Source organism: Halococcus sp. IIIV-5B (assembly GCF_003602035.1).
Classification (GTDB): domain Archaea; phylum Halobacteriota; class Halobacteria; order Halobacteriales; family Halococcaceae; genus Halococcus; species Halococcus salsus.
In genome coordinates, this window is the sequence record NZ_QZWE01000016.1 from 1 (window position 1) to 55701 (window position 55701).

Annotated in this window: 61 protein-coding genes (1 of these 61 only partly in view); 30 read left to right on the forward strand and 31 right to left on the reverse strand. The window is 67.9% G+C overall.

Annotation, left to right across the window (positions count from 1 at the left end):
• The 3 genes from D3261_RS11610 to D3261_RS11620 all read right to left on the reverse strand — a co-directional run.
• A partial coding sequence (locus D3261_RS11610) for a dihydroxy-acid dehydratase (RefSeq protein WP_120072562.1) occupies positions 1-1370 on the reverse strand: 1370 nt, incomplete at its 3' end.
• A 66-nt stretch (positions 1371-1436) separates the two neighbouring features.
• The gene (locus D3261_RS11615; RefSeq protein ID WP_120072564.1) at positions 1437-2036 is read right to left on the reverse strand and encodes a metal-dependent hydrolase; all 600 of its coding nucleotides are present in this window, start codon (positions 2034-2036) and stop codon (positions 1437-1439) included.
• Positions 2037-2039: 3 nt separating this feature from the next.
• The gene (locus tag D3261_RS11620) at positions 2040-3125 is read right to left on the reverse strand and encodes a DUF1616 domain-containing protein (RefSeq protein WP_120072566.1); all 1086 of its coding nucleotides are present in this window, start codon (positions 3123-3125) and stop codon (positions 2040-2042) included.
• A 110-nt stretch (positions 3126-3235) separates the two neighbouring features.
• Between D3261_RS11620 and D3261_RS11625 the strand changes: the two genes are divergently transcribed.
• The 7 genes from D3261_RS11625 (at position 3236) to D3261_RS11655 (ending at position 9117) form a co-directional block, all read left to right on the forward strand.
• On the forward strand, positions 3236-3517 hold the full coding sequence (locus tag D3261_RS11625) for a winged helix-turn-helix domain-containing protein (RefSeq protein WP_007695027.1): 282 nt from the start codon (positions 3236-3238) through the stop codon (positions 3515-3517).
• Between the two features lie 96 nt (positions 3518-3613).
• Positions 3614-4696, forward strand: a complete 1083-nt coding sequence (locus D3261_RS11630) for a cell surface glycoprotein related protein (protein ID WP_120072568.1) — start codon at positions 3614-3616, stop codon at positions 4694-4696.
• Positions 4697-4871: 175 nt separating this feature from the next.
• Positions 4872-5615 (forward strand): beta-ketoacyl-ACP reductase, encoded by a 744-nt coding sequence (locus D3261_RS11635; protein ID WP_120072570.1) that lies wholly within the window; start codon positions 4872-4874, stop codon positions 5613-5615.
• Between the two features lies 1 nt (position 5616).
• On the forward strand, positions 5617-7212 hold the full coding sequence (locus D3261_RS11640; protein ID WP_120072572.1) for an acyl-CoA carboxylase subunit beta: 1596 nt from the start codon (positions 5617-5619) through the stop codon (positions 7210-7212).
• Complete coding sequence (locus tag D3261_RS11645) at positions 7212-7517, forward strand: hypothetical protein (RefSeq protein WP_120072574.1); 306 nt, start codon at positions 7212-7214, stop codon at positions 7515-7517. Before D3261_RS11640 ends, D3261_RS11645 begins: the two co-directional genes overlap by 1 nt.
• A 47-nt stretch (positions 7518-7564) precedes the next feature.
• Entirely contained in the window at positions 7565-8722 is a 1158-nt protein-coding gene (locus tag D3261_RS11650; protein WP_120072575.1) for a thiolase family protein, read from the forward strand.
• A gap of 41 nt (positions 8723-8763) precedes the next feature.
• The gene (locus D3261_RS11655; RefSeq protein WP_120072729.1) at positions 8764-9117 is read left to right on the forward strand and encodes a Zn-ribbon domain-containing OB-fold protein; all 354 of its coding nucleotides are present in this window, start codon (positions 8764-8766) and stop codon (positions 9115-9117) included.
• Positions 9118-9424: 307 nt separating this feature from the next.
• Here D3261_RS11655 and D3261_RS11660 read toward each other — a convergent pair whose 3' ends face one another.
• A complete protein-coding gene (locus D3261_RS11660; RefSeq protein ID WP_120072577.1) occupies positions 9425-10096 on the reverse strand; it encodes a hypothetical protein in 672 nt (223 codons plus the stop codon).
• A 175-nt stretch (positions 10097-10271) separates the two neighbouring features.
• Here D3261_RS11660 and D3261_RS11665 point away from each other — a divergent pair, with 175 nt between their 5' ends.
• On the forward strand, positions 10272-10460 hold the full coding sequence (locus D3261_RS11665; protein WP_120072579.1) for a hypothetical protein: 189 nt from the start codon (positions 10272-10274) through the stop codon (positions 10458-10460).
• 97 nt (positions 10461-10557) lie between these two features.
• Here the strand turns inward: D3261_RS11665 and D3261_RS11670 are convergent, their stop codons facing one another.
• Complete coding sequence (locus D3261_RS11670; protein WP_120072581.1) at positions 10558-11115, reverse strand: metal-dependent hydrolase; 558 nt, start codon at positions 11113-11115, stop codon at positions 10558-10560.
• Positions 11116-11222: 107 nt separating this feature from the next.
• Between D3261_RS11670 and D3261_RS11675 the strand changes: the two genes are divergently transcribed.
• The 7 genes from D3261_RS11675 (at position 11223) to D3261_RS11705 (ending at position 18407) form a co-directional block, all read left to right on the forward strand.
• On the forward strand, positions 11223-12233 hold the full coding sequence (locus D3261_RS11675) for a DUF1611 domain-containing protein (protein WP_120072731.1): 1011 nt from the start codon (positions 11223-11225) through the stop codon (positions 12231-12233).
• Positions 12230-13282 (forward strand): dipeptide epimerase, encoded by a 1053-nt coding sequence (locus D3261_RS11680; RefSeq protein WP_120072583.1) that lies wholly within the window; start codon positions 12230-12232, stop codon positions 13280-13282. The genes D3261_RS11675 and D3261_RS11680 overlap by 4 nt, the downstream gene beginning before the upstream one ends.
• A gap of 31 nt (positions 13283-13313) precedes the next feature.
• Positions 13314-13769 (forward strand): universal stress protein, encoded by a 456-nt coding sequence (locus D3261_RS11685; protein WP_120072584.1) that lies wholly within the window; start codon positions 13314-13316, stop codon positions 13767-13769.
• A 139-nt stretch (positions 13770-13908) separates the two neighbouring features.
• Positions 13909-15003: a Gfo/Idh/MocA family protein gene (locus tag D3261_RS11690; protein ID WP_120072586.1), complete on the forward strand. Its 1095-nt coding sequence runs from the start codon at positions 13909-13911 to the stop codon at positions 15001-15003.
• Positions 15004-15084: 81 nt separating this feature from the next.
• Complete coding sequence (locus tag D3261_RS11695; protein WP_120072588.1) at positions 15085-16197, forward strand: CNNM domain-containing protein; 1113 nt, start codon at positions 15085-15087, stop codon at positions 16195-16197.
• 70 nt (positions 16198-16267) lie between these two features.
• Entirely contained in the window at positions 16268-17371 is a 1104-nt protein-coding gene (locus tag D3261_RS11700) for a CNNM domain-containing protein (protein ID WP_120072590.1), read from the forward strand.
• A 73-nt stretch (positions 17372-17444) separates the two neighbouring features.
• Complete coding sequence (locus tag D3261_RS11705) at positions 17445-18407, forward strand: sugar phosphate isomerase/epimerase (protein WP_120072592.1); 963 nt, start codon at positions 17445-17447, stop codon at positions 18405-18407.
• Between the two features lie 35 nt (positions 18408-18442).
• On the opposite strand, the gene D3261_RS11710 is transcribed toward D3261_RS11705, so the two are convergent.
• Genes D3261_RS11710 through D3261_RS11720 form a run of 3 tightly spaced genes read right to left on the reverse strand, consistent with a single transcriptional unit; the run spans position 18443 to position 21564 of the window.
• Entirely contained in the window at positions 18443-19786 is a 1344-nt protein-coding gene (locus D3261_RS11710; RefSeq protein ID WP_120072594.1) for a sodium:calcium antiporter, read from the reverse strand.
• Between the two features lie 59 nt (positions 19787-19845).
• Positions 19846-21057 carry a cation:proton antiporter gene (locus D3261_RS11715; protein ID WP_120072596.1) on the reverse strand — a complete coding sequence of 404 codons (1212 nt, stop codon included), beginning with the start codon at positions 21055-21057 and terminating at the stop codon, positions 19846-19848.
• Positions 21058-21564 carry a cation:proton antiporter regulatory subunit gene (locus tag D3261_RS11720; protein WP_120072598.1) on the reverse strand — a complete coding sequence of 169 codons (507 nt, stop codon included), beginning with the start codon at positions 21562-21564 and terminating at the stop codon, positions 21058-21060.
• A 191-nt stretch (positions 21565-21755) separates the two neighbouring features.
• Between D3261_RS11720 and D3261_RS11725 the strand changes: the two genes are divergently transcribed.
• The 6 genes from D3261_RS11725 (at position 21756) to D3261_RS11750 (ending at position 26398) form a co-directional block, all read left to right on the forward strand.
• Positions 21756-22376 (forward strand): metal-dependent hydrolase, encoded by a 621-nt coding sequence (locus D3261_RS11725; protein ID WP_120072600.1) that lies wholly within the window; start codon positions 21756-21758, stop codon positions 22374-22376.
• 48 nt (positions 22377-22424) lie between these two features.
• Positions 22425-23006, forward strand: a complete 582-nt coding sequence (locus tag D3261_RS11730) for a GNAT family N-acetyltransferase (RefSeq protein ID WP_120072601.1) — start codon at positions 22425-22427, stop codon at positions 23004-23006.
• A gap of 124 nt (positions 23007-23130) precedes the next feature.
• On the forward strand, positions 23131-23847 hold the full coding sequence (locus D3261_RS11735) for a phosphatidylcholine/phosphatidylserine synthase (RefSeq protein WP_199694000.1): 717 nt from the start codon (positions 23131-23133) through the stop codon (positions 23845-23847).
• Positions 23840-24601 (forward strand): PHP domain-containing protein, encoded by a 762-nt coding sequence (locus D3261_RS11740; protein ID WP_120072605.1) that lies wholly within the window; start codon positions 23840-23842, stop codon positions 24599-24601. Before D3261_RS11735 ends, D3261_RS11740 begins: the two co-directional genes overlap by 8 nt.
• Positions 24602-24779: 178 nt before the next feature.
• Entirely contained in the window at positions 24780-25100 is a 321-nt protein-coding gene (locus D3261_RS11745) for a hypothetical protein (protein WP_120072607.1), read from the forward strand.
• Positions 25101-25144: 44 nt separating this feature from the next.
• On the forward strand, positions 25145-26398 hold the full coding sequence (locus tag D3261_RS11750; RefSeq protein WP_120072609.1) for a sulfite oxidase: 1254 nt from the start codon (positions 25145-25147) through the stop codon (positions 26396-26398).
• A gap of 26 nt (positions 26399-26424) precedes the next feature.
• On the opposite strand, the gene ppk1 is transcribed toward D3261_RS11750, so the two are convergent.
• The 7 genes from ppk1 to D3261_RS11785 all read right to left on the reverse strand — a co-directional run bounded on the left by ppk1 (position 26425) and on the right by D3261_RS11785 (position 35439).
• Complete coding sequence (gene ppk1, locus D3261_RS11755) at positions 26425-28911, reverse strand: polyphosphate kinase 1 (protein ID WP_120072611.1); 2487 nt, start codon at positions 28909-28911, stop codon at positions 26425-26427.
• On the reverse strand, positions 28904-29620 hold the full coding sequence (locus D3261_RS11760) for a metallophosphoesterase (RefSeq protein WP_120072613.1): 717 nt from the start codon (positions 29618-29620) through the stop codon (positions 28904-28906). Before D3261_RS11760 ends, ppk1 begins: the two co-directional genes overlap by 8 nt.
• Before the next feature lie 131 nt (positions 29621-29751).
• The gene (locus tag D3261_RS11765; RefSeq protein WP_120072615.1) at positions 29752-30213 is read right to left on the reverse strand and encodes a hypothetical protein; all 462 of its coding nucleotides are present in this window, start codon (positions 30211-30213) and stop codon (positions 29752-29754) included.
• A 78-nt stretch (positions 30214-30291) separates the two neighbouring features.
• Positions 30292-31464, reverse strand: a complete 1173-nt coding sequence (locus tag D3261_RS11770) for an MFS transporter (RefSeq protein WP_342764746.1) — start codon at positions 31462-31464, stop codon at positions 30292-30294.
• Positions 31465-31579: 115 nt separating this feature from the next.
• Complete coding sequence (locus D3261_RS11775) at positions 31580-32824, reverse strand: PQQ-binding-like beta-propeller repeat protein (protein ID WP_120072619.1); 1245 nt, start codon at positions 32822-32824, stop codon at positions 31580-31582.
• Between the two features lie 41 nt (positions 32825-32865).
• Positions 32866-34113: a PQQ-binding-like beta-propeller repeat protein gene (locus D3261_RS11780; RefSeq protein ID WP_120072621.1), complete on the reverse strand. Its 1248-nt coding sequence runs from the start codon at positions 34111-34113 to the stop codon at positions 32866-32868.
• 63 nt (positions 34114-34176) lie between these two features.
• A complete protein-coding gene (locus D3261_RS11785) occupies positions 34177-35439 on the reverse strand; it encodes a PQQ-binding-like beta-propeller repeat protein (protein ID WP_120072623.1) in 1263 nt (420 codons plus the stop codon).
• A gap of 114 nt (positions 35440-35553) precedes the next feature.
• Between D3261_RS11785 and D3261_RS11790 the strand changes: the two genes are divergently transcribed.
• The 5 genes from D3261_RS11790 to D3261_RS11810 all read left to right on the forward strand — a co-directional run bounded on the left by D3261_RS11790 (position 35554) and on the right by D3261_RS11810 (position 39440).
• The gene (locus D3261_RS11790; protein ID WP_120072625.1) at positions 35554-36933 is read left to right on the forward strand and encodes a hypothetical protein; all 1380 of its coding nucleotides are present in this window, start codon (positions 35554-35556) and stop codon (positions 36931-36933) included.
• A gap of 54 nt (positions 36934-36987) precedes the next feature.
• Positions 36988-37341, forward strand: coding sequence for a hypothetical protein (locus D3261_RS11795; RefSeq protein WP_120072627.1), 354 nt, complete (start codon positions 36988-36990; stop codon positions 37339-37341).
• The gene (locus D3261_RS11800; protein ID WP_120072629.1) at positions 37338-37859 is read left to right on the forward strand and encodes a helix-turn-helix domain-containing protein; all 522 of its coding nucleotides are present in this window, start codon (positions 37338-37340) and stop codon (positions 37857-37859) included. Before D3261_RS11795 ends, D3261_RS11800 begins: the two co-directional genes overlap by 4 nt.
• Positions 37860-38127: 268 nt before the next feature.
• On the forward strand, positions 38128-38724 hold the full coding sequence (locus D3261_RS11805; RefSeq protein ID WP_120072631.1) for an HdeD family acid-resistance protein: 597 nt from the start codon (positions 38128-38130) through the stop codon (positions 38722-38724).
• A gap of 98 nt (positions 38725-38822) precedes the next feature.
• A complete protein-coding gene (locus tag D3261_RS11810; protein WP_120072633.1) occupies positions 38823-39440 on the forward strand; it encodes a GAP family protein in 618 nt (205 codons plus the stop codon).
• Positions 39441-39501: 61 nt separating this feature from the next.
• Here the strand turns inward: D3261_RS11810 and D3261_RS11815 are convergent, their stop codons facing one another.
• Positions 39502-39957 (reverse strand): SHOCT domain-containing protein, encoded by a 456-nt coding sequence (locus D3261_RS11815; RefSeq protein ID WP_120072635.1) that lies wholly within the window; start codon positions 39955-39957, stop codon positions 39502-39504.
• Between the two features lie 39 nt (positions 39958-39996).
• A complete protein-coding gene (locus D3261_RS11820; RefSeq protein WP_120072637.1) occupies positions 39997-40884 on the reverse strand; it encodes a mechanosensitive ion channel family protein in 888 nt (295 codons plus the stop codon).
• A 171-nt stretch (positions 40885-41055) separates the two neighbouring features.
• Between D3261_RS11820 and D3261_RS11825 the strand changes: the two genes are divergently transcribed.
• Positions 41056-42054: a zinc-binding dehydrogenase gene (locus D3261_RS11825; protein ID WP_120072733.1), complete on the forward strand. Its 999-nt coding sequence runs from the start codon at positions 41056-41058 to the stop codon at positions 42052-42054.
• A 122-nt stretch (positions 42055-42176) separates the two neighbouring features.
• Here D3261_RS11825 and D3261_RS11830 read toward each other — a convergent pair whose 3' ends face one another.
• Genes D3261_RS11830 through D3261_RS11840 form a run of 3 tightly spaced genes read right to left on the reverse strand, consistent with a single transcriptional unit; the run spans position 42177 to position 43081 of the window.
• The gene (locus D3261_RS11830) at positions 42177-42584 is read right to left on the reverse strand and encodes a hypothetical protein (RefSeq protein WP_120072639.1); all 408 of its coding nucleotides are present in this window, start codon (positions 42582-42584) and stop codon (positions 42177-42179) included.
• Positions 42585-42845 (reverse strand): AbrB/MazE/SpoVT family DNA-binding domain-containing protein, encoded by a 261-nt coding sequence (locus D3261_RS11835; RefSeq protein WP_120072641.1) that lies wholly within the window; start codon positions 42843-42845, stop codon positions 42585-42587.
• A gap of 20 nt (positions 42846-42865) precedes the next feature.
• Complete coding sequence (locus tag D3261_RS11840; RefSeq protein ID WP_120072643.1) at positions 42866-43081, reverse strand: hypothetical protein; 216 nt, start codon at positions 43079-43081, stop codon at positions 42866-42868.
• Between the two features lie 229 nt (positions 43082-43310).
• Here D3261_RS11840 and D3261_RS11845 point away from each other — a divergent pair, with 229 nt between their 5' ends.
• The gene (locus D3261_RS11845) at positions 43311-45626 is read left to right on the forward strand and encodes a xanthine dehydrogenase family protein molybdopterin-binding subunit (RefSeq protein WP_120072645.1); all 2316 of its coding nucleotides are present in this window, start codon (positions 43311-43313) and stop codon (positions 45624-45626) included.
• A gap of 220 nt (positions 45627-45846) precedes the next feature.
• Entirely contained in the window at positions 45847-46056 is a 210-nt protein-coding gene (locus tag D3261_RS11850; protein WP_120072647.1) for a hypothetical protein, read from the forward strand.
• Between the two features lie 159 nt (positions 46057-46215).
• On the opposite strand, the gene D3261_RS11855 is transcribed toward D3261_RS11850, so the two are convergent.
• From D3261_RS11855 to D3261_RS11870, 4 genes are all read right to left on the reverse strand, one after another.
• Complete coding sequence (locus D3261_RS11855) at positions 46216-46515, reverse strand: hypothetical protein (RefSeq protein ID WP_233553979.1); 300 nt, start codon at positions 46513-46515, stop codon at positions 46216-46218.
• 130 nt (positions 46516-46645) lie between these two features.
• On the reverse strand, positions 46646-47224 hold the full coding sequence (gene dpsA, locus D3261_RS11860; protein ID WP_120072651.1) for a DNA starvation/stationary phase protection protein DpsA: 579 nt from the start codon (positions 47222-47224) through the stop codon (positions 46646-46648).
• Between the two features lie 2 nt (positions 47225-47226).
• The gene (gene dpsA / locus D3261_RS11865) at positions 47227-47802 is read right to left on the reverse strand and encodes a DNA starvation/stationary phase protection protein DpsA (RefSeq protein WP_120072652.1); all 576 of its coding nucleotides are present in this window, start codon (positions 47800-47802) and stop codon (positions 47227-47229) included.
• 109 nt (positions 47803-47911) lie between these two features.
• Positions 47912-48727, reverse strand: coding sequence for an aldo/keto reductase (locus D3261_RS11870; RefSeq protein WP_120072654.1), 816 nt, complete (start codon positions 48725-48727; stop codon positions 47912-47914).
• 113 nt (positions 48728-48840) lie between these two features.
• Here D3261_RS11870 and D3261_RS11875 point away from each other — a divergent pair, with 113 nt between their 5' ends.
• Entirely contained in the window at positions 48841-49743 is a 903-nt protein-coding gene (locus D3261_RS11875) for an aldo/keto reductase (RefSeq protein WP_120072656.1), read from the forward strand.
• Positions 49744-49894: 151 nt separating this feature from the next.
• On the opposite strand, the gene D3261_RS11880 is transcribed toward D3261_RS11875, so the two are convergent.
• The 7 genes from D3261_RS11880 to D3261_RS11910 form a co-directional block, all read right to left on the reverse strand.
• The gene (locus D3261_RS11880; RefSeq protein ID WP_120072658.1) at positions 49895-50146 is read right to left on the reverse strand and encodes a hypothetical protein; all 252 of its coding nucleotides are present in this window, start codon (positions 50144-50146) and stop codon (positions 49895-49897) included.
• Entirely contained in the window at positions 50124-50726 is a 603-nt protein-coding gene (locus D3261_RS11885) for a hypothetical protein (protein WP_120072659.1), read from the reverse strand. The genes D3261_RS11880 and D3261_RS11885 overlap by 23 nt, the downstream gene beginning before the upstream one ends.
• Positions 50727-50884: 158 nt before the next feature.
• A complete protein-coding gene (locus D3261_RS11890; RefSeq protein ID WP_120072661.1) occupies positions 50885-51907 on the reverse strand; it encodes an NAD(P)-dependent alcohol dehydrogenase in 1023 nt (340 codons plus the stop codon).
• A gap of 90 nt (positions 51908-51997) precedes the next feature.
• Positions 51998-52816 carry an ABC transporter permease gene (locus D3261_RS11895; protein WP_233553980.1) on the reverse strand — a complete coding sequence of 273 codons (819 nt, stop codon included), beginning with the start codon at positions 52814-52816 and terminating at the stop codon, positions 51998-52000.
• A complete protein-coding gene (locus D3261_RS11900; RefSeq protein ID WP_120072663.1) occupies positions 52813-53838 on the reverse strand; it encodes an ABC transporter ATP-binding protein in 1026 nt (341 codons plus the stop codon). The genes D3261_RS11895 and D3261_RS11900 overlap by 4 nt, the downstream gene beginning before the upstream one ends.
• A 117-nt stretch (positions 53839-53955) precedes the next feature.
• A complete protein-coding gene (locus D3261_RS11905; RefSeq protein WP_120072665.1) occupies positions 53956-54804 on the reverse strand; it encodes an MBL fold metallo-hydrolase in 849 nt (282 codons plus the stop codon).
• 112 nt (positions 54805-54916) lie between these two features.
• Positions 54917-55701, reverse strand: partial view of a dicarboxylate/amino acid:cation symporter gene (locus tag D3261_RS11910; protein ID WP_394337579.1) — the 3' portion only. The gene runs 535 nt beyond the window's last position; 785 of the gene's 1320 nt are visible here — the last part of the coding sequence; its start codon lies off the right edge, out of view — the gene reads right to left on this strand; it ends in the stop codon at positions 54917-54919.

Consider the following 55701-nt stretch of genomic DNA (forward strand, 5'->3'; position numbering starts at 1 on the left):
CCCCGCGGCCCCTCGTTCCGGATGATGATCACGTCGCCGCTCTCGATGTTGCCCTCCTGAACCCACTTCATCGCGCTCTCCTCGTCCTCGAACACCCGCGCCGGGCCCTCGTGGTGGAGCTTGTCGTCGCCGGTGACTTTGAGGACCGCACCGTCGGGTGCGAGGTTCCCCGAGAGAACCTTGATCGCGCCCTCGTCGTGGATCGGGTTCTCGACCGTCTGCACGAGGTCCGAATCGATCGCGGAGTCGTCGGGCAGGTCGAGATCGGTGAGACTCTCTTCGAGCGTCTTTCCAGTGACCGTCATCGCGTCGCCGTGGAGCAGGTCGGCGTCGAGCAGTCGGCGGAGCACGACCGGCACGCCACCCTGCTCGTGGAGGTCGGCCATCACGCCTGCACCACCCGGTCTGAGGTGGCAGATGTGCGGCGTTCGCGCCCCAACCTCGTTGAAGTCCTCTAGTGAAAGATCGATACCCGCCTCGGCGGCGAGCGCCGGGAGGTGGAGCACGGCGTTGGTCGACCCTCCGAGCGCCATCTGGAGCGCGATGGCGTTCTCGAAGCTCTCCTTCGAGAGCACGTCCGAGGGGCGGAGGTCCTCCTCGACACAGTGCATGACCGCCTCGCCCGCACGGCGCGCGACGTCGAGCCGGGCGTCGGACTCGGCGGGTGCACTCGCCGACCCCAGGGGAGCGAGCCCGAGCGCCTCGCTCATGCTCGCCATCGTGTTCGCGGTGTACATCCCGGCGCACGACCCCGCGCCCGGACACGCGTCGCGCTCCAGCGAGTCGAGCTCCTCGCGCGAGATGTCCCCTTGAGAATACGCGCCGACGCCCTCGAAGACGTCTTGGACGGTGACGTCCCGACCTTCGTGGTGGCCCGGGAGGATGGTCCCACCGTAGACGAACACGCTCGGGAGGTCGGTCCTGATGGCGGCCATCATCATCCCAGGGAGGTTCTTGTCACAGCCCGCGACCGTCACGAGCGCGTCCATCCGCTCGCCGAACGAGACGAGCTCCACGGAGTCGGCGATGACCTCCCGTGAGATGAGCGAGGCCTTCATCCCCTCCGTCCCCATCGAGATCGCGTCGCTCACGGTGACGGTACCGAACTCGATCGGCATCCCGCCCGCACCCTCGACACCCTCGATGGCGGCCTCGGCCACCGAATCGAGGTGCACATTACAAGGAGTGACGTCCGCCGCGGGGTTGGGGACGCCGACCATCGGCGAGTCGAGCGCGTCGTCGTCGAAGCCCATCGCGCGGAACATCGAGCGGTGAGGTGCGCGGTCCGGTCCGTCGGTGACCTCGCGACTACGCAAGTTCTCGTCCTTTTTCGACCCGTCGGGGTCGCGGTGTTGTGGTTGTTGGCTCATGCCAGGGGCTCGACGGCCACGAACATAAGTCTGCCACCACGGCCCGATCGGACGGCCGACCCCCGATCAGAGCGACTCTCGGCCCGTCGAGCGCCGGACCACGTTCCCGAGCGCCCGGATGCCGGGGTGGCCATCGTAGAGCCAGAGCACGAACACGAGGACGAACAGACCGACGTAAGCCACGAGCACCGGCCCCAGGAGCTGCTGGACGTACTGGACGAAGTAGTAGTCCGCGTTCGCGAGCAGCCCCGCACCCGCACCGGGACCCACGATCGGGTCCGAGACGTCGACCCCCGGACGGGCCATCACCGGCCAGAACAGGAACCAGTAGTTGAGTTCGTTGCCGAGCGCAACCGACGGGAGTACGTCCGCCGGGAGGTGCGAGGCGTAGCCGACGACGAACGCGAAGCCGATGCTGGTTCGCGAGCGCCAGTAGGCGACGGCGAGCACGACTATCCAGACCGGGACGGCGACGAAGACCGTGTGGGCGAACACGCCGGCGGGCAGGAGGTCGAACATCCACGACAGTGGTTTGTCGACGAGGTCGGGGAACTGGGTGCCGAGCGCGAGCGCGAGCGTCGGGTACTCCCCCGGTCGGCGACCGGCGAGGTGACAGAGCACCGAATAACAGAGGTAGCCGACCGCGAGGTGGCCCCACGGAAACACGGCTCAGCCACCCCCAGCGCTCTCGTTGGCCGGCGCGACGTCGACGGAGAGGTGGGCCGTCCGGTAGGCGTTCTCGGCGGTCGGGTCCCCGGGCGGCTCACCCTCGTAGAGGAGATAGACCAGCTGGAGGTTCTCCCCCGAGGTGGTGGGCGTTATCTGGTGTGGGTTCTGCCACGTCCGGTTCGCGGGGACGGTCGGTGACGAGAACTGGGTGAGTTGGTCGCGCGAGAGCACCTCGCTACCGTTGCGATTCTGGAGCTGGACCACCACCGAGTAGTTCGCCGCCACTTGTTCCTCGTTCTCGACGCTCACGACGTACTGCTGTTCTTCGCCCTCGGTGAGGTTCGTCGGGTAGTCGAAGTCGAGCTGGTCGGAGTCGTTGAACGCACCCACCCGGAACATGGTGGGCGCTTCGGCCTCCTGTGGCGTCGCGAACGTGTAGGTCAGCGCCACGGTGGCGACCAGGATGCTGAGGACCAGCACCACGTTGAGGAGAGCGTCGGCGGGCGAATCGGTGAGCCCGTCGGCGAAGTCACGAGCCCAGTAGCCCGCGGGGGCCGCGAACCGCTCGGCGCGCGGGAGGCGGAGCCGACGCACGAACCCGACGACCATCCCCGCCAGCGTGACGACAGCCAGGATGCCGACGATCGGGGCGGTGCGGTAGGGCGATCCGGTACCGAACAGGATCGGGAGGAAGCCGAGGGCCAACGCGAGCAGCGGGACGGCGAACAGGCTCAGGCCGAACGAGAGCGCCGCGCGCTCGCCCCACCGCACGCCGCGACGCTGGATCGACCGCATGCTCTCGAACCGCCGGCTCATCCCCGAGAGCGAGCTCACCCGACCGGCGTTGCGCGAGGGGCGGCCGGGGAACAGCGCCGCGAGCACCGCATAGCCCGGCAGGAACAGGAGCAGCGGGATCCCGAGGACGAACTGGACGGTCGCCGGCAGGCCGCCGAGGACGATGAGGGGCGCGACGACCACGGTGTAGAGGAAACCGACGATCAGATCGCCCGGCAGCCCCCGGAACGCCGCCGCGCTATCGACGTAGCGGTCCGACTGCCCACCACCGTCGAGCGAATCACGGGACACTACGCGGTGTCGGGAACCGGGGTTCTTGAGTGTATCCGTTCGGCCCGACGAACGGATACGCATATGTTATGCTCCTCCAGTGAGTAGGCTGGGGGTATAGGGAGCTAGATATGACGGATGAGTGGGATCTGATCAGCTTCGTGGTCCGGTCACAGTACCGGGTCGACGTTCTCGAACGGCTCGTCGAGGGCCCCGCAACGCCCTCACAGATCGCCGCCGACGAGGACATCGCCATCACCCACGTCTCGCGTGCGCTCTCGGGGCTCCGCGAGGGCGACCACGAGATGGTGGAGCTGCTCGTCTCGGAGGACCAGAAGAAAGGACGGGTCTACGGTATCACCGAAACCGGCGAGCGGGTTTGGGATCGCCTCGAATCCGAGAACATGGTCTGAGGCAGTTCTATTGCCTATTTTCCGCGGATCTGGAGGATAGTAACCGGCGGACGGGGAACGATATTTATTTGCCGGTGCGCGGAGGAGCGCGTTGCAATGCAACGGGAGACGGACACGCAGCGCGACGGCCCGGGTCGGTTGGCCCGGGTCGCGTTCGCGGCGGTGATGGTGACCGCCGCGCTCGCGCTCGCACCGGCGACCACGGCCGCTCAGTCGAACGCAAGCAACGCGACGTTCATCGTCCAGCAGGGCTCACAGTGTACCCAGGTCACTCCGCTCGGCGACGGCACACGGACCGTCGAGGACTTCTACGACTATCAGGTCCTCAACGAGACCGCCAACTACAGCTCGCTCGGCACCGTCGACATCCAGGAGGACCAGACGAGCCAGGTGTTCGTCTACGACGGCAGTGACGGGCTGAGCCTCGTGTTCCTGAACGACGAGATCGGCGAGCCCGGTGGCTTCGTCGCCACCGCGGAGATCTCGGGGCTCCCGGCCGACGGTGACTGGGTCGTCGAGGACGACAACTACACCGACCGCGACGACGTCTTCGAGTACACCGACACCGGCGCGCACATCGAGTGGAACTCGAACGGCGAGCGAACCGACGGCGCGGCGTTCGCGGGGCTCGACAGCCCGAACTACAGCACCGTCGAGGTCGACATCGCGTTCAACGACGAGACCGACCGCTACCCGTTCGAGGAGTGGTCCGGCCAGCCCTCGGACAACGAGATCCAGAACTGGCAGGTCCGTTCGGGTGACGGCAGCACCAGTCAGCTCGACATGAGCCAGCCGATCCAGCTCAGCCCCGGCACCTGCAGCGGCGGCGTGAGCACGTTCACCGCGACACCCACCCCGAGCACCGACGCGGCCGGGACGACCGGCACGGACGTCGCCACGTCGGCCCCGACCGCGGCCGCGACCTCGACGGCCACCACGACGTCGACCGCGACGGCGACCGGGACGACGACATCGACCGCGACCGCCGCACGGACGGATGCCTCGACACGGACCGCCGCGGCGACCGAGTCGAGCGCGGCCACCGACACCGCGGGAACGAACGGGTCGGCGGGTGAGGGCGACTCCGGGTCCGGCGCGTTCGGTCCCGGCTTCGGGGTCGTCGTCGCGGCACTGGCCCTCGTGCTCGCGGGTGTCGGACTCGCGCGCCGGCAAGGATAGTCGCGCGCCACGTCCGATCGACCGGATCCGGATCGCGACCCGGTTTTTTCTCGTCTCGGTGCCGGCAGCACGATACCAATCAATGGTTCTGAGTGGGAACGGTCGTCACAGGAGCTGCATCACGGCTTCGTACGCGCCACAGACTTACGTACTCCGGCGTCAAGGGAGTTCACATATGACTCTCGAAGATCGGACTTGCGTGGTCACCGGCGCATCGCGGGGGATCGGCCGGGGCATCGCGGAGGAGTTCGGCCGCCACGGGGCGAACGTCGCCGTGAACTACCGCTCGTCCGAGGCCGCCGCTCACGAGGTGGTCGACGCCGTCGAGGACGCCGGGGGCGAGGCGATCGCCGTCCAGGCCGACGTCGCCGACCACGACGCCGTCGCCGGGATGGCCGAGGAGGTTCGGTCGGCGTTCGGGCCCGCGGACGTGCTCGTGAACAACGCGGGGCTCACCGTCGACCGCACGTTCAAGAACATGACGCCGGAGGACTGGCAGCGCGTCGTGGACGTGAACCTCGGGGGGATGTACAACTGCACCCACCGCTTCTTCGAGGACATCATCGCCGCCGACTGTGGCCGGCTGATCAACATCTCGAGCGTCGTCGGCCAGCAGGGCAACTACGGCCAGGCCAACTACGCCACCACCAAGAGCGGGATGTTCGGCTTCACCCGGACGATCGCGCTCGAACTCGCCCGCACGGGATCGACAGCGAATTGTGTCGCCCCCGGATTCGTCAGAACCGACATGCTCGACGAGGTTTCCGACCACGTACAGGAGCAGATCCTCGAACGGATCCCGCTCGAACGGTTCGCCGAGGTCGACGACATCACCGGCATCGTCCGGTTCGTCGCGAGCGAGGACTCCGGCTACATGACCGGTCAGATCCTCGCCGTCAACGGCGGGATGGAGTGGTAACGTGGCGACCGAAGACCCCGCCGACGCCACCGACGCCGACGTCGGCCCGCGCGCCGACGAGTCGCCCGTCGAGGAGCTCCGACGACGACGGGAAGCGGCGGAGCTCGGCGGCGGCGAGGAGCGCATCGAGGCCCAACACGAGAAGGGCAAGAAGACCGCGCGCGAGCGGATCGACTACTTCCTCGACGAGGGGAGTTTCGTGGAGTTCGACGCGTTCGTCGAACACCAATCGACCAACTTCGACATGGACGAGCGGAAGTACGCTGGCGACGGCGTCGTGACGGGTTACGGCGAGGTCGACGGCCGAACCGTGTTCGTCTTCGCCCACGATTTTACCGTGCTCGGTGGCTCGGTCGGCGAGGCGGTCGGGGAGAAGGTCTGTAAGGTGATGGACCGGGCGATAGACAACGGGGTCCCCATCGTCGGGCTCAACGACTCGGCGGGCGCGCGGATTCAGGAGGGGATCGACTCGCTGGTGGGCTTCGCGAAGATCTTCCGTCGGAACACGAAGGCGAGCGGCCTGATCCCCCAGATCTCGGGGATCATGGGGCCGTGTGCTGGCGGGGCGACCTACTCGCCCGCGCTGACGGACTTCACGGTGATGGTCGAGGACACCTCGCACATGATGATCACTGGCCCCGACGTGATCGAGACGGTGACGGGCGAGGAGATATCGATGGCGGAGCTCGGTGGCGCGAAGACCCACGCGGCCGAGAGCGGGGTCGCCCACCGGACGGCCGCGAGCGAGGAGGACGCGCTCGACGACATCAAACGACTCCTCTCGTACCTCCCGCAGAACAACGTCGAGGACCCGCCGAAGGTGGACTCGTGGGACGACCCCCACCGTCGATGTGAGGTGGGTGACGTGGTCCCGAACGAACCCAAGAAACCCTACGACGTGACGACGGTGCTCGACGGCGTGGTCGACGAGGGCTCGTTGTTCGAGGTCCACGGCGACTTCGCGCGCAACATCGTCACCGGCTTCGCGCGGATGGACGGCCAGCCGGTCGGGATCGTGGCGAACCAACCACGGGTCAACGCCGGCACGCTCGACATCGAGGCGAGCCAGAAGGGCGCGCGGTTCGTCCGGTTCTGTGATTCGTTCAACCTCCCGATCCTGACGTTCGTGGATGTCCCTGGATTCATGCCCGGCACCGAACAGGAACACAACGGGATCATCCGCCACGGCGCGAAGCTGATCTACGCCTACGCCGAGGCCACGGTCCCCCTGTGTACCGTGATCCTCCGGAAAGCCTACGGTGGGGCCTACATCGTGATGGGCTCGAAGATGCTCGGGGCGGACACCAACTACGCGTGGCCGGGCGCGGAGACCGCGGTGTTGGGTCCGCGAGGTGCGGTCAACATCCTCTACGAGGACGAGATCGAGGCGGCCGAAGATCCCGACGAGCGCCGCCAGGAGCTGATGGACGAGTTCCGCGAGGAGTTCGCCAACCCCTACTCGGCCGCCAAACGCGGCTACGTCGACGACGTGATCGAACCGGGCACGACGCGCGAGCGCCTGATCCGCGACCTGGACGTGCTCGAACGCAAACGAACCGACTTCCCGCCGAAGGACCACGGCAACATCCAGCTCTGATGAGCGACGCAGCATCCAGCCCACACGAGGCCGAGCGGGCAGACGACCGACCGAGCGAAACGACGCTCCCCGACGACGTGGCGCTCTCGATACCCGCCACCGCGAACCGCGGCGAGGCCGCCGCCATCGCCGCCGCGGTCGGGGCGCACCTCCGCGACCGTGCCGCGGCCGCCGAGGCCGCGACCGACGGCGCAGCGAGCGAGTGTGACCGCTGGAAGCTCTGTGACCGGTTGGGTTGTCGCGACCCGCCGCGTCCGACCGCCCACGGCGAGGAGTGGAAGGCGGCGGGGCGGGTCCGACGGTAGCGACTGCGCCGAAACACCCATGTCGGTGCCGGGTGTGGTGGTGGGCCATGAGCACGACCGTCGCGGTCATCGGGGCGTCGATGACCCAGTTCGGCCAGCGCGACGCGTGGGTCCGTGACCTGCTCGCCGAGGCGGGGGAAGCCTGCCTCGACGACGCCGGCGTCGATCCCGGAGCCGTCGAGCACTGCTACGTCTCGAACATGGCCTCCGGCGAGTTCGAGGGGCAGACGGGGGTTCCGAACGCGCTCGCCCACGACCTGAACTGTCTGCCAGCCTACACCCAGCGGGTCGACCAGACGTCCTCGTCGGGTGGGGCGGGCATCTACGCCGCCTGGCAGTCGGTGGCCGCGGGCGCGAGCGACATGACCCTCCTCGTCGGCGGCGAGAAGATGACCCATCGTACGACCCCCGAGGCGACGGACGTGATCGCCTCGCTCACCCACCCCGTCGAGTACAAACACGGCGTCACGCTCCCGAGCTTCGCGGGTCTCACGGCGCGGCTCTACCTCGACACCTACGACGCGCCGCGCGAGAGTCTGGGGAAAGTGGCCGTCAAAAATCACAAGAACGGGGTCGACAACCCACACGCCCAGTTCCGCAAGGAGGTCGACCTGGAGACGGTGCTCGAAAGCCCGGTGGTCGCCGACCCGCTCCGGCTCTACGACTTCTGTCCCATCACCGACGGGAGCGCGGCGCTGCTGTTCTGCCCCGAGTCCGTCGCGCGCGAGTACACCGACGACTACGCCGTGATCTCCGGTATCGGCGGCGCAACGGACACCCACGTGGTCCACGAGCGTTCCGACCCCACGACGATGGGCGGGGTCGTCGAGTCCGGCGCGACGGCCTACGAGATGAGCGGCTACGGTCCCGACGACATCGACGTCGCCGAGCTCCACGACATGTTCACGATCCTCGAGTTCCTCCAGATGGAGGGCCTGGACTTCGCCGAGCAGGGTGAGGCGTGGCAAGCGATCGAGAACGGAACGACCGAACGCGACGGCGAATTGCCGATCAACACCTCCGGCGGGCTGAAGTCGAAGGGCCACCCGCTCGGCGCGAGCGGGGTGGCCCAGGGCTACGAGATCTACAAACAGGTCATGGGCGACGCGGGGCCGCGGCAGGTGGACGCGGACGTCGGGCTCGCGTGCAACGTGGGTGGGTTCGGCAACTGTGTCATCACCACGATCATGGAGGCGGGCGCGTGAGCGACCCCGACCACGACGCCGACGCGGATTCGGCACACACGATGATGGCCGCGCGGTACGCCGACGGCTCGCTGACGTACCCCCCGCACCCGATCGGGCCGGACGGCAGCGAGCCCGTCGACCGGGTGGACCTGAGCGAGCACACCGCCCGAGTCGTGACCTGGACGACCAGCACCGCGCCGCCGCCCGGCGTCGAGGGACCGAACCACCTCGCGATCGTCGAGTTCGACGTCGACGGGGAGTCAGTGCGCGCGCTCGGCCAGCTCACGACCGACGACGTCGAGATCGGTGACGAGGTCGCGCCCGTCTACGCCGAGCAGCTCCGCGACCCCGAGGCCGGGATCCGCGAGCCGGAGAGCCAGGACTGGGACGGCTACCGGTTCGAACCCGTCTGACCTCGCGCGACGGCCGAATCGGACCGTGACCCATCCGGCGGTGCGGTCGGCGGTTGGAATGCGATGGCGCGCGCTCGCGGTCGGTGTGAGTGATGACGAACACCGACCGCGAACACCGTGCGAGGGATGAACGATGCGAGGGCGAAGCCCGAGCGGAGTGAATCGGCTGGGGAGGTATGTGGCCGGTGCGGGGCGGTTGCGGAGTGGTTTGTGGTTCTCAGTTGTACCGGGCGAGAGTCGGTAGCGCTTCGAGTAGGGACCATCCACCCTCGACCGAAAACGAAGATACCCAGTCGACTCCGTTCGCCTACTGGTCCTCGTCGTTGTCGTCGTTTCCATCCCGTCCACCGTTTCGCTCGTTCTCCTCGTCGATCGCGTCGTGGATCGAATCCAGTTCGGCGTCCACGTCGATGGTGACGCCCTCGTCCGCACCCGACTCGGAGTCCTCGTCCAGATCCCACGGGTCACGACCCCTGTCGTCCCGGTCGTCGCGGGCGGGCGACCCTCGATCCGACCGGCGCTCGGCCTCGCGGAGGCGGTCGTCGATCTCGGTGCGAAGTGCACGGGCATCGTCGAGGAGGGTGCTGGCTTCGGAGTTCTCGGGTCGGCCTTCGAGCGCGCCCTGGAGGTCGACGAGCGCGTCGTCGAGGCGGTCGAGCGCGCCGCGGCTGAGGGTTTCGGTGCGTGCGCGCGCCTCGCGGCTCCGACCCCGGACCTCGTCGCCGGCGCGGGCGAGTCGGAGCGCGCCCTGGAACGCTTCGAGCGCGCGGATGTTGGCCTCGAGGATCGCGATCACGGCCGGTATCGCGAGTTCGTCGGTGAACCGGAGGACCTCGCCCGGCGTCGGCGGTCGTGGGAGGCCGAGCGGACCGCGCGGCGGCTCGGACGCGCGGTCGAGTTCGTCGCGGAGGTCGGCGAGCGTCGTCGAGAGCTCCCCGGCGAGGCGCTCCATCTCGCGGTCGCGGTCGGCGTCGGTCATACACCCCGTTGGCGTCGCACGGCAAAAAGACCGGGGCGCGACGGCGGTTCGGCGACGCCGCCGCGAGAGTTCGCTGCGGACGATCCACACGAACGTACACTGATAACACTTATCACGGTGTGGGTTCTCGTGACGGTATCGACATGGAACCCATCGCTGCCCGCCCCCCAACGAAATGAGCACCGCACCACACGAATCGGCCGGCGCGACCGATTCGACCGACTCGACCGCCGACCCACCCGCGCTCACCGAACGCATCGTCGCCTTCGAACGCGAGGACGACGCGGTCGTCCTCTACGACGAGCGCGAACACACCGCGTGGCTCCAGTCGAGCGGCGCGGTCGCCGTCACCGACGCCCGATAACCGTCGGTTTCCTCACCGCTCCGTCCGTACCATCGACCCGAGAACCCGAGCGGTCGCTACCCCTCTGTCGCCACCGTCGAGTGCGGTCGGGCCTCAGTCACGACCCGACGGCCCGCCGCCACGACCCGAGCCACTTCCGGAGGGTTCCGATCCCGGGCCGACCGTCGCGAACCCAGACCGCGAGCGCGAGGCCGACGAGCGCGAACTGGAACCACGCGTACGGCGTGAGTTCCATCGTGGCGAACCGTTCGAGGAAGCCGATCCCCGGTTCGGGGGTCGGGAGTGGAAGCAGCGGCCAGCCGAGGGAGGCCAGGTCCCGGAAGTCACCGGCGAGCAGCGGGGCGATCGCGTCGGTCGCGAGGTGGGTCGCGTAGCCGACGGCGAACGCGACCGCCAGCCGGGTTCGGTCCCGACGACGCGCGACCAGCCAGACGAGCCCACAGACCACGAGCGCGGTGAGCAAGGAGTGGGCCAACGACCGGCCGCTCGGGAGCACGCCGAACGACCACGCGAGCGGTTTGTCCACGAGGTCCGGGAACTGCGTCCCGAAGACGGCGGCGAGCGCGGCCTCACCGGTCGGCGGTCGGTCGGTTCGCCGGCGCGCGAGACCGGTGTAGACGAGATAGCCGACGGCGAGGTGTCCCCACGGCCACATTGGGTCGGCTACTCGACTGGCGGACTTACGGGCTTCGAACCAACGTCGGGCGGGACGGGGCCGTCGAATGGTCGAGGTTTATGGTCCCGGTTCGCCTCGCGTCGAGTATGGCTACCGTCCTGCTCGCCCACGAGAAGTTCCCCCACCGCGCGAAGACCGCCGTCAGCATCCTCCGGTACGCCGACGACGACGTGGTCGCGGTGCTCGACCGCGCGAACGCCGGTCGGTCGGTCCACGACTTCCTGCCCGACGTCCAGGACGCGCCGATCGTCTCGGGGATGGACGAGGTCGAGCGCTGTGACGAACTTATCATTGGGATCGCGCCGATCGGCGGCGGCTTCGAGGACTCCTGGCGCGCGGACGTCAGGACGGCGCTCGAACGCGGTTGTGACGTCACCGCGGGGCTCCACTCCTTCCTCAACGACGACGAGGAGTTTCGGGAACTCGCCGACGAACACGGCTGTGAGCTCACCGACGTCCGGAATCCACCCGACGACCTCGGCGTGAGCGAGGGCCGCGCGGGCGAGGTCGACGCCGAGGTGATCCTCACCGTGGGCACGGACTGCTCGGTGGGGAAGATGACGGTCGCGCGCGAACTCTACGAGGCCGCCCGCGAGCGCGGCGAGGACGCGGCGTTCATCCCGACGGGCCAGACCGGGATCATGATCGAGGGCTGGGGGAACCCGATCGACCGCGTGGTGAGCGACTTCACCGCGGGCGCGGTCGAGGAGATGATACTCGAACGCGCGGACCACGACTACCTCTTCGTCGAGGGCCAGGCCTCGATCGTCCATCCAGCCTACTCGGCGGTGACCTGCGGGATCCTCCACGGCGCGATGCCGGACGAACTCGTGCTCTGTCACGAGGCGGGCCGCGAGACGATCCACGGCTACGAGCACATCGAGATCCCGCCGCTGCCGACCTACGTCGAACGCTACGAGTCGTTCGCCGAACCCGTCCACGAGACCGAGGTCGTCGCGGGCGCGCTCAACACCCGGAGCCTCGAAACCGACGAGGGAGCCCGGAGCGCGGTCGGAGCCTACACCGAAGCCCTCGACGTCCCGGCCACCGACCTCCTCCGGTTCGGCCCGGAGGGGGTGCTGGAGGCGGTGCTGTGAGCCTCGAAACGGAGTTCGAACGGGTCTCGCTCGACCTCGCGAACGCGTTCACCATCGCGCGCGGTACCCAGGATATCGCCGAGAACGTGGTCGTTCGGGTCTCGGACGGCGAGCACACCGGCATCGGCGGTGCCGCCCCCTCGCGACACTACGGCGAGACCGCCGACACCGTCGAGACCGTGCTGCCGGAGCTGCTCGCGGTCGTCGAGGAGATCGACGACCCGCACGCCCTCGCACGCGTCGAGCGCCGGCTCCGCGAGGTCGTCACCCGGAACCCCGCCGCGCGGTGTGCGGTGTCGACGGCGCTCCACGACCTCGCCGCGAAACGCCTCGACCTCCCACTGTATCGCTACTGGGGGCTCGACCCGGCGAGGACCGTCCCGACCTCGTTCACGATCGGGCTCGACACGCTGGAGCGGATCGCGGAGAAGACCGAGCGCGCGGTTGACGCGGGCTACCAGATACTGAAGGTCAAGCTCGGCACCGACCGCGACCGCGCGGTCGTCGAGACGGTGCGCGAGGCCGCCCCAGATGTAAGGATCCGCGTCGACGCCAACGAGGCGTGGACCCCACACGAGGCGGTCGAGAAGATCGGGATGTGCCGGGAGTTCGGGGTGGAGTTCGTCGAACAGCCCGTTCCCGCCGAGAACCCCGCCGGGCTCGAGTACGTCCACGAGCGCGCCGCCCTCCCGATCGCCGCCGACGAGTCGTGTGTGAACCCGGACGACGTGCCCGAACTCGTCGGCCGGGCCGACATCGCCAACATCAAGCTCATGAAGTGTGGTGGCCTCCGGGCGGCGCGCCGGATGATCCACACGGCGCACGCGAACGGCCTCGAGGTCATGCTCGGTTGCATGGTCGAGTCCAACGCCGCGATCGCCGGGGCCCACCACCTCGTCCCCGCGATCGAGTACGCCGACCTCGACGGCTCGCTGTTGCTCGCGAGCGATCCCTACGACGGCGTTCCGGTCTCGGCGGGCGAGATCGACCTCGCGAGCCTCGACCGTGCGGGGACTGGCGCACGTCTCGCGGCCGACTGCGGTCCGTAGTATTATATAAGGGTAGTGGGTATCGTTGGGTATGGCACTCGAAACCGTCGTGCTGGCGGTCGGACCGGGCGACGCCGAACGTATCGACGAACTCGCCGAGACCACGGTCGACATCGTCGGGTCGTCGGACGCATCGGTCGTGCTCGGACACGTCTTCACCGAGGACGAGTACGCGAACACCGTCGAGAGTCTTGGGTTCGACGCCGGCGGCGAGGTCACGCCGAACCGCGTCGCGGCGCGTCACGCCACGATCCGCGAGCTCGCCGACCGGCTCGAGGCCGCGGGTATCGAGTACTCCGTCGGCGGGGCGGTCGGCAACCACGGCGACAGCATCATCGGGCTCGCCGAGGAGGCCGACGCCGACCTCGTGGTCGTCGGTGGACGGCAGCGCTCGCCGACCGGCAAGGCGGTGTTCGGCTCGACGGCCCAGAAGGTGATGCTCTCGGCCCCGTGTCCGGTGACGTTCGTCCGGGCCAACAGCGAGTAGCGCGGTCGGTTCGAAACCACGGTCGTCGAGCGTGCGGACCGTGGAGGGACGGCCGACATGGTCGTTCGATAGGCTTTTCGTTCGCTCCGATCCGGTACCAGAACGGTATTCTTACGGTCACGGTGTGGATAGGAGTGATATGTCCTCCACGTCCCCGAAGATCGGGATCATCGGTCTCGGGAACATCGGCCGTTTTCACGCCGATAGACTCGTCGACCACGGGGCCGATATCGTCGGCGGGGTCGATATCAACCCCGACGCCCGCACCGCCTTCGCCGACGCCTACGCCACGAGCGCTTACGAGAAGGCCGACGAACTGTTCGCCGAGGCCGAGGGGGTCGTGGTCGGTACGCCGAACCGGTACCACGAGGAGTACGCCACGATGGCGCTGGAGTCGAACACGAACGTGTTGCTCGAAAAACCGCTCGCGCACACCATCGAGAGCGCGGAGGCGATCGCCGAGGCCGCCGCCGACAGCGAGGCGTTCGTGATGACGGGCTTCGAGAACCGCTTCGCGAACTCCGTCGAGGTGCTGAAGGGGTTCCAGCGCGACGGCCGGTTCGGCACCGCTCACCACGTCGAGGCCAACTACATCCGCCGGCGGGGGATCCCGGGCCGGGGGTCGTGGTTCACGAGTCAGGCCTCCTCGGGCGGCGGGTCGCTGATCGATATCGGCGTCCACGCCATCGACCTCGCGCTCTACTTCCTGGACTTCCCCGAGGTCACGGAGGTCTCGGCCACCACGCGTTCGTCGTTCGGGTCGCGCGAGGACTACGCCTACATCGATATGTTCGGCGAGGACCTCGGCCCAGGCGAGTTCGACGTCGACGACTCCGTGACCGCGTTCATCCGGTGTGCGAACGGCGCGACCGTCTCGCTCGAAGCCGCGTGGGCCACCAACCGCCCCACGAACCACGAGTTCATGCTCCGCGGCAGCGACGCCGGGGCCTGCTTCGACCGGAGCGAGGACACCCTCAAGATCTACGAGAGCGGGAAGAAGGGGACCGACCACCTCGCGGACACCGACATCACCACCCGGACGAACGACTCGATGGCGGCCGAGCAGGCGGCGTTTCTGGAGGCCGTCGAGAGCGGGACCCCGCCCGAGATGAACACGCTCGAACAGGGGATGGTCGTCCAGCGCGTCATCGACGCGATCTATCGCTCCTCGGAGAACGGCCGGGCGATCCGGCTCGACGGGGCGAGCCACGACGCGGCCGTCGAACTCGACTGAAACCGGTCCCGTCCGTCGAACCGAACGAGCGCGGCGATACCCAACGGTTTTCCGCCCCACGATGGTAGCCTTCCCAACAGGATGAACTCGATAGAGATAGTGCTCAGACTGGTCGGCGGGGGGGCGTTGATCCTCGCGAACGGCTTCTTCGTCGCGATCGAGTTCGGTCTCACGCGTGCGCGGCAGTACTCCGAGTCGGAGTTCGTCGAACCCGGCGACACCGGGCTCGAACGGGCGTGGGCGATGACGGAGGACCTCGAGATCTACCTCACGGGCTGTCAGGTCGGGATCACCGCCGCGAGCATCTCGCTCGGGATCGTGGCCGAACCCGCGCTCGCGGCGATCCTCGAACCCGTCTTCGGCGGCACCGTGCTCGCCTCGCTCGGCGCGGGCGCGCTGCTCGCCTTCCTCGTGGTCAATCTCGTCCACGTGGTCTACGGCGAGCAGACGCCGACGTACCTCGGGGTCGAGCGCTCGAAGCAGGTGTGTCGGTACGGCGCGACCCCGCTGTACTGGTTCACGCGGGTTATCCGGCCGATCCTCGATCTGGGTGACGCGGTCGCGAAGTGGACGCTGGGGCTGTTCGGCGTGGAGATGACCGGTGCGTGGCTCGAAGCCGAGGCCGACGTGATCGAGGGACGTGCGGACCTCCATCGGCGCCTCGGGTCGGTGCTCACGGCGGGCGACCTCCCCGAGGAACGCCGTGAGGAGGTGATGAACGCGCTCGCGGTCGGGGAGATACCCGTATCGGACGTCATGGTACCCCGCGAGGCGGTCGCTGGGCTCTCGACCGAGAACACGCCCGCCGAGAACCTCGCGGTCGTCGAGGAGAACCCCTACCTCCGATTCCCGCTGTTCGGGCCCGACGACGAGTATCTGGGGGTGGTCTACCTCGCGGCGGTCACGAACCGGTTCGAGGCGTTCCGGAACGGCGAGGTCGACATCGAGGCGTTGGCGACCGCGCCGATGACGCTACCGGTCGACGAGGAGGTCAGCGACGCGATCGACCGGTTCCAGGCGGAGAACCAGGAACTCGCGCTGGTCGAGGCGGACGGCGAGCTCGTCGGGCTGCTCACCGTCACCGACGCCTTCGAGGAGGTCATGGGCGACCTCGACGACCCGATCGACGACTACCAACCGGACCGACGGCCGACGAGCGGTCGTGGTCCCGACTCGTCGGGGGATCCGGCATGAGTCGGACGTGTAGCCGGGACGTTCGGCGGGTTCGAGGCGTCTACACGACGGCCGCAGTGGAGGGCCAACGATGAACGCGGTCGAGATCGGCATCCGGCTGCTGGTCGGGGTCGGGTTGATCCTCGCGAACGGCTTCTTCGTCGCGATCGAGTTCGCGCTGACCCGAGCCCAGCAGTACACGAAAGAGGAGTTCGTCGAGCCGGGCGATCGTGGTCTCGAACGGGCGTGGGAGATGACCCAGAACCTCGAGATCTACCTCACGGGCTGTCAGATCGGGATCACGGCGTCCAGCATCGCGGTCGGGATCGTGGCCGAACCCGCGCTCGCGGCGCTGTTCGAGCCGGTGTTCGGCGGCACCGTGCTCGCCTCGCTCGGTGCGGGGGCGATCGTGGCGTGGCTGATCATCAACCTGTTGCACCTCACGCACGGCGAGCAGGCCCCGACGTATCTCGGGGTCGAGCGCGCGAAACAGGTGTCCCGATACGGTGCCACCCCACTGTACTGGTTCACCAAACTCATCTGGCCGCTGCTCCGGATCGGCGACGTCTTCGCCAAGTGGACGCTGGGGCTGTTCGGCGTGGAGATGACCGGTGCGTGGCTCGAATCCGGCGACGACGACGAGGACGTCGAGGGCCGGGCGGACCTCCACAGACACATCGAGTCGGTGCTCGACGAGAGCGACCTCGCCGGCGAGCGACGCGAGGAGGTGCTGAACGCGCTGGTCGCGGGCGATATGTCGATCCGAGGAGTCATGGTGCCCCGCGAGGAGGTCGTCGCGTTCTCGACCGAGAACACACCCGCCGAGAACCTCGCGATCCTCGAAGAACACTCCCACTCGCGGTATCCGGTGGTCGGCGAGGACCTCGACGAGTTCGTCGGGGTCGTCTACCTCCCGACGATCGCGAGCCGGTACGACGACCTCGCGAACGGTGCGGTCTCCATCGAGGAGCTCGCCGCCCCGCCGATGACGCTGCCGGCCGACGAGGAGGTCAGCGACGCGATCGACCGGTTCCAGGCGGAGAACCAGGAACTCGCGCTGGTCGAGGCGGACGGCGAGGTCGTCGGGCTGTTCACCGCCACCGACGCCTTCGAGGAGGTCATGGGCGAACTCGACGACCCCTTCGACGAGGCGGAACGGCGCGACCGCCGTCGTGGCCGGGGATCGCCCACCTGAGCCGGCGGCGGTGAGCCCCGGCCACCGGTGTGGGACCTGAAGCTTTATTCGTCCGCCCGGAGAGGTCCCCTGTATGCAGATCGGCGTCCTCACCGTTCCATTCGGCGGCCAGTCGCTCGACGAGACCTGCTCGTACCTCGCGGACCTCGGGGTCGAGCGGGTCGAACTCGGCTGTGGCGGCAGTCCCGGCGACGACCACCTCACGCGCGCCGACTACCTCGACGACGACGACGCACAGTCGGAGCTCCACGCGCTCCTCGACGAACACGGGCTAGAGGTCAGCGCGCTCGCGACCCACAACAACCCGATCCACCCGGTCGACGACCACGCCGCCGAGGCCGACACCGAACTCCGCGAGGCGATCGAACTCGCCGACCAGCTCGGTGTGGACACCGTCACCACCTTCTCGGGGTTGCCGGGCGGGAGCCCGAACGACGAGGTCCCGAACTGGATCACCGCGCCGTGGCCAACCGAACACAAGGAGGCCCACGATTACCAGTGGGAGGTCGCCGAGGAGTACTGGAGCGAGATCGCCGAGGTCGCCGACGACCACGGCGTGAACGTCGGGATCGAGATGCACCCGAACATGCTGGTCTACGAACCCTCGGGGATGCGGCGACTCCACGAGGCGGCGGGCGACCGGATCGGCGCGAACTTCGACCCCTCACACCTCTACTGGCAGGGTATCGACGTCCCGGAGGCGATCCGGTATCTCGGCGACGCGATCCACCACGTCCACGCGAAGGACACCAAAGTCTACGAACCCAACTCGAAGGTCAAGGGCGTGCTCGACACCGCGCCGTACACCGAGGAGGCCGACCGCTCGTGGCTCTTCCGAAGCGTCGGCTACGGCCACGGCGAGTCCCACTGGAAGGACGTCGTCTCGACCCTCCGGATGGTGGGCTACGACGGGGCACTCTCGATCGAACACGAGGACTCGCTGACGAGTTCGCGCGAAGGGCTCGAAAAGGCGGTCGACATGCTCTCCCGAGCGGTCTTCGAGACCACGCCCGGGGACGCCTACTGGGCGGAATAGAACGGTATACGGTTCACGTCTCTTTTTTTTGGTCGTCAGTCGGCCCCTTCGGGCTGGTCCGACGTGAACGCGTCGCGGGTGTTCGTTGCGGTGTGGCCGAGCAGGGTCCCGAGGCTTTCACGTCGTCTGGCGAACAGCGCGAGACCGAGCACGACGTAGACGACCGTGTAGACGTAGAGTATCTGGATGCTGACCTGTGTCGCGGCCGGTTCGGCGATCGTCCGGATGACGTAGAACTCCGCGACGACCTGCGAGACGAACAGGAGGAGGAGCGCGACCGCCTCGCGGACGCTGATCTCGAGGTTCGTGAGGATGGCGATCGCGAAGAGACTCTGGGCGGCCGTGATCCAGATCTCGGCGGCCTGCTTCGAGTCGAACGGCAGCGTCCCGATTGCACCCGCGGAGATGGAGTAGACCACGGCGAGCGTGCCGATCAGGAGGGTCCACTGGTTGAGCTTCGAGGAGATGAGGGCGTTGAAACCGGCGGTCGAGCGGGCCTTGTTCACGAGGTAGGCCACCACGACGAGTTCGGGGCTCTCGCTCGCGAGCGGGGCGACCCACTGGACCATGAAGAACTCGGGGATCCCGTACTGGAGGCCGACCTGTTCGAGGCCCTCCGCGAACGGGTGGACCGCGGTGAAGATTATCGCACCCGAGAAGGCGAAGCCGACCAGGACGACCCCGATACGGGCCATCTTCGGGTAGGTCTGGAAGTAGGCCGGGACGCCGACCTGCTCCTCCGACTCCTCGACGTCGCCGCGGATGATCACGAACAGATAGAAGACGTAGAGGCCGACGAGCAGGAGAGTGTCGACCGGGCCGATCCCGCCGCTCAACGGGATGAAGAAGGCGAAGAGGGTCGCGACGAGCAGGAGGACGATCTCGAGACCGATCTCGCGGTCGAGGACGACGACGTCGGCGAGGAAGCCCGAGCGCTCCTCGACGGCCGCATCACCCGAGCGCTTCGCCCGGGAGATGCTGAACAGCGCGATGCCCGACCAGCCGAGGCCGATCAGGATCCGGTTCGCGCCGGTCATGTTGGCCACCGCGAGGTTGGCCGCCTGGTCCGACCCCGCCCCCGCTTGCCAGGCGTAGAGCGCGTCGACGGCGTACTCGGGCGCGACCGCCAGCACCGCCAGCACCGCGATGGCGAACGCCTGGGGGACGTCCTTCTCGGCGGTTTCGGCCGCCCACGCGAGCAGGAACGCCGCGCCGAGGATGGCGAGTCCGCCGACGGCCACCGCGAGAACCGGCAGGATGTTCTCCCCGGGGTGAACGGTTCCGTAGCCGCCGTACGAGAAGAACGTCACGATCCAGGGGATCGTGAGCAGTAGCGCACCGGCGACGGCGACGAGGGGATGACGAAACCGTTCGAGCATTGGCTCGGAAGTCGTGATCCAGGTATTTGTGTGCTGTTATCGGCCCGAACCGGGATCGATCAGGGCCGGTCCCCGCCGGTGAACGTGCGGGCGGTGGTTCGGAGTCCCGCCTCGACGGTGTCGGCCGCCGCCATCAGCGTCGTCCCGAGCACGCTCATGACGAGGACGTAGCCGACGGCGAACGCCGGGATCGTCTCGCTCAGCACCGGACTGCCCGACTGCGAAGCGACGAGCGCCGCGATGATCAGCGAGAACTCCCCGCGGGTCACCAGCCCGCAGCCGACCCGGACCGAACGGCGCGTATCGAGGTCGTAGAGACGACCCCCGACGTAGCCGGAGACGAACTTCGTCGGGGTCGTGAGGACGACCGCGACGGCGAGCACGCCGACGACGCCGACCACCGCTCGCGGGTCGGTGGTCAGCCCGATCCAGAAGAAGAAGACGGCCGCGAAGACGTCCCGAAGCGGGATCAGTCGTTCCTCGATGCGCTCGACGTGGTCGGTCGAGCTGAACCCCATGCCGACGAAGAAGGCCGCGACCGCCTCGCTCGCCCCGACCGCGAGCGCGCCGCCGGCGATCAGGACCGTGACCGCGACCGTCCGGAGCACGAACTGCTCGTCCGAGCGAACCCCGAGATACCGCTCGAAGAGCGTTTCGCCGAACGCGACGAGCGCGACCAGCGCGAGGAGAAAGCCCGCGACGACGGCGATCCCGGTCGCGGCCGTCGCGAGGTCGCCCCCGCCGGTCAGGACGGCCGCGAGCGCCGCGAGGTAGACCGCGATCACGAGGTCCTCGAAGACCAGCGTGCCGAGGATGGGGCCGCTCTCGGCGTTCGCGATCCAGCCGAGGTCGATGAGGGACTTCGTGATGACGGCGCTGGAGGAGATGTAGACGACCCCACCGAGCACCACCGCTTCGAGGACCGTCCAGCCGAGCGCGAGCCCGATGCCGACTCCGACCGGGAAGTTGATCCCGAGGTCGACCAGCCCCGCCTTCACCATCCGGTCGCCGCTCTCGAGGAGCTGGTCGATCGAGAACTCGAGGCCGAGGAAGAACAGGAGAAAAACGATCCCGAGCTCGCCCGCGACGGTGATCACCTCGTTGTCGCCGAGCGAGGGGAGACCGAGTGCGCCGAGGGTGTAGGGGTTGACGGCGAGCCCCGCGAGGACGTAGAAGGGGATCACCGACTGGTCGAGCGCCCGTGCGAGCGCGCCGCCGAGCGCGATGGCGGCGAACATCACACCGAGTTCGAGCAGGAGCGTCTTCGCCATTCAGGCCCCGGATTCGCCGTCGGTACCCCCGGCGGCGAGGTCGTCGAGGCGGCGGCAGGCCGTCTGCGACCCGAGCACGACGAGGGTGTCGTCCGGCTCGATCCGGGTTTCGGGGCCCGGGTTCGTGATGGTCTCCTCGCCGCGCTGGACGGCGATCACGGAAACCCCGAGTTCCTGTCGGAGGCGCGTCTCCGCGAGGGTGCCGCCGACGAGCGACGACTCCGGCTGGACCCGAGCCCACTCGATGAGGGTGTCGTCCGAGAGCACCGTATCGATCGTCTCGGTGCGGATCGGCTGGAAGTACGCCCCTTCGAGGATGGTTCCCACTTGGCGGGCCAGCCGGTCCGAGACCTCGAACAGTTTCTCGGCGTCGGCGTCGGGGTCCGCCCGAACGAACAGCTCGCGCCGGCCCGTGTTGTGGATCACGATCACCAGTCGCCGTTCGTCGTCGAGTTCGACCTCGAACTTCTTGCCGACGCCCGGGAGGTCGGCCTCGTAGACGGTCATGGTAAACGTCGGTCCGGGGGCGACAAAACGTCCCGGGTCGGGAGTCGGTCCCTCGAATCGCCAACACGTCGACGTTCCACAACCATCGTGAGCCACTGTTCTCTCCAACTCCCGATTTCTGGTCGCCCTTTCCGTATGCCACCGTGCCTCGCTCGACAGGGTGATAGGTGGACGGCGATGTGGTAGTCCCGATGATGGTCACGACCCACGTCCTAGTCGGGGTCCTCCTCGGCGCGCTCGTTTCGAGCGTCGCACCGACCGCGGCGGCGGTTCCGGTGGTGGCGGGCGCGGTCGGCGGTGTGTTCCCCGACCTCGATATGGTCCTCGACCATCGGCGGACGTTCCACTACCCGGTCTACTTCCCACTGGTCGCCGGCGTCCTGGCGATGGTCGCCGTTTGGGTGCCGACGCCGCTCGTGGTCGCCCTCACGGTCGCGGTCGGGGCGGCGGGACTCCACAGCGTCATGGACGTCTTCAGCGGCGGTCAGGAGCTTCGCCCGTGGGAACGCGTGGACGACCGCGCGGTGTTCGACCACCACTCGAACCGCTGGCTCCGGGCCCGACGCGTCGTCTACAGCGGGTCGCCCGGCGACTTCGTCCTCGGGGCGCTCGCCGCCGGGGGAGTGGCCGTCGCGGGCATCGACCTCGCGACACGGCTCTCGTTCGGGGTTCTCGTGCTCTCGGTTCCGTACACGGTGTTCCAGCGTCGGATCGCCGCCTCCGTCCCGCGTCGCTTCCAGACCCTCTCCGACTTCCTGAAGCACGGGCTCGCCCTCGGGGCTCATCGACTCCGCGACATCGTCCGGAAGTGAGTCCCGGAGACCCCGGGAGCTAAGACGCCGACCGGCGATGGTCCATCCGTGCCGCGCCTCTGGCAGCTCACCCGGAACCGACACGCGCGCCGGCTGTACGAGCGGTTGGCCGAGCTGGGGGTCACCGTCGCCACGCTCGACGTCTACGTCCACGACCACCCCGACGAGATCAGCGATGCGACACCCGACGCGGTGACCGTCGAGACGTACACCCGCGACGACCTCGTGAGAGGCGACCTCGCGACCGCCGACCCCGCGTTCGACGACCTCGTCGGGACCGACCGCGCCGTCGTCGCCCACGAGGACGGGGTGGTCGCAGGTTTCCTGTTCGTGAGCGGCGACCGGGAGGTGGCCGTGCCCGCGCTCGACGCGTCGATCTCGTACGACGGTGCCTACATCTGGAACGTCTACGTCGACCCCGCGTTCAGACGGCGCGGCGTCGCCACGGCCCTGATACGCCGTGGACTCGCGACGGCCGGGGCCGTCTTCGGGGCCTCGACCGTGCTCGCGCTCGTCGCCCCCGACAACTACCCGTCGAGACGTGCGTTCGAATCGAACGGGTTCGAACCCCGGCAAACCATCTCGTATCTCCGCTTGTTCGGCTTCGAGACGCGATTCGAACGTACCTGAACCGAAACCCGCCCGACGAAGTGATGGGTCGTCCCCGAAACCGCCCAACCATACATACGCATAAGAGACAGTCAATAGATTCGATACAGTATACCTATCTCGAAACGAACGGTGGACGTTCTCAGTGGCCGATAGAACAATGCCGGAACGGCTCGCGAACCGTGCGTTCGGCCGGTCCGTCGGTCGAACGAACCAGCCGCGCGGGACCGCCCACATCCTCGTTCGCCTCGATGTGGCCGACTACCTCAGCGTTCTCGCCCTGCTGTGTGCGTGGACGGGGATCGTCTTCCTCCTCTCCGGCGAGCCGAACTGGGCGGTGGTCGTTCTGCTCGTCGCCTTCGGGTTCGACAAGCTCGACGGGTTCGTCGCCAGGCGGTACGGCCTCGCCACCGACCTCGGCCGGCAGCTCGACGCGTTCGTCGACGTCTTCGCGTACCTGGTCTCGGGGGCGTTGCTGTTTCACGTCGCGCTCTCGCCCACCCCGATAGCGAGCGTCGTCGTGGGCTTTTGTGTGGTCTGTTTCGGTGGGCTGCGCCTCATCAGGTTCACCAGCGAGGGCTTTCGAACGGAGGCCGACACGAGCTACTACCGCGGGATCACCGTGGTCCACGTGAACGTCCTCGTGCTCGTCAACTACCTCCTCGCGGCGTTCGTCGGGGTCTGGAACGGCTGGCTGGCGGCGGGTACGGTCGTGCTCGCCTGCCCGCTGATGGTGTCGGAGTACAAGAGCTACAAGACCGTCAAGAGTCAGGCCGTGGCGGCGCTCGCGGGGGTGCTCGTCGCCGGGCTCTGTCTGGCGCTCGAATTCGGCGTCGTTCCGGCGGGGGTCATCGGTGGTTGACGCCGACTGGCCCGACGACGAGTCAAGCGACGGGACGGTCGCGTTCGACCCGCACGTCCACACCGAGGGCTCCTACGACGCCGCCGTCCCAGTGGAGCGCGTCCTCGAACGGGCTCAAGCGGTGGGCCTCGATGCGCTCTGTGTCACCGACCACGACACCATCGACGAATCGCTGCGCGCCGTCGACCTCGCGTCCTCGTTCGGGCTGGTCGCGATACCCGGCGTCGAGCTCTCGACCGCCGACGGCCACCTCCTCGCGCTCGGGGTCGACGAGTGCCCCGAGCCGGGGCGGCCGGTCGCCGAGTCGGTACGGACGGTCCGCGACATGGGCGGGCTCGCCATCGTTCCGCACCCGTTCCAACGGAGCCGTCACGGGATCCGTCGTCGGGACATCGTCGACTGTGACGGGATCGAGGTGCGCAACGCGTGGTCGATGACGGGCCTCAGGAACCGGAGCGCACGACGATTCGCCCGCGCCTGCTCGTACCCGAAGATCGGCGGGAGCGACGCACACTCGACCGCGACGGTCGGACTTACCTACACCGAGCTCGCGCTCGACCCCGACAGAGCCGACCGAACGACGGTCCTCGCGGCGGTCCGCGACGGCGACACCCGTGCCCGCGGTGTCCCCGCCCCGCGTCGCCGTTATCTCCGGAAGTTCGCGGCGAGCGCGGGCCGGAAGACCGGGTCGGCCGTCGCCGGCCTGGGCCGGCGGTTCCTGCGGGTCGACCACCCCGATGGCCGCTCGTCGTGAACGCGGTTCCCGTCGTCCTCGATTCGTTTCGCTTCGCTTCACGACGATGCAGCGGGAAACGGGTCGTTCCCGCGATGCGAGCCGTCCCCGACGTCTATTGATCCGATGCTCGCTTCTCAATATCACTCGATAGATTCGGGAGTCTAGGCTCAACTACCGTCGGCCCGACACGCGACCAATGTCGGAACGGGTTCTCGCCGATGGGGAGGAGGGCGAGCAGGGGTCCACCGAGCGCCCCCTGTCGCGGGCGTACGCGAAACTCGTCGGGATGGCCGACCGTCGGGAGGAGATCCTCGGCCGGCTCCTCGAACGATATCGGCACAGCAGTCGTCTCTCGCCGGTCCGAAGCCTCGCGTTCTGGTCGGCGATCATGCTCCCCTGCATCTATCTCCCGCTGTTCGCGACCGGACTGTCGAGCGGGGCGAAACGCCACGCGTTCGTCGTCCTCCTCGCGCTGAACTACCTCGCCTTCCTCGCGGGCTACGACCACCGCCCGTAACCACGGCCAATCTATAACTGGCCGAGCCCCGAAGCCTCCCTACAATGGCTATCGAGAGCCCACGGGAGCACCGTCACGAGGAGATCGAACGGATCGTCGAGACGAAGGGTGACGTGACGCCGACGCGCGACGAGGCCGACAAGTACACCGTCGTGGGAGCGGCCCACAGGCGGACCTTCGCGGACTGGCTCACGCCCATCGGGGCCCACTTCGTCTGTCACCGAAACGATATCCCGGCGGCCGACGCCGATTCGTGGACCGTCGCGCTCACGGGCGACGCCGAGGGGAGTCTCACGATGGCCGACCTTCAGGACTATCCGACGGTGGCGGTCGCGCACACGATGGAGTGTGCCGGCAACGGTCGTGGCCAGCACGATCCCGAAACGGGAAGCGTCCAGTGGGGATTCGAGGCAGCCGGCACCGCGGTCTGGACCGGGGTCCCAGTGAGTTCGGTGCTCCGCGACCACGGCATCGACGCGGCCGACGGTCGCTGGCTGACCGCCGTCGGGGGCGACCCGTCCGACGCCGAGGACGTCTTCGCCCGGTCGATCCCGCTCTCGAAGGCACTCGACGACTGTCTCCTCGCCACCGAGATGAACGGTCAGCCCCTCCCGCGCGAACACGGCTTCCCGGTTCGGCTGATCGTTCCGGGCTGGTACGGCGTCAACAACGTGAAGTGGGTCGACGAGCTCCGAGTGATGGAGACGATGGTCCGCGAGGACTCGCTCGACCGGCCGGGGAAACACGACTTCTGGCAGCAGGTCTCCTACCGGATCCATCCCGAAGGTGTCGAGCCCACCGTTCGTGAGACCATCGAGACGACCGACACGTGGGAGCAGATCGAGGGCGCGGTCGACCACCCCTACACGTTCGATACCAACGTGATGTCCGTTATCGGCCTCCCGGACGGCGAGACACCCGTCACGCCTCGGGACGACGGCACGGTCGAGGTCCGCGGGGTGGCGTGGGCCGGCGACGACCGCGTCGAGCGCGTGGAGCTGTCGACCGACGGCGGCGAGACCTGGGCGGACGCGGAGCTGTTCGGCCCCGACTACGCGGGCGCGTGGCGGCTGTTCCGGTACGACTGGCCCGCCGAGGCCGGCCGACACACGCTCTGTTCGCGCGCGACCGACGAGCGCGGCCGCCGACAGCCCGCGCGGATCGGGAGTCCAGAAGAGTGGCGGGACGCGCTTGATGACGACGCGTACCCGTGGAACGAGGGTGGGTTCGCGGCGAACGCGTTCGAGCCGAACGCGGTCACGGTCGAGGTCGAAAACGAGTCCCCTTCGACGGAGTAGCCCTCACGAGATCGGTCGATTTCACCTCAATCGTCCGCGGCCGAACCGTCGCCGTAGTACTTCGTGAGGAGCGCCGCGGCGGCCTCCGGGGTCGAGCGGTACTCGCGGCCGTCGTCCGGGGTTCGGACGGCGAATGCGTACCGCCGACTGTCGGGGACGTACCAGCGCTCCGAGTGGACCCGCATCGGGTCGGGGAGGTCGTGCGTCTCAGCCGGGGTATCGTCCGATTGTGCCGTCGCTTTGGTCGGCGTACCGGAGGGGTCGGTTGCCCTATCGGTATCTTCGGTCTCGGTCTCAGTCGCCCTGTCGTCGGATGGTGACACTTCGGGCTCGACCAGGAGATCGCTCCGAAGCCCGGGATGGGGCATCGAGTCGTCGGCCGTGTCGGTCCCGTTCCCGTCTTCGAGTGTGCGCGCCATGAGCACCGCCTGGGTGTTCACGACCGGTTCGTCCGCGCCAGGTCGACACTGGGTGTACGAGCCGTCGGCGGCCATCTCCCAGCGCTTCCGATTGTCGTGGCGCATCACGTCCAGCACGAAGCGGAGCTGCTTTCGGATCGCGGGGTCCTCGACCGGCGTGACCGCCTCCACCCGACTGTCGAGGTTCCGGGTCATCCAGTCTGCCGAACCGGTGTAGTACTCGGGGTCGCCACCGTTCTCGAAGTAGTAGATCCGGGAGTGTTCGAGGAAGCGCCCAACGACGCTATGGACGGAGACCGTCTCGCTGATCCCCTCAATGCCCGGTCTGAGCCGACAGATGTCGCGGACGACGAGGTCGATATCGACCCCTTCCATCGAGGCCCGATAGAGCTCCTCGACGATTTCGGGGTCCTCCAGCGCGTTCATCTTGGCGACGATCCGGGCGTCGCGCCCCTCGCGCGCGTGGTCGGCCTCCCGCCGGATCATCCGCGTGAACGCCGCTCGCATCGTGACCGGGGCGATGAGGAGCTCCCGGAACTCCTCGTCGAGCGTCGGGCCGGTGTAGAAGTTGAAGAGCTTCACGAGGTCGCGGCCGATGTCGCGGTCGGCGGTGAGCAGACCGAGGTCGACGTAGCCCTTCGCGGTCTCGGAGTGGTAGTTGCCGGTCGCGATGTGGGAGTAGAGGCCCATCCCGTCGCGCTCCTCGCGCACCACCAGCGCGGTCTTGGTGTGGGTCTTGAGCCCGATGGTGCCGTAGGCGACGTGGATCCCGTTCTCCTCCAGCTTCCTGACCCATTCGAGGTTGTTCTGCTCGTCGAAGCGCGCCTTGAGCTCGACCATCACCGCGACCTGCTTGCCGTTCGCGGCCGCCTCGATCAAGCTCTCGATCACCTTCGAGTCGCTGGCGGTACGGTAGATGGCGGCCTTGATGGCCCGGACGTCCGGGTCGGTGGCCGCTTCGTCGAGGAAGCGCTGGACGGTCTTCGTAAAGGAGTGATAGGGGTGGTGGACCAGGATGTCGTCGCGGCGGATCTCGTCGAAGATCGCCTTCGTGTCGTCGGTGCCATCGTGGTCGGCGTGTGTCTCGGCGAGCCGGGGGTGTGGCTGTGGGGTCCACGGGTCGCGTTTGAGGTCGGGCCGATCGAGGTCGAGCAGGTCGGTGAACTCACGAAAACCCAGCGGACCCCGCCGGAGGAACACCTCGCGGTCGTCGAGGTCGAGTTCGTCCATCAGGAGGTCGAGCATCGGCCCGGAGATCTCGGCCTCGGCTTCGAGCCGGACCACCGTGGCGAACCGCCGCTCCTCGATGACCTCCTCGATCATCGCCATCAGGTCCTCGGCGACCTCCTCGTCGCGTCTGACCTCGGCGTTTCGCGTCAGCCGGAACGTCGCGACTTCGAGCACGTCGACGTTCGGGAGCAGGAGGTCGAGGTTGCCCTTGATCACGTCCTCCAAGAGCACGTACCGCTCGCCAGCCTCGACGGCGATCAGGCGGGACTGGTTCGGCGGGACCTTGATCCGGGTGAAGGTCTCCTTGTCGTCGCGCTGGCGGCGGGCCCGGACCCCGAGCGAGAGGCTCAGGTTCGAGATGAACGGGAACGGATGGGCGGGGTCGAACGTCAGCGGCGTCAACGTGGGGAGGACCGACTCCTCGAAGAACGCCCGCATCGCCGACTGGTCGTCGGCCGAGAGCTCCTCCCACGAGCGGATGTGTATCCCCGCCTCGGCGAGCGCCGGGTGGATGGTCTCGTGATAGCACTCGGTCTGGGCCTCGAACAGCGGACGGGCCGTCTCCAGAACCGCCTTCCACTGCTCGGTCGGCGTCCGCCCGTCCGGCGTGCGCTGGGCGACGTCGGCCTCCATCTGCTGTTCGAGCCCGCCGACGCGTTTCATGAAGAACTCGTCCATGTTTTTCGTGAACAGCGCGAGAAATCGGACCCGTTCGAGCAGCGGCGTTCGCTCGTCGAGCGCCTCGTGGAGCACCCGCCGCTGGAATTCGAGCTGACTCAGCTCCCGGTTGAGGTAGAACTCGGAGTCCGAGAGGTCGACGTCCTCCCCACTGGTCGCCGTGGGCTGGCTCGCGCTTTCAGGCATCGGGCTGGGGGTCGGGGGTTCGAAGCGGCGAGACGGTCTTGTCGTCGTCCCGTTCCTGGTAGGTCTCCCGTGCGGGGACGTTCACGAACCGGTCCCGTGCGGTGTCGTAGGCCGTGAGCGACCCGCCGTAGACACAGCCGGTGTCGAGCCCGATCGCGTCGGGGCGGTAGACCGGCGCTTCGAGCGGGGTATGCCCGAAGAAGACCCGCGGCGGGCCCTCGTAGTACTCCCACCAGAACGGGCGGTCGTAGTCGCCACCCGTCCGCGGGTTTCGCATGTTCCGTAGGTCCTCGGCGTCGTGGTCGGCGAGCGGCCGGTCCGGGTCGACCCCGCCGTGGACCACGGCGTTGCCCGCCCACGAGATGACGGTCGGCAACGATTCGAGGTAGGCCCGGTCGGCATCGGTGAGCGCGGGTAGCGAGGCGTCGCCGCGGAAGAGCTTCGGCTCGTTGTTTCCCATCACCGACATCGCGTTCTCCATCCCCCGGACGAGTTCCACGACACCCTGGCTGTCCGGCCCTTTCCGGATCAGGTCGCCGACGAACACCACGAGGTCGTCGGCCGCCGGGTCGAGCGTTCGGAGGAGGGTTTCGAGCTCGACACGACAGCCGTGGACGTCACCGACGACGTAGATGGTCGCCCACTGGTCCGCGTCGATACGACGATGGCTGGTGTCGGCGGCCGGGACCGTCTCTTCGAGGTCGTCCATCGGTTGCCGGAGGATACACTACCGCAACGATAAGCTGCTCGAAATTCAAATATATACCGCTCTATTCCGAAAATATTCGTATTTTTCCACGTACCCGATCAATACGGCTGGTTCGTCGGTAGGGATTTGGCCTACTCGGGACCCGACGGTCGAACGGACCCGGGCACACGAGCGTGCGCCGCCGCGACCCGTTTGAGGCGTTCGAGGTGTTCATCGCAGAGCCGAACGGTCACCTCGGTGACGTCGTACTCGACGGTGCTCACGGTCTTTCCACCCGTTTCGACGGTTCGCGCTCGCCACGACGGGATGGCGTAGTGGCCGTCGCGCTCACAGAACGCGCAGTTCGATCCCGATAGCCGGAAGCCGAACAGGAGGCTGACGCCGAAGGCGGTGCACTCACAGCCGACGCAGAGCCCGCCGACCTCGCTGCCGGTCGCGAGGTCGACCACAGCACGGTTGTAGCCCGCACGGTGACCGCAGACGATACACCTCATGACCGCGGCGGCCTCCTCCATCGGGCCCGGTCGCGTCGCGTCGTGCTCGGTTCGGTGGCTGTCATGGGTTCCCGTTCGTGTTCTGTTCGAGAACTCCATTGATTAATAAAGCAAATTGAGGGTATCTCAATAGCTATCCCGACGCCACCGGTCCTCGTTGGAGCCGGGATCTCGTGGTCACGCCTCCGTTATGCTCGGCAGTCGGCCGGTCGTCGCGAGCAGGGCGAGGCCGCCGATGACTACCGCCAGAACGACCGCGAGCGCCTGAAAGACCGTGTCGTAGCCGATCCCGAGTTCGACGACCTCGCCGACGAACCAGCTCCCGAGCGCCTGGCTGAACATCATCCCGCCGCTGAACGTGGCGTAGGCCCCGCCGCGGTGTTCGTCGGGGAGCGCGGAGAGCAGGAAGGCGTCCGCCGCCGGGAACATGCTGTGGATCACGTAGCCGATGACGGCGCTCAGTACGACGATCCCCACGAGACCGTTCGTGACCGTGAGGAGGAGCAGAGAGCCGACGAAGGCGACGATCACCCCGAGGATGTACGGCGCGACGCGCACCCGGTCGACGATGGTGCCGCTGAGCCAGAACGCCGGAACGCCGGCGGCGAACATCACGGTGAGGAGGGTGCGCGAGAAGGCGGGCGAGAAGCCACGGGCGGTTTCGAGGTACGACGGATAGAAGTTGAACAGCCCCTGCCAGACGAAGCTGGCCGCCCCGAACGTCACGACCCCGACGACGATCAGCCGCCACTCGGCGGCGACCGCCCCCCGGAAGTTTCGGTCGACGCCGCTGGCCGCCGGGAACTCGACGCGTTTCGCGACCCGATAGAACACGGCGGTCGTGACGAGCGCCACGACCGCGACCACGACGAAGACCACGCGCCAGGATATCGTCAGCGCGAGCGTGACGAGCGGCGCGGCGAGCACCGCCGCGACCTGGCTCGCGGTGCCGTGGATCCCGAGCCGGCGGCCGACCTCGCTGACGTAGAGTTCGCTGAGCAGCGGGTTCGCGGCGACGAAGTACGCGCCCGTCGCCGTCCCGAGCAGGAAGGCCCCGGCCCCGAGGGTGAGAACGGAGTTCGCGAGCGCCGCGACGACCGACGCGCCGGTCAGCATCGCCCCCGAGAGCAACACCACGTGGTGGCGCGGCAGGACCGTCAGGAGGTAACCAACCGGGATCCGCGGCAGCGCGCTCCCGGCCCAGACGAGGGTCACGACCAGCCCGACGGTTCCGGGCCCGATCGCGAAGGCCTGCTGGAGCGGTTCGACCAACGGCGCGTAGACGACGCGAACCAGATTGACCAGGAACGCCATCGAGCACAACGACGTGAAGAGCCTGGCCTTGGACACTGCTCGACCCGACGTCGTGACGGGGTTCAACCCTTCCGGAACGCGACGGACGCCACAGGACCGCACCACCGACTCCGTCGGCGAGCGCCCGACTCAGCTCGGACGAGGGGCACCGTCATCGACCGGCCGCCGAGAGCGCGACGACGCGGCCGTCGCCGTACATCACGTAGATCTCGTCGACCCCGTCGCCGTCGGTGTCGGCGAGCCGAGGGTGTTCCCAGATCGGGACGTCCCGCTCGTAGGTCCCGCGCACCGAGCCGTCCGCCGGGTCGACGACCGAGACGGCCCCGCCGTTCGTCACCGCGACGAGCTCCGGGTTTCCGTCGCCATCGACGTCGCCCATGCTCGGCGGTGGGACGACCTGGATGTCACCGGTATCGAGCGTCGTGGTCCACTCGGTCGCGCCGGTGGCCGCGTCGAGACTCCGGAGTTTGCCGTCGCGTGCGACCGCGTACACCTCCGGTCGGCCGTCGTCGTCCCCGTCCCCGAACGCGTGAACCGCCGCGAAATCACCGAGGTCTCGCTGCCACTCGACACGTCCGGTGCGTCCGTCGACGGTGACCACCTGTCCCGTCACCGTTCCGACGACGACCTCGACCGCCGGGTCCGCGTCGGTTTGCCCGGTGACCATCCACGTGATGGTTCCGTCCGACGGCGGGGACCGACGCCAGGCGACCGTGCCGTCGGGCTCGAAGACGACCAGCGCCTTGGCACCGAACCCGACCGCAAGCTCACGGGTACCATCGCCCGTGAAGTCGGCGAGCGCCGGCTGGGCGTTGACGTAGCCGGGAACGGTGCGTCGCCACACCGTCGTCCCGTTCACGTCTCGCACGACGACCGTTCCGCTCGTGTCGACCCCGATGACCTCCTCGTCCTCGTCGCCAGTGAAGTCCGCCACGACCGGCTGGGTGTAGCCGTAGGACGCGAGGGGATAGCTGAAGCGTTGGCGGCCGGTGAGCGCATCGAACCCGTGTATCAGGTTCTCGGTCGTCTCGGCGAGCACTTCCTCGGTCCCGTCCCCGTCCACGTCGGCGATCGCGGGGTCGGCGACCGAGTGGATCGTACAGTTCGTCGCGGGCACCTGGTAGTTCCAGAGCCTCGCGCCCGTCGTCGCGTTGAGCGCGACGAGCGCACACTGCGTCGAGCTGTAGTTCCCACTGATGGGGGCGTAGACGACCGGATGGCCGTCGACCCGTCCCGCCGTCGGTGCGTGGTGGTTGCCCAGCACGGGTCGCTCGGTGTCGCTGACCCACAGCGTCCGGAGTTCGCTCCCGCCCGTCCCTATCGTGACGCCGTACGCCACGACACCACCGAGCGCTATCGCCACGACGACGAGCACGACCGTAGTCCTCCTCCGCATTCCGTTCGATGCACGACGGGGCAGGTGCTAAGCCATGTGGTTCACGTCTCGATAGCGGCCGCCGGACGGCCACGCGACGAGTCGTACGAGAGCGCGACGACCCGCCCGTCGCCGTACATCACGAGGACCTCGTCGATCCCATCACCATCGAGGTCGACGAGCGTCGGATGCGTCCAGACGGCGACGTCGCGTTCGTAGGACGTGAGGCGGTTCCCGTTCGCCGGGTCACGGACCGAGACGGCCCCGCCGTTCGTCACGGTCACGAGTTCCGACTCACCGTCGCCGTCGAGGTCCCCGAGTGCCGGTGGCGGGGTGACCGAATCCTCCGTCGAGAGACCCGCGTGCCACTCGACCTCGCCGGTCCGCGCCGAGAGCGCGTCGAGGTTGCCGTCGCCGGTCGTGACGTAGAGTTCTTTCGACCCGTCCCCGTCGCCGTCGCCGAGTGCGTGGATCGCGGGTCGGTTGTTCGAGGTGTTCCAGCGCCACTCCGTCGCCCCGGTCGCCCCGTCGAGCGCCGCCACACCGTCTCCGGTGGCGACGAACAGCGTCTGCGCCCCGTCGACCGACCCGCTCGCCGCGAAGGCGGCGTAGACCGAGCGCTCCCAGACGACGCTCCCGTTCGGTTCGTAGAGCGTGACGTTCCCCGGCGCGCTGACGGCGACCTCCGGACCGCCGTCGCCGTCGAAGTCCGCTTTCCTCGTGTCGGCGGTCACGCCGGCCGCGACCCGGTCCCGCCACGCGACGGTTCCGTCCGGCCGCACCGCGAACACCGAGCCGTTGAAGTCCGCGACGACCGCTCTACGGACCGGTTCGGCGAGGACCGCGGGCGCGCTGTAGCCGAACGAGGTGAGGTCGAAGCGGAGGGTTTCGGTCCCATCGTTCACGTCGTAGCCGTAGAGCACGTTCTCGGTCGTGGGAACGAGCACGTCCGGTTCACCGTCGCCGTCGAGATCCGCGATCGTCGGGTCGCCGATGCCGTGAGTGGCACACGACCGATTCCGGATGGTCCGCTCCCACTCGACCGTCCCAGTACCATCGAGCATGACGAGCGCGCACTTCGCACCGGACGAACCGCCGACCGAACTCACCGGGGCGGCGATTATCGTTCGATTGTTGATCCGGACCGCGGCCACGGAGTGGTGGTTGACCTGGTTCGGCCGCGGGGTGTCGCTCACCCACTCCTCGGTAAGCGTCCCGCCGGACGCCGTAACCGTATCGTAGCCGACCACCGCCGCCCCGGCGAGCGCGGCGACGACGACGGCCACGACCAGCCCGGTCCGCACCTGCATACCCGCTCCTGTCCTCGTGCCCGAATAAGGTCTCGCGTTGGTCCCCCCGATTCGAGGCCCGTACTACGAGTCGTACGAGAGCGCGACCACCCGGGCGTCGTCGTAGATCACGAACATCTCGTCGTCGCCGTCGCCGTCAAAGTCAGCGACCCGCGGGAAGGTGTTGATCGGGACGTCCCGCTCGTAGGAGTCGACTGTCTCGCCGTTCGTCGGGTCGATCACGAGGACGCGGCCGGCGGCGGTCACGGCGACGAGTTCGGGGTCGCCGTCGCCGTCGAGGTCGCCGAGGCTCGGCGGCGGCATCACCCGCGCGTCCGTCTCGGCCGTGAGTCTGGTTCGCCAGTCGAGACTCCCGTTCGCGGCGTCGAGGCTCCGGAGCACGCCGTCCCGCGCGACCACGTAGACCTCCGTTCGACCGTCGCCATCGCCGTCGCCCATCGCACGGACCGACGCCCCCTGCGCACTGAGGTTCCGCCGCCACTCGACCGACCCGTTCGCGCCGTCGAGCGTGACCACCTCACCGAAGAAGGTCGCGAAGGTGAGTTCGAGCGAGGCGTCGTCGTCGGCCTGCCCGGTCGTCATCCACTTCGTGGCGCTCGCGTTCGGGATCGCTTGCCGCCACGCCACGCTGCCGTCGCGTTCGAGCACGATCGCCTCACCGCCGAGCTGTCCGATGGCGATCTCCGGATCGCCGTCGCCGTCGACGTCGGCGATCACTGGCTGGCGGACGCGGGCGTCGCCGAACGACCGCTGCCACGCGACGCTGCCGTTCTGCCCGAACGTGAACACGCCGCCACCGAGGTCGACGACGACCGTCTCGTTGCCCGCTCCCGGGAGGAGGTCGCCGACGAGGGGTTTCGAGTAGCCGTACGACGAGAGGTCGCGACGGAACTCGACGCTCCCGTTCCGGAGGTCGTAGGCGACGACCTCCTCGGCGCTCGTCGCGGCGATCACTTCCTGCTCGCCGTCGCCGTCGAAGTCGGCGATCGTCGGGTCCGAAATCGAGTGGATCGTACACTCCTCGGCGGCGATGGTTCGGTTCCAGCGCTCGGTGCCGTTGCCGTCGAGCGTGGTCAGTCGACACGTCGTCCCCCGTCGGCTGTTGATCGGCACCACGACGAACGACTCGCCGTCGACGAACGCCGCCGCCGGTGTGTGGTGATTGGATTCGAGGACCGCCGGTGGGGTGCTCACCCACTGCTCGGAGAGGGTTCCATTGTCGGCGCTCCGGCCGGTGGGGTCGCCGGTGTCGGTCAGTCCGACGACCGCCGCACCGACCAGCCCGACCAGAACGACGGCCACCACCAGCGCGGTCCGGGGACGCATTGGTCGGGAGTATCAGCAGTCGATCATAAGCGCTCGGCTTGGCCGCTCGGATTCGAGGATCGAACCAATACGCCAGATCAGTTACCTTTTTGTGTCCGTCACCGAAGCCGCGGTATGAGACCGCGTCGGGCAGCCGCCGTTCTGCTCTCCCTGCTCGTCGCCGCGGTCGGGACCGCGAGCGCCCACCAGATCCAGAGTTCGCGGTTCGCCGCGCCCATCCCGCTGGGGTTCCTGTTCGGCGGTGCGGGCGTCACGGTCGCCATCACCGCCCTCTGGGTCGGCCGAACCGGCGACGCGACGGGCGGTCGAACCTGGCGCACGCCGCTAGCGATACCACATCGCGTCGCGACCACGCTCCGTTACGGCGCGAAGGCCGTCTTCTTCGCCGGCTTCCTCGTCACGATCGGGCACGGTCTCGTCGGTCCGCAGGTCGAGGCCGAGAACTTCTCGACGGTGTTCGTCTGGTCGGTCTGGATCGCGGGGCTGGGGCTGTTCTCCGTTCTCTTCGGGAGTCCGTGGCGGGTGCTCTCGCCCTGGCGGGCGGTCTACGACGCGTTGGTCCGCCTCGAAGGCCGGGCGATCCGGCTGGTCGATACGTATCCGTCGTGGCTCGCGTCGTGGCCGGCGTTCGTCGTCTTCGTCGTCGGTATCGGGATCTTCGAGAATCTGACGGTGATACCGCGCTCGCCGGCATCGACCGCGGTCGTCGTCGCGGGCTACGCCGCGGCCATGATCCTCGGCGGGGTCGTCTTCGGCGAGGAGTGGTTCGAGCGCGCCGACGGACTGGAAGTTCTCTATCGGCTGTTCGGCCGGGTCTCCCCAGTGACGTTCGTCGAAGCCCGGGGTGGCTATCGACTCCGACTCCGCCCGCCGTGGACGGGTTGTACGGACGCGGTGGCGGACCTCAGCCTCGTGGCGTTCGTCGTGGGGACGGTCTACACCGTGAGCTTCGACGGCTTCACGAGCACGCCGGAGTACCAGAACCTCCTCTTCGGGCTCCGGGACCTCCTCGACAGCGGGCCCACCACCAGCGTACTGATCTACGTCGTCGGGCTGGGTGGGTTCCTCGTCGCGTTCGTCGCCGTGAGCACCGCGATGGCCCGACTGAGCACCGCAAACCCGCCCTGGCGGGAGACGGCGCTGGCGTTCGCGCCGACGGTCCTCCCGATCGCGGCGGCCTACGAGGTCGCCCACTACTACCCGCTCGTCGCCGAACGCCTCGGCGTGCTCGCCGCGCTCGCGTGGTCGGTCACGATCGCACCGGCGGACCCCGTGACGGTCCTCGGCTGGCTCTCGCTCCCGGCGTTCTGGGGGTCGCAGGTGCTCCTGATCGTCGTCGGCCACGTCATCGCGGTCGTGGCCGCCCACGCCGTCGCCGTCGAGCGCTCGACGAACCTCGCGGTGGCCCGCCGAACCCACCTCCCGCTCGTGGTGCTGATGGTCGGCTACACCGTCCTCTCGCTCTGGATCGTCTCGCGACCCGTCGTCTCGTGACGATTCGATAGGCACACCAGAATCGTTATTCGCCCGAGCGCGTATTCTCGATCGATGACCCCCGCTCTCCATCTCGCCCGTTTCGCCGTCGCCGAGTGGCCGGGGGCCGGAACGTTCGCCCTCCCCAGCGTGTTGGTGGTCGCGGGTATCTCCTCGGTCGCCATCGTAGGGCTCGGCGTGGCGGCGCTCTCCCAGCGACGCTCGCGGTCGTACCTGCTGATAACGCTGGCGCTCGCGACGCTGCTGGTGCGAACGCTGGTCGGGGGGCTCGCGCTCGAAGGGATGCTGAGCATGCACCTCCATCACCTGATCGAACACGCCTCCGACGGGGTGATGGCGGTCCTGCTCTTGGCCGCGGTCTACTTCGCCCGGACCGCGAACCCACGCTCCGACGAGGACACCATATGAACGGAACCAGACGCCGCGTCGCGCGCTGTGTGCGGGCCACGCCCGGAATCCACTTCAACGAACTCGTCCGAACGCTCGACCTCGCCCCGGGCCAGGTCCAGTACCACCTCAAACGCCTCATCGCGACCGACTCGGTGGTCGACGAACAGCGCTACGGCCGAACCCACTACTTCACGCCCGAGGTCGACGACTGGGAGCGCGGGGCGCTCTCGCTGGTACGCCGCGAGACCGCCGGCGACGTCGTCGCCGCTCTCCACGACCGAGGGCCGATGTCGCCCGGTGCGCTCGCCGACGTCCTCGACGTGGCTCGGAGCACGCTCGAATGGCACCTCGACCACCTCGCCGAGCAGGACGTCGTCCGCAAGGACCGCGACGAGCGAAACCGCGTCACGCTGGTGCTCACCCGACCCGACGAAACCGCGGCGCTCCTGCGGACCGTCCAGCCCTCGACCGCCAGCCGGATGGTCGACCGCTTCACCCGACTCGCGGACCACTTGCTCGACGACGCGGACCGGTAGGCCGCTCGGCGACTCGGCCGGACACCGGTGGCGCGGTGCTCCCCCAGTCCCACGAGGCAGCTATCGCGACCGACGACGGTCGTCTCCCGGAGAACGTCGCCGTTGCAGGTCGGAACTATCATCCTTTGTGGCCCGTCTCACCCGGATAACCGACGAAAATCGCGACCCGCCGCTCGAATGACATACTACGATCCTATTGTCGAGTTATCATAAAAGATGCAATATATTTTATGCTGGTTGCCGACCTCCCCTTACGGGAGGGAGAACAATGAGTTCGAACATCGAATCCAGTCGGGAAGACACGCCGCTCGCGGCGAGCTGGCGTGTGCTCGCGGGTGTCGGGGCGCTCATCGCAGTGCTCGGCCTGATCGCGATCGTTTCACCGTTCATCACCGGCGTCGCGCTCTCGGTGCTACTCGGCGCACTGCTCGTCGTCGGCGGGGTGGGTCACGGTGTTCACGCCGTCTCCGCACGGGGCTGGCGGGGGTTCGTCTGGGAACTCCTGCTCGCGGTGCTCTACGTCGTCGGCGGCGTGGCGCTGTTCGTGAACCCCGTCGTGGGGCTGTTGACCCTCACGCTCGTCCTGGCCGCGTTCTTCGTCGTCGAGGGCGTCGTCGGGGTCGTGCTGGGGCTCCGACTCCGCCCGGCGGATGGGTGGGGCTGGATGCTCGCGAGCGGGCTCGTCGGCGTCGCCGCCGGGGCCGTGGTCTGGCTCGGCTGGCCGTCGACCGCGCTCTGGGTGATCGGCCTCGTCTTCGGCATCAGGCTGCTCGCGACCGGCAGCGCGATGCTCATGCTCGCGATGGGGTCCCGCCGGGTGGCTCGCGAGACCCGATCGATCGGGGCCACGCCCCGCGGTGGCTGAGCGGCCGATGGATCCGGACGACTCGTCGGTGACCACGCGACACGACCAGCGATGACCGCGGACGAAGACCGGGAACCGGTCGGTAGGAGGGAGCGGTCGTGAGCTTTCTGACCGTGCTTCCACTCGCGGTCGTGATGGTCTCCGGTCCGCAGATCCTGAGTGTCGTCTTTCTCGCCACGAGCAGGGAGTGGCGACGCAACTCGCTCGCCTTCGTCGCTGGCGCGGCGGTGTCGATATCGCTCGTCGTCAGCCTCGCGTTCCTGCTCGGCTTCGGTGCCGTCGGGACGGGCCAGTCGCGCCCGGTGCTTCACGTGCTGATCCTGGTCGTCATCCTGGCCGCTATGGTCTCCACGTACCTGCAGCGCGAGCGAGCGGAGCCCCCGAAGTGGATGGGACGACTCGAACGCGCGACCCCGCGGTTCTCGCTCCGATTGGGGTTCCTGCTGCTCGGCTTCTTTCCCACCGACGTCATCACGTCCGTCACCGTCGGCTCCTACCTCGCCACCCAGGGACTGCCGCTGACGGACGCGGTCCCGTTCGTCCTGGCGACGTTACTGCTGCTGGCACTCCCGTCGCTCGCCGTGGCCATGCTCGGCGAGCGCGCGAAGACCGTTCTTCCGACGGTTCGCGACTGGATGAACACGAACTCCTGGGTCGTCAACGAGGTGGTGCTCCTCTTCTTCGCCGGCATCGTTCTGAACGGACTCCTGAACTAGGTGAACCGCCCACACCGCCGGCCGTGAGGGCCCGGATCCCGCACCGACGCCGAACGGTGACCTACTCCTGTTCGTCGAGGAGTTCGCGCGCCCGCTTGCGGTCTTCGAGGTCCTCCAGCGTCTCGGTTTCGAGGAGGCGCTCCAGTTTGCGCTCGAACTGCGCGTCCGTCAGTTCGCCTCGGGCGTAGCGTCGGCGGATGATCGAGAGCGAGTCCTCCGACGGCTCCGCGTCGGCCTCCGTCGACGCCTCGGCTTCGTCCGTCGTCGAGCTCCCCCACCAGTCGTCGAGCCAGTCGTCGTCGCCCCACCAGTCGTCCCACCACTCCGAACGGTCGTCCTCGTCGCCGAACAGCAGCGCGACGAGCGGGACGACCACGAGGAAGCCGAGGGCGAAGATGACCCAGAAGTTGCCCACCCCCAAGAAGAGCGCGGCGAGCCCGAGCCCGACCACGAGCGTCGACGCTATCTCGACGGCGTTGTCCTTGGCGCGCTGGGTCGGCGTGTCCCGGGAGTTCATCGGTGAAAGGAGGGTCCGGCGGGCTAAAAACTGCTGTGCTCACTCGTCGAAGACGGCCCGCGTGTGTGGATAGGCGAGCTTGACGTTCGCGTCGGCGAAGCCCGCTCGCACGTTTTCGAGTATCGCCGACCGAACGGGGAGCTGCGCGTACGGGCTCTCGACCCAGTAGAACAGTCTGAGCGCGACGCCGTTCTCGGCGAACGACTCGACGACGCAGGTCGGCGCGCTCGCGTATCGGGCGCTCCCGATCCGGATGTTCCGCCCGCCCGCGACCACACCATCGACCCCCTCGGCGGCTCGTTCGACGATGGCACGCGCCTGCACGATGTCGCTCTCGTAGGTGACTGTCAGGTCGAGCGAGAGCCACGTCCGCGGGTCGTCGGCCGATCGGTTGACGATGTCCCGGTTCTGGGCCTGTTCGTTCGGGACGACCAGAAACGTGTTGTCGAGCGTGTATATCTTGGTGTACCGGAGCGTGATGAGCTCGATGAAGCCACGGTGGCCGATGTCGGGAAGCTCGACCATGTCCCCGATCTCGTAGGCGTTGTCGCTCAGTACGGAGAGGCCGTCGACGAACGCCCTGATGAACGGCGTGAGGACGGCCCCCGCACCGGCGAGCAGTATCGCCGCCGCGAGCCCGAGCCGCTCCGGTTCGACACCGTAGACCCCGAGCGCGACGAACGCGCTCAGGATGAGCACCACGATGCGCACACCCCGAACGACCGCCAGGCTGAGGCTCCGTCGGTGGACCCGGCGCGCGACGGGCTCCCGAAGCGCCTCGACCAGCAGCCGCGAGCCGCGCCACGCCACGAGCAACACCGCCAGCGCCAGCCCGGTTCGCACCGCCCACCCGGGGACACCTCGGAGAAGCGCCTGAGCAAGCGCTCGGCCGACGCTCGACAGCAGGCCGTCGCCGGCCCCGCTCATGCGGACGGAGCGACCGCCGTTTCGATCACCCGCCGGACGCTCGACATGGTCGTGACTCCAACGTCCCTTCCTCCATGGGTTCGGCAGACGATCCGCGGAAAAAGCGATTTCGAACTCGTCGTGGGTCCCGGAAGCGACGCCCCTACCCGACTGGCGACCCGAGTGACGACGATGACCGACGAGATGACCGCCTACGTGATCGAGGAGTACGGTGACCCGGACGTCTTCACCCGAACCACCCGCGAGGTCCCCGAGCCCGAGGCGAACGAGATCCGCGTCTCAGTCGCCGCCTCCAGTGTGAACCCCGTGGACTACAAGATCCGCCAGGGCGCGCTCCCGGACTTCGCACCCGCCTTCCCCGCGACCCTCCACTGTGACGTCTCGGGGGTCGTCGACACCGTCGGGGCGGACGTCGAGGCGTTCGAGCCGGGCGACAGGGTCTACGGGATGCCCGGCGGTGCGGGACGACAGGGCGCGCTCGCCGAGTACGTCGTCGGCCACGCCGGCACCTTCGCCCAGGCTCCGGAGGCGATCTCGCTCGAAGCGGCCGCGGCGCTCCCGGTCGTCGCGCTCACGGCCTGGGAGATGCTGACCGACAAGACGGCCGTCGGAAGCGACGACGACGTGCTCGTCTACGGGGCGAGCGGCGGTGTCGGCCATGTCGGCGTCCAGATCGCCGACCGGCTCGACGCCGACGTGACGGGGACCGCCTCCAGCGACGAGAAGCGCGAGCTCGTCGAGGCGCTCGGTGCCGACGCGGTCGTCGACTACACGACGACGGACGTCGGGAGCTACGTCGAGGAGCACGCCAACGGGGCGGGGTTCGACGTCGTCTTCGACCCGGTCGGCGACGACCACCTCGCGACGGCCTTCGAGGCGGTCCGACCCTACGGGACGGTGGTGACGACCGAATCGAGCTCCACGCAGGACCTCTCGCCCATGCACGCGAACTCGCTCGACCTCGGTGTCGTGCTCGTGATCCTCCCCGTCCTGCTCGGCGACCGCCAGGAGCGAATCGGCGAGGAGCTCGCCGAGATCGCCGATCTCGTCGACGACGGCGCGCTCGAACCCCACATCGAGGAGCGCTTCGGGTTCGACGAGGTCGCCGAGGCACACCGACAGGCCGAGGCGGGCGACTTCAGCGGGAAGCTCCTGCTCGTCGACGAATAGCGTTCCGGCCGGATCGGCGCTCGTTCCCTGTCGACACGACGGGTACGACCGTCTTCTGGCACTGCCGAGCCGCCACGGAACAACTTCAGTAGGCGAGTGACGGTCTGTGGTCCGTTGGGATATCAGCTCCAAACCGTCTCGTAACCGGCGTCGCGAATGACCCCATCCGTCGTGAGAATCGCGTCCGTGTCGTGTGCTCGGTGACTGCTGACGATCAGGGCGTCGTGGATGCTGAACTCGTCCACCACCTGTGCGTACTCGACCAGCTCCGCGTTGTCGACCGGTGCGACAGCGACAGGTCCGTTCCCGATCAGCGCCTTCCGAGCGTCTTCCGGCGTTCCTGTGAGGGTGATGCCTCGGATGTCTTTGTCGCGGGAGACCGAGTACAGCACTTCGGCGAGCGCCGTGCTCGGTGCCTGGATGACCGTTTTCGCGGCTTCGGCTTCGGCGAAGATTCGATCGACCTTCTCTGGAAGCGCATCAACCAGGTAGACGAGGAGGGAGACGGCGTCAGCGGTGTACGTCGACATTCAGGCTTCCTCGTAGTTGTGATCTCGGCGCTTGCGGACGCGGCGCTCCAACTCTTCGGCGATCTCCTCACGCTTCCCCTCAGGGGTATCGTCGGGCACGAGCATCCCACGCCCACCGGTTCGAGTACGCTTCTTCACGACGATACCCTCGTCTGTATCTACCCAGACGACCTCGTCGCCGGGCTCTAAGTCGTATTTTTCGCGAAGGTGCTTCGGGATCGTTGCTTGTCCCTTCTCCGTGACACGTGTGGATTCGCTCATATTCAGTAATACCCGTTGTATTACCTTGGTTTTGTGGGAGGGGGAACTGCTCTATCGAGCTGATTTGGCGGTGGTGCGTCGTCGAGGCTGGTTCGCGCCCGGTCGCCGACGATATCCAGCACCACCTCGTCGCCGATGACGAGGGCGGACGACCCGAGGGAGGCGACGCAGTCCCCGAGTTCGGTCACGACACCCCGTCCCTGAACGTGCGCCGCGGGCGATTCGAACGAGTACATTGATATCCCTTCACAGGATTGGAGCGGCTACCTGATGAGGTTGCCGGGCCGGTCGATCCGGTGACCGAACGGGGTCGATCCACTCGCTCCCGACCGCCTCAACGTTCCATCGGCACCGAGGTCGGTGGGTCGCTCACGGTTCGGCCGGGGACGGGAACCGAGTGTGCCGGTTACGACGGCCGGTTCGGGTGAACGGTGCGCTTTTGCTCGTTCATCGGTGACACACCGTATGAACCCAGCCGACGGCCCATCCGTGGGAAGTGACCCGCCCCGCCGGGAGGACCGCGGGCTCCTCACGGGCGCGGCCACGTTCACGGCCGATTCGGACGCCCCGCGGCTGGCTCATCTCGCGTTCGTCCGGAGCCGGTACGGCCACGCCCGTATCAAACGGGTCGAGACGGCTGCCGCGGCTCGGCTGGACGAGGTGCACGCGGTGTTCACCTGGGCGGACGTGGCGGCTTCGGACGCGCCGGGGGTCCTCCCGCTGGCGAGCGAACAGCTCGACGCCGACGTTCCCGGTCACCCCGTGCTCGCCCGCGACCGGGTCCGGTATCAGGGCCAGCCCGTCGCGGCGGTCGTCGCCGAAACGCCCGCGCTCGCGGCCGATGCCGCGGCGGCGGTCGCCGTCGAGTACGACCGACTCGACGTCGTCGTGGACCCGGTCGACGCCACCGCCGACGGCGCACCGACGGTCTTCGAGGGTGTCCCGGACAACGTCGCCGTCAGCGGGACGCTGGGCGACCGCGAGGCGACCGACCGCGCGTTCGCCCGGGCGGACCGGACGGTGGCTATCGACCTCGAAAACAACCGCCTGATCCCGAACGCGATGGAGCCGCGGGCCGCGCTCGCGAGCTACGAGGCCGCCGAGGACCGGCTCCGGGTCGAGATGACCAGCCAGTCGCCCCACGGCCACCGGAGCGACCTCTCGACCACCCTCGGGGTCCCCGAACGCAAGATCCGCGTGGTCGCGCCCCGCGTCGGTGGTGGGTTCGGTCACAAGGGCCACCACTACCCCGGGGAGGCCGTCGCGGCGTGGTGTGCCCGCGAACTCGACCGACCCGTGAAGTGGACCGCGACGCGGAGCGAGAACTACGCCGCCGGCGCGCACGGCCGCGACCACCGAACCCACGCCGAGCTCGCGCTCGACGAGAACGGTTCGATCCGGGGGCTCCGCGTCGAGACGCACGCCAACGTCGGCGGCTACGGCCTCGGCAGCGCGCCCGTCCTCCCGACGGGCTACGGCCGGTTGCTATCGGGTCAGTACCGGATCCCGGCGATCCACTGCCGAACCCACAGCGTCTTCACGAACACCGCGCCGGTGCACAGCTACCGGGGTGCCGGGCGGCCGGAGGCGGTCTACGTCGTCGAACGGCTGGTCGACGTCGCCGCCCGCGAACTCGACGTCGACCCGGTCGCGCTTCGCCGCGAGAACCAGCTCCCGCCCGACGCGTTCCCCTACGAGACCCCGGTGGGAGCGACCTACGACAGCGGCGACTACGGGACCGCGCTCGAAGAGGCGCTGACGGAGGTCGGCTACGACGAGCGCCGTGAACGAGAGACGAAACCCCGTGCCGACGGTCGGTACGTCGGGGTCGGGGTCGCGTGTTACGTCGAGTCGACGGGTCTCGGTTTCGAGAGCGGCGTCGTTCGCGTCCACCCGGACGGCGGCGTCACCGTCTACGCGGGGACCCACTCGCACGGGCAGGGCCACCGGACGACCTACGCACAGATCGTGGCCGCGGAGCTCGGAGTACCCTACGACGACATCGAGGTGGTTGAGGGCGACACGGAACGGGTGCCAGCGGGGACCGGGACCTTCGGCTCCCGGAGCACTATCGTGGGTGGGAACGCGGTCGCCGAGAGCGCGCGGGCGGTCGCGGCGAAGGCGCGGCGGATCGCCGCCGACCGGCTCGAAGCCGACGTCGACGATGTCGCGTTCGAGGACGGCGAGTTCCACGTCGCGGGGGCCCCGGACCGGAACCTCTCGTTCGCGACGGTCGCGGAGGCCGCCTACGGCCGCGGACTCGGCGAAACCGAACCCGGACTCGACGAGACGACGTTCTACCGGCTCGACGAGACGGCCTACACCTTCGGAACCCACGCCGCGGTCGTCGCGGTCGATCCAACCACAGGCGAAGTCTCGATCGAGCGCTACGTCGCGGTCGACGACTGCGGTCCGCGCGTCAACCCCACCATCGTCGAGGGACAGGTCCACGGCGGCGTCGCACAGGGCATCGCTCAGGCGCTCTCCGAACACGCGCTCTACGACGAGAACGGGTCGTTGTTGACCGGATCCCTCCAGGATTACGCCGTCCCGAAGGCCGTCGATCTGCCCTCCATCGAGACGGGTTCGACGGTGACCCCGAGCCCGACGAACCGACTCGGGGTGAAGGGAATCGGTGAGGCCGGCACCATCGCCGCACCGCCGGCGGTCGTGAACGCCGTCTGTGATGCCCTTTCGCCGTTCGGGGTCCGACACCTCGACATGCCGCTCGACGCCGAGTCGGTCTGGCGAGCGGTCGAGGACGTGTCCCCACCGACGTGACCGGCCCGACCCGTCACGTCGGGGCAGGGGTCGGTCGCTGGCCGGGCCGTCGCCATCGCGTTCCGGTCGTCGACCGGTCGAGTTTGCCTGGGGAGCAAGAGTTATTTTTGTCGGTAGATAGTAGTCGGTGTAAAATGGAGTTCGAGTGGCAGCTCCGTACCCGGCGGGAACGTGGCGACAGCGTGCGCCGCGCGTTTTCGGGGACCGCCGGGAACGAGCGATGAACGACTGTCCACTCTGCGGGGCACCCCTCCCTGAGGAGCGACCCCGGCACAAGGTCACCCTCAAAGCCCGCGACGACACCCGGTCGGTCGCCGAGCCCGAGACGATGGCTCCGGAGACGTCGACGGGACACCGCCGGTATCAGGTCTGCCGGGACTGCTGGGAGACCCTGAAGACGGACCTCGCCGGGCACGACGCCGAGTCCTGACGGCCTCCCTTCGCTCGACTATGGAGCCCTGCCTCGACGAACGGGTCCCACAGATCACCTCGGACGTCCTCGGCGAAGCGGTGCCGTTCCGCCACCCGTCGCTACTCGAACTGAATCACGGTCGTGTCGCCGGGAACGGTACGTACCGGTCGTGTCGAGCTAGTCGCTTCCCGGCCCCTCTCGGGGACTGACGGGATCCTCGTCGCGGTCGGCGATCGTCCGGTGGCGTTCGATGGTCACCGTGTAGGCCTCGCTCACTCCCTCGTCGGAGGCCGCCAGCAGGGGGTCGGTCGGTTCGATGTCGCACACGCTCCACCCCGCCTTCCCGAGCGTCGTCGTCACTTCGTCGGGGACGGTGCGGACCCGTTCGTCGTCGGCTGGTCCCGTGGCGTCCGCCGGGAGGTCGATCGTCCGAACCCGTGGTTCGTCCCTGAACCAGCGTCGTAGTCTCTCGAGCATCACTGACTGTGGTCGTGTTCGATACTCGTTCCGCGGACGCTTAACCGTAGCCAATGAGGAAGCGTACTGCACCGTCTCGCGCTCGCCCGTCGTCCCGTTCTCCGGGCGTGCAGCGGATCTCGGCGGGGTGCTACCGTCGAGACGCCAGGACGTCGCTCCGAACGAGCGTGTCGCCGGCGAGGCACTTCGCGAGCGTGTCACCGTCGTCCTCCAGGGTCGGGAGGTGTCGCCGGAGGATCTCGCCCGTCCCCGTATCGCCCAGCCGCTCGGCCAGCTCGATATGCTCTCGCATCCCCACGACGAGCGTCGCGTAGCCGTCGAGGTCGCGGGCGAGCGACGACCGGACGTCGTACCGGTGGGCGGCCTCGATGTCCATCGGCGCGTACTGCCGGATACCCATCGGCCCACAGACCGGGACGCCGCCGAGCGCGTGAACCCGGACCGCGACCTCGTCGGTGATCGTCGAGAGCCGGTCGGCGGCGTCCGCGAGGAACGCCTTCAGGAGTTCGAACTCGGCCCCCTCGACGCACCACTTGTGTTTGCGGACCTGGTTGAAGAGGAGGTAGAGCCCCGAGACGTCTCGATTGAGGGCCTCGACCACCTGTTCGGCCGCCGCCCGTTCGATCCCGAGGGCGTTCTCGGTGACCGTCCCCCACTCCTGGCGGAGATGGGCCGGGTCGGGGCTGCGGAGGTGGGGCGCGCTCGCCACGGTCAGCGCACCTCCTCGGCGCGGACGAGGGTGTCGTCTTCGAGGAACTCCTCGACGGTCTGGGCGTCGTCTTCGAGGACTTCGAGGTGTTCGCGCAGGCGCTCCGCCGTGTCCGGGTCGCCCAGGTTCTCCGCCAGCTCGATGTGCTCGCGGAGGCTCACGACCAACACCGCGTAGCCGTCGAGGTCACCCTCGAGCGAGGTGCGCACGTCGTAGAGGTTCTCGGCTTCGAGGTGGACCCCGGCGCGTTCCTGGATCGTCGGCGGCGTGTTCGGCGGGATGCCGCCGAGTTCGACGATCCGTTCGGCGAGGTCGTCGTTGATGTCGCGGGCGCGTTTGTAGGCGGCTTCGAGGAACTCGCTCACCTCCTCGTGTTCGGCACCCTCGACGGTCCAGTAGTGTTTTCTCAGCAGGTAGAACAGGTTGAACGACCCGGCGAAGTCGACCCCGAGCACCTTGACCAACCGCTCGGCGACGTCGCCGGGGATGCGGAGTTCGTTCGGTTCGAGCGTCTCCCACTCCTGGAGCCGCTCGCCGGTCTCGGGTTCGCGGACCAATCGACCGTATCTCGTTGCCATTACGCGTGGTATAGCGGACGGCGACTTCAAGGATGGGGTCGACCCGCGAGACCGGTGCCGTCGGTAGAACTTCGACGGTCTGGGATGGAGGTCGAACGGGAAAGTTCCCTCAGAGACCGAGCTTCGAGGCGAGTGCGTCGTCGAGGTCGCCCTGCATGGCGAACAGCCGCCGCATCTCCTCGTCGGTGAGTTCGAAGTCGAAGACGTCGTAATTCTCGCGGACGTGTTCCGGGTTCGAGGAGCGTGGGATCGTCGACACGTACGGTTGCTGGAGCAGCCAGCGGATCGCGACCTGTCGGGGTGTCTTCCCGTGTGTGTCGGCGATCCCCCGGACGACGTCGTCTTCGAGTCGGTCCCCGAGCTTGATCGGGCTGTAAGCGGTGAGCATGACCTCCTCGTCGATACAGAACGAGAGGAGGTCGTCCTGGCGCTCGGCGAGGTTGTACTCGACCTGGTTGGTGAGGATCGGTGCCGAGGAGTGTTCGATCGCGTTCTTCGTCTCCTCGACGGAGAAGTTCGACACCCCGATGTGTTTCACGACGTCCTCGGCGACGAGTTCGTTCATCGCGTCGAGGGTCTCCTCGTGGGAGGGCTCCTGGTCGGGCATGTGGATCAACAGGAGGTCGACGTAGTCGGTGTCGAGTCGGGTGAGGCTCTCGTGGGTCGAGTCGACGACCGACTCGTGGTCGCGGTTGCCGCCGTCCAACTTCGTGGTGACGAACAGCTCCTCGCGGTCGATCCCCGAGTCGGCGATCGCCGCCCCGACCGCGGACTCGCTGTCGTACATCTGTGCCGTGTCGATGTGCCGATAGCCCGCGTCGAGCGCGGCCGAGATGGCGTCGTATCGTTCCTCGTCGGTGTCCATTCCAGCCGTCCCGAACCCGAGCGCCGGGATCTCGGCGTCCGCTATCGTGATGGGGTCCACGCGTGGTCTTCACGGTGAGCGAATAAAGCCGTTCGTGGTACGTGATCGTACGACCGGCGATTGGATCGAAACTATCGGCATGGTATTTACCCCCGCCCGTCGTTGTGGGACGAATGGAGACCCGCCCGCTCGGCGACATCGGCCACGACAGTTCGGTCCTCACCTTCGGTACCATCGCGTTGGACTTCCTCGACCAGAACGACGCCGACCGGATGGTCGAGGACGTCCTCGACGCGGGCGTCAACCACTTCGACGTCGCGCCGACCTACGGCGATGCCGAGCTCAAACTGGCCCCGAAGCTCGCCGAGCACCGCGACGAGGTCTTCCTCGGTTGCAAGACCCAGGAGCGAACCTACTACGGCGCGTGGGGTGAACTCCAGCGGTCCCTCGACCGGCTCGGCACCGACTCGATCGACCTCTATCAGTTCCACGCGGTGACTCGGTACGACGAACTCGACACCATCACGGGCGACTACCACCCCGAGATGTCCCAAGGCGAGCACGACCCGGGCGCGCTGCAGGCGTTCGTGGACGCAAAGGAGGAGGGGTTGATCGACCACATCGGGCTGACGAGCCACGGCGACCCGAGCCTCATCCGCACGGCGATCAAGCGGATCCCCGAACTCGAATCGGTGATGTTCCCGTTCAACTACACCCTCGATTCGAAGGCCGGCCCCGAGTACGACTACCGCTCGGTGCTCGACCTCGCCCAGGAGCGCGGCCTCGGGACCCTCTGCATCAAGGGATTCGCGAAACAGCCGTGGCCGGAGGACCTCCCCGAGGACGAGCGCCCCTACGCCACGTGGTACGAACCCTACGACGAGAAGGAGGACCTCGTCGATTGCCTTCGATACGCCCTCTCGCAGGGGATGACCAGCATCCCGAGCGCGGGCGACCCCCAGCTCGTCCCGGCGATCCTCGATGCGGCGACCGCGTACGAGCCGCTCGACGGGGATGAGGAGGCGCGACTGCTGGAGACGGGCCGAACCAACGAGTCGCCGGTTCCCGACCCGTAACGCTGCCGGCCCGTTCGCCAGTCATTCGTTCCCGTCTCTACCGAAGGAGAGTCCATGGTCTCGACGAAATTCGCCGATCGAACCGTTCCGAGTGGGCTTCGAGAAATCACCGACTCGGCATCGGGAACCCGGTCGAATCGGTTGTCTCGACCTACTGCACGGCGTCGTCGTCGGTGACGATGTCCTCGGCGACACTCCGAACGTGCCGTTGATGCTCCGGGGACGTGTTCGTCGCTCGTGCGGCTTCGAGCTGGTCGTCGACCAGCGCGTTCTGTTGTGGGCCCCAGACGCCCGGTGGCTCGCGTTCGATGTATCGTACCCACTGTTTGATCGCTTCTATGCGCCGTTCGCGGTTCGCTTCGTGCTTCGTGGTGAGCGTTTCATGCACGTCTGAGTCGGTCATATTCGTCCTCGACACCGAGTCGCTTGGTCCACTGTTCGAGCCGCTGGGTACTAAGGTTTGGCTCGAAGAGCGTGTACAGGTGCACCGCGTCCTCGACGTCCTTCTGCGCCCCCAGATAGAGCTTGTACGCGATCTGTAGTTCTAGCGGCCCGATCGGGATCGTCTCTTCACCGACCTGCGCCGTGATAGCGGTCCGTAACGACGCTCGGTCGAACTCATCGCCGACGAACTTCACTTCCAAGTGCGGAGTCATCTGGTCTTCCGGTGCAACCCAGATGTTATCGCCGTTCGAGAGCATTTCGTACGCGGACGCGAGTGGCATCGCGGGACCCCAGAATCCTTCCGCATCGAGCGCCGCCGTGAGGTCGTCGACCTGTCGTTCAGTCAGCGATTCGACGAGCACATCGATATCCTGCGTTGCCCGTGCTCGCCCGGAGAGAATCGCGACATAGCCAGCAACGAAAACGTGGCCAACGTCGAACCGTTCGAGAAGTCGTGAGAACGCGATCGCTAGCTCGTCAAGCCGGTTCGGGTCTCGATCGACGACAAGGGTTTCATCGGTCAGCGTAACGCCACTCATCGTCGGTCGAGGAATGGCCCCGTCTCAGCCGCCGGACACGAATCCGGAGAGCCGCTTTCGGGCTGTCTCTTGTAACCCATCTCGTCGCGGGCCTATGAAGCGAGATGCTTTGTGGTTGTCGCCTCCCTCAGTGCTTTTGCACGCGGTTCTACTCGCGTCTACTCGATGTCGACGACGACCTTCCCTTGGTGGTCGCCGCTCTCCAGGTATCGGTAGGCGTCGCGTGCCGCGTCGAACTCGAAGACGCGGTCGATGACGGGCGTCGTGCCGGTCGTTTCGAGCGCGCGGTTCATCCGGTCGAACATCGCCCGACTGCCGACCCCGAGTACCCCTTCGAGCGTGACGGCCTTCCCGAGGACCGGCGACGGGTCGATCTCGCCCTGTTGACCCGTCAGAACACCGATGAGGTGGACGTGGCCGTTGATACCCGCCGCCCCGAGCGAGCGTTCGAGCGTGCCCTGTCCACCGACCTCGACGACGTGGTCGACGCCCTCGCCGTCGGTGCGCTCCATGACCGTCTCGTGCCAGTCGGGCGTCTCCTCGTAGTTGATGGTCTCCCAGGCACCTAGCTCGCGGGCCCGGTCGAGCTTCTCATCGCTGGAGGAGGTGACGACCGAGCGCGCACCGTGCATCTCGGCGAACTGGAGCGCGAACGTCGAGACGCCGCCCGTTCCGAGCGCGAGGACGGTCTCGTCGGCGCTGAGGCCGCCGTCCTCGACGAGCGCGCGCCACGCCGTGAGCCCCGCGCAGGAGAGGGTCGCCCCCTCCTCGTACGAGAAGTGCTCGGGGAGGCGGGGTACGCTCTCCGCGGGGAAGGTGGCGTACTGCGTGAGCGCCCCGTCGACGTTCCCGCCGGTGCTCGTCGCGAGCTTCTCGTAGGTCCCCGGCCCGTCGACCCAGTTCGGGGCGAACGGGGTCGCGACCCGGTCGCCCTCGGCGAGGCGTTCGACGGCGGCCCCGACCTCGACCACGTCCCCGGCCCCGTCCGAGAGCGGGACGACCGGGAGGGACGCGCCCGGGTACTCGAGTTCGCTGTTCGCGATCGCGAGGTCGCGGTAGTTGAGCGAGGCGGCCCGCAGCCGGATCAGTACCTCGTCGTCCGCCGGTGTCGGTCGGTCGCGCTCCGTTCTGGTCACCCCGTCGTAGTCGGGGTCGGTCTCGCGGACTTCGTAGGCGTCCATCGATCGATAGATGTCGTCGGCGACGGGAAGGGAGTCCGATCACGGTGGTCGATCAAACGGCTGGGTGATGTCCTGTGAAGACGAGTAGGTTCAGTAGTGACCCATGACGCCCTCGCGGCGCGCCCATCGCTGGCAGTACTGGAGGACGACGTAGCCGACCAAGAGGTAGCCGACCGCCGTCGCGAGGAGGATACCGAGGTCGGTCGGGTCCATCGCGACGACCGAAACCCCGTCCGCCATCGCGCGTGTGAGCAGGTGGCTGCCCTCGGCGAGCGGGAGCCACTTGAGCAACGGATACTGGTCGACCGGCGCGGCGATCAGCCCGATGAAGACGAACTGAACGAGTTGAAACGCGTTCTCGATCCGTTTGAACCGGATCGCGAGCCCCCCGAAGACGAACCCGACGCCGACCGCCGGCGCGACGGCGAGGGTGGCGATAGGGACCACGGTCAGCGGGTCGAGCGCCAGCGTCCGCCCGGTCACGAACAACATCACGGCGAGCGTCACCACCCCCCAGAGCAGCGATTCACACAGGTTGACGACCGTCTTGATCACCATCACGGCACCGAAGCCGAGCGGCGACATGAACAGCTGTTCGAGCGTCCCCCACTGCGCTTCACGGGTGACGGCCCAGGAGAGCCCCGAGTACGCCGTCAGCGAGAGGGTCCAGAGTAGGTAGCCGACGATCAGCCCCGAGAGCGAGTCGCTCATCGCCGCCGGCGCGAGCGCGCGGCCGGTGTAAAAGAGGATGACGAAGAAGAGCAGTATCGTTCCGAACTGCGAGAGCGTGTTCACCGGGTAGCGAACGAGCAGGATAATCGTCTTTCGTAGCGAGGCGACGAAGAACCGGAGGTAGTCCCGAAAGCCGGGGTCGATCCGCTCGTTACCCTCGGCACCGAGACCGCTCACCGCTCGGCTCCCGTGCTCCCGACGGCACGGTCGGTGACTTCGAGGAAGACGTCTTCGAGGTCGGGGTCCTGGCTATCGATGTCCGCGACCCTGCTGCCCGTCTCCCGAAGCACGTCGAGGACGTCGTAGAGCGATTCGTCGTCGGTCAGCGTCACCTCGAAGCTGGTCCGGTTGCCGCGAGTCTCCCATCCCGTCGCGTCGAAGCGTTCGTCGAGTATCCCGCGTGTCCGGTCCTCGACCGGTCCGTCGGTCTCGATCCGATAGGCCTGGGTCTCGAAGAGGTCCACGAGGTCGGTCACGGTGTCGTCGGCGATCACACGACCGTTCGAGAGGATGACGACGCGGTCACAGAGCTCCTCGACGACGGCCATGTCGTGGCTGGAGAGCACCACCGTCACGTCGTCCTCGTCGGCCAGCCGACGGAGCTCGCGACGGAGTTCGAGCGAGGCCTCGACGTCGAGCCCAAGAGTCGGTTCGTCGAGGAAGACGACGTCCGTCCCTCGTGCGAGCGTGCAGGCGAGCGAGACCTTCTGTTTCTGTCCGCGTGAGAGGTCGTTGACGGGCTCGTCGGCCATCCCCGAGAGACCGAACTGTTCGAGCAGGCGCTCCCGGCGCTCCCGCGTCGCTTCACCCCCTTGCCCACCGAGTGCGGCGAAGAAGGAGAGGTTCTCGCGAACGGTGAGCCGCCAGTAGACGTTCCGTGCACCCTCCAGCATCGCGCTGACGTGACCGTAGGCCGCGCGGGGATGCTCGCTCGCGTCCAGTCCACAGACCTCGATCCGACCCGCCGAGGGGACGATGAGACCGAGGATGGATTTGATGGTCGTGGTCTTGCCCGCGCCGTTCGGCCCGAGCACACCGACGACCTCGCCGCGTTCGACATCGAAGGAGACGCCGTCGGCGGCCGTCACCGCCCCGTCGCCCTGACCGTAGGTCTTTTCGAGGCCGTCGACACGAAGGACGGTCTCACGGGTCGATCGCGACCGTTCCGCCGCGTCCCCCCGTTGCTCCGCTCGTTGCATGGTTGTATTCGAACGAGTCGGCCCCTAAAGGTTTCTTCGTAGACCGTGGTTTCTACCCCGCCGATTTCGCCTTCTGGGTGTCATCGTCCCGACACCGCTCTCTCGTTCTCTCGTCGGCTACACCGAGGATTTGGTCAATATCTCGGTCCCCTCGATCCGGTAACGGTGTTTCTCGCCCCACGCCGTCTCGATGGTCTCGGGGGTTCGCTCGCCGTTGACGATCGATTCGAGGTGGTCGCGGAGCGTATCGAGGACCGAGAGCTCCTCGCCAGCTATCGGCGGGTTGTGGCCCGTCAGCAGCGTGGAGAAGGCGTTCGCCTCCCGAAGCTCGATGACCCGTTCGAAGCTCTCGATATACTCCCGAATATCGCAGTCCCGAAAGTGGACGTAGAGGTTTCGGTCGCCGTGGACGAGGTCGCCGCCGTAGAGCCGGCCGCGGTCGCGGTCGAGGACCCCGAGCTGGCCCGGTGAGTGCCCCGCGAGGTCGACGAGTTCGAGCCGTCGGTCCCCGAGCTCGATCACGTCCCCGGCTTCGACCGGCTCGACGCCCGTGACCGGTGGCACGTCGAACGTCTCGGGGTCGACTGCGTCCGGGAGTGAGCCGCCGGCCGCGAGATGCTCCTCGACGAACCGTTTCGGACGGCCAACGAACTCCTCCGAGAGCGAATCGATCCGAACCTCGCCCTCGGCGGACTCGGTCGGGTGGACGTGCGCCCGATCGAACTGATGTCCGGCCCCGATGTGGTCCCAGTGGGTGTGGGTGAGCAGCAATCGGTCGGTATCGCCCGCGAGTTCGCTGCACGTACCCCGGAGGTCGCCGACGCCGAACCCCGAATCGACGACCAACCGTTCCTCGCCGTCGGTCAGGAGGTACGCGTTGCTCGGGACGCCGTTCAGGGTCTCGGTGAGCCGGTAGTCGCCCACCGTCGTCGACGCCCTCTCGTACCAGTCCGTCGTGCGATCCATCCCGGCACGCGGACCGCCGACGATTTGGGGATTTCGACCGTTCCGCCCCGCGCGGATCCGTCACCGTTCGACATACTGGCGGAGGCTCGGCTTCGCGAGAAGAACGGGTTCGTCAGTCGTCGGCGACCGTGTCCGCCGCCGTGCTCGTTCCGCCATCGACCCAGGTTCCGCTCCCGAAGTCGATCGCCCGGTTCCACTTCGCGGCGAGCGCCGAGACCGCGAGGTCGCCGGTCACGTTGTTCATCGTCGCGATCCGACCCAGGATCGGGTCGACGGCGGCGACGAAGCCGACGACGGTCAGCGGGAGGCCTGCCTGCTGGAGGATCACGGTGAGCATGATCAGCCCCGCGCCGGGGACCCCGGCGGTGCCGATGCTGATCAGGACCGTCACGAGGAGCACCGAGACCTGGGTCCCGAGGTCGAGCGGCTGTCCCACCACGTTGGCGGCGAACACCACCGTCACGGTCTGTCGGATCGCCGCCCCGTCCATGTTGGCGGTCGAACCGAACGGCAGCGAGAAGCCGTAGACGCTCTCGTCGATCCGGAGGTTCTCCTCGGCGTCGCGCATCGTGACCGGCAGCGTCGCGCTCGACGACCGGGTGCTGAACGCCATCACCATGGCGTTCTTCGCCCCCCGCAGGAACGCGACGGGTGACTTCCCGAGGAGCCCACCGACGATGCTGCCGAGGTACGTGACCCCGATGTGGACGACCACGCCGAGGGCGACGACCCCGACGAGCGACGCCAGCGCGAGGACCGCGCCGACGTCCTCTCCAGCGAGTTCGGCGGCGACGAGCGCGAAGACCCCGACGACGCCGAACTCCATCACACCCCAGACGATGGTGAACAGGGCCTCCATACCGGCCTCGGCCAGCGAGAAGAAGGTCTCGGCCCCAC

Coding starts and splice junctions, on each gene's coding strand:
- D3261_RS11825 (WP_120072733.1), top strand. CDS start 41,056: ATGACCGACGAGATGACCGCCTACGTGATCGAGGAGTACGGTGACCCG.
- D3261_RS11625 (WP_007695027.1), top strand. CDS start 3,236: ATGACGGATGAGTGGGATCTGATCAGCTTCGTGGTCCGGTCACAGTAC.
- D3261_RS11745 (WP_120072607.1), top strand. CDS start 24,780: ATGTCGGAACGGGTTCTCGCCGATGGGGAGGAGGGCGAGCAGGGGTCC.
- D3261_RS11800 (WP_120072629.1), top strand. CDS start 37,338: ATGAACGGAACCAGACGCCGCGTCGCGCGCTGTGTGCGGGCCACGCCC.
- D3261_RS11905 (WP_120072665.1), bottom strand. CDS start 54,804: ATGGATCGCACGACGGACTGGTACGAGAGGGCGTCGACGACGGTGGGC.
- D3261_RS11690 (WP_120072586.1), top strand. CDS start 13,909: ATGTCCTCCACGTCCCCGAAGATCGGGATCATCGGTCTCGGGAACATC.
- D3261_RS11780 (WP_120072621.1), bottom strand. CDS start 34,113: ATGCAGGTGCGGACCGGGCTGGTCGTGGCCGTCGTCGTCGCCGCGCTC.
- dpsA (WP_120072652.1), bottom strand. CDS start 47,802: ATGGCAACGAGATACGGTCGATTGGTCCGCGAACCCGAGACCGGCGAG.
- D3261_RS11685 (WP_120072584.1), top strand. CDS start 13,314: ATGGCACTCGAAACCGTCGTGCTGGCGGTCGGACCGGGCGACGCCGAA.
- D3261_RS11715 (WP_120072596.1), bottom strand. CDS start 21,057: ATGGCGAAGACGCTCCTGCTCGAACTCGGTGTGATGTTCGCCGCCATC.
- D3261_RS11850 (WP_120072647.1), top strand. CDS start 45,847: ATGAACGACTGTCCACTCTGCGGGGCACCCCTCCCTGAGGAGCGACCC.
- D3261_RS11630 (WP_120072568.1), top strand. CDS start 3,614: ATGCAACGGGAGACGGACACGCAGCGCGACGGCCCGGGTCGGTTGGCC.
- D3261_RS11820 (WP_120072637.1), bottom strand. CDS start 40,884: ATGAGCGGGGCCGGCGACGGCCTGCTGTCGAGCGTCGGCCGAGCGCTT.
- D3261_RS11725 (WP_120072600.1), top strand. CDS start 21,756: ATGATGGTCACGACCCACGTCCTAGTCGGGGTCCTCCTCGGCGCGCTC.
- D3261_RS11835 (WP_120072641.1), bottom strand. CDS start 42,845: ATGAGCGAATCCACACGTGTCACGGAGAAGGGACAAGCAACGATCCCG.
- D3261_RS11795 (WP_120072627.1), top strand. CDS start 36,988: ATGACCCCCGCTCTCCATCTCGCCCGTTTCGCCGTCGCCGAGTGGCCG.
- D3261_RS11675 (WP_120072731.1), top strand. CDS start 11,223: ATGGCTACCGTCCTGCTCGCCCACGAGAAGTTCCCCCACCGCGCGAAG.
- D3261_RS11785 (WP_120072623.1), bottom strand. CDS start 35,439: ATGCGTCCCCGGACCGCGCTGGTGGTGGCCGTCGTTCTGGTCGGGCTG.
- D3261_RS11890 (WP_120072661.1), bottom strand. CDS start 51,907: ATGGACGCCTACGAAGTCCGCGAGACCGACCCCGACTACGACGGGGTG.
- D3261_RS11885 (WP_120072659.1), bottom strand. CDS start 50,726: ATGAGTGGCGTTACGCTGACCGATGAAACCCTTGTCGTCGATCGAGAC.
- D3261_RS11655 (WP_120072729.1), top strand. CDS start 8,764: ATGATGGCCGCGCGGTACGCCGACGGCTCGCTGACGTACCCCCCGCAC.
- D3261_RS11670 (WP_120072581.1), bottom strand. CDS start 11,115: ATGTGGCCGTGGGGACACCTCGCCGTCGGCTATCTCGTCTACACCGGT.
- D3261_RS11660 (WP_120072577.1), bottom strand. CDS start 10,096: ATGACCGACGCCGACCGCGACCGCGAGATGGAGCGCCTCGCCGGGGAG.
- D3261_RS11805 (WP_120072631.1), top strand. CDS start 38,128: ATGAGTTCGAACATCGAATCCAGTCGGGAAGACACGCCGCTCGCGGCG.
- D3261_RS11775 (WP_120072619.1), bottom strand. CDS start 32,824: ATGCGGAGGAGGACTACGGTCGTGCTCGTCGTCGTGGCGATAGCGCTC.
- D3261_RS11790 (WP_120072625.1), top strand. CDS start 35,554: ATGAGACCGCGTCGGGCAGCCGCCGTTCTGCTCTCCCTGCTCGTCGCC.
- ppk1 (WP_120072611.1), bottom strand. CDS start 28,911: ATGCCTGAAAGCGCGAGCCAGCCCACGGCGACCAGTGGGGAGGACGTC.
- D3261_RS11880 (WP_120072658.1), bottom strand. CDS start 50,146: ATGACCGACTCAGACGTGCATGAAACGCTCACCACGAAGCACGAAGCG.
- D3261_RS11700 (WP_120072590.1), top strand. CDS start 16,268: ATGAACGCGGTCGAGATCGGCATCCGGCTGCTGGTCGGGGTCGGGTTG.
- D3261_RS11650 (WP_120072575.1), top strand. CDS start 7,565: ATGAGCACGACCGTCGCGGTCATCGGGGCGTCGATGACCCAGTTCGGC.
- D3261_RS11635 (WP_120072570.1), top strand. CDS start 4,872: ATGACTCTCGAAGATCGGACTTGCGTGGTCACCGGCGCATCGCGGGGG.
- D3261_RS11750 (WP_120072609.1), top strand. CDS start 25,145: ATGGCTATCGAGAGCCCACGGGAGCACCGTCACGAGGAGATCGAACGG.
- D3261_RS11830 (WP_120072639.1), bottom strand. CDS start 42,584: ATGTCGACGTACACCGCTGACGCCGTCTCCCTCCTCGTCTACCTGGTT.
- D3261_RS11665 (WP_120072579.1), top strand. CDS start 10,272: ATGAGCACCGCACCACACGAATCGGCCGGCGCGACCGATTCGACCGAC.
- D3261_RS11840 (WP_120072643.1), bottom strand. CDS start 43,081: ATGTACTCGTTCGAATCGCCCGCGGCGCACGTTCAGGGACGGGGTGTC.
- D3261_RS11815 (WP_120072635.1), bottom strand. CDS start 39,957: ATGAACTCCCGGGACACGCCGACCCAGCGCGCCAAGGACAACGCCGTC.
- D3261_RS11765 (WP_120072615.1), bottom strand. CDS start 30,213: ATGGAGTTCTCGAACAGAACACGAACGGGAACCCATGACAGCCACCGA.
- D3261_RS11695 (WP_120072588.1), top strand. CDS start 15,085: ATGAACTCGATAGAGATAGTGCTCAGACTGGTCGGCGGGGGGGCGTTG.
- D3261_RS11705 (WP_120072592.1), top strand. CDS start 17,445: ATGCAGATCGGCGTCCTCACCGTTCCATTCGGCGGCCAGTCGCTCGAC.
- D3261_RS11845 (WP_120072645.1), top strand. CDS start 43,311: ATGAACCCAGCCGACGGCCCATCCGTGGGAAGTGACCCGCCCCGCCGG.
- D3261_RS11710 (WP_120072594.1), bottom strand. CDS start 19,786: ATGCTCGAACGGTTTCGTCATCCCCTCGTCGCCGTCGCCGGTGCGCTA.
- D3261_RS11855 (WP_233553979.1), bottom strand. CDS start 46,515: ATGCTCGAGAGACTACGACGCTGGTTCAGGGACGAACCACGGGTTCGG.
- D3261_RS11645 (WP_120072574.1), top strand. CDS start 7,212: ATGAGCGACGCAGCATCCAGCCCACACGAGGCCGAGCGGGCAGACGAC.
- D3261_RS11720 (WP_120072598.1), bottom strand. CDS start 21,564: ATGACCGTCTACGAGGCCGACCTCCCGGGCGTCGGCAAGAAGTTCGAG.
- D3261_RS11900 (WP_120072663.1), bottom strand. CDS start 53,838: ATGCAACGAGCGGAGCAACGGGGGGACGCGGCGGAACGGTCGCGATCG.
- D3261_RS11760 (WP_120072613.1), bottom strand. CDS start 29,620: ATGGACGACCTCGAAGAGACGGTCCCGGCCGCCGACACCAGCCATCGT.
- D3261_RS11875 (WP_120072656.1), top strand. CDS start 48,841: ATGGAGACCCGCCCGCTCGGCGACATCGGCCACGACAGTTCGGTCCTC.